This window comes from Gracilibacillus ureilyticus, from assembly GCF_900111195.1.
Lineage (GTDB): Bacteria > Bacillota > Bacilli > Bacillales > Amphibacillaceae > Gracilibacillus > Gracilibacillus ureilyticus.
Map to the genome: position 1 here is coordinate 115343 of NZ_FOGL01000004.1, position 57671 is coordinate 173013.

51 protein-coding genes and 2 riboswitches (2 of these 53 running past the window's edge) are annotated in these 57671 nt (G+C 37.3%); of the genes, 21 read left to right on the top strand and 30 right to left on the bottom strand.

What is annotated here, in order from left to right; all coding sequences use genetic code 11:
- The 4 genes in view from BMW36_RS06235 to BMW36_RS06250 are tightly spaced (at most 44 nt apart) and all read left to right on the top strand, a layout consistent with a single transcriptional unit that may run on beyond the window.
- Nucleotides 1–12, top strand: partial view of a cytochrome c oxidase subunit II gene (locus BMW36_RS06235; protein WP_089740002.1) — the final stretch only. 450 nt of this gene lie to the left of the window's left edge; the window shows 12 of its 462 coding nt (coding positions 451–462); its start codon lies off the left edge, out of view; the stop codon is at nucleotides 10–12.
- 12 nt (nucleotides 13–24) lie between these two features.
- On the top strand, nucleotides 25–1704 hold the full coding sequence (locus tag BMW36_RS06240; protein ID WP_089740003.1) for a cbb3-type cytochrome c oxidase subunit I: 1680 nt from the start codon (nucleotides 25–27) through the stop codon (nucleotides 1702–1704).
- 44 nt (nucleotides 1705–1748) lie between these two features.
- Complete coding sequence (locus BMW36_RS06245; RefSeq protein ID WP_089740004.1) at nucleotides 1749–2378, top strand: SCO family protein; 630 nt, start codon at nucleotides 1749–1751, stop codon at nucleotides 2376–2378.
- The gene (locus tag BMW36_RS06250) at nucleotides 2378–2932 is read left to right on the top strand and encodes a hypothetical protein (RefSeq protein WP_175480367.1); all 555 of its coding nucleotides are present in this window, start codon (nucleotides 2378–2380) and stop codon (nucleotides 2930–2932) included. Before BMW36_RS06245 ends, BMW36_RS06250 begins: the two co-directional genes overlap by 1 nt.
- A gap of 69 nt (nucleotides 2933–3001) precedes the next feature.
- Here the strand turns inward: BMW36_RS06250 and BMW36_RS06255 are convergent, their stop codons facing one another.
- Complete coding sequence (locus tag BMW36_RS06255) at nucleotides 3002–3577, bottom strand: YdcF family protein (RefSeq protein WP_089740006.1); 576 nt, start codon at nucleotides 3575–3577, stop codon at nucleotides 3002–3004.
- Between the two features lie 110 nt (nucleotides 3578–3687).
- Between BMW36_RS06255 and BMW36_RS06260 the strand changes: the two genes are divergently transcribed.
- The gene (locus tag BMW36_RS06260; RefSeq protein WP_089740007.1) at nucleotides 3688–4425 is read left to right on the top strand and encodes a thermonuclease family protein; all 738 of its coding nucleotides are present in this window, start codon (nucleotides 3688–3690) and stop codon (nucleotides 4423–4425) included.
- 83 nt (nucleotides 4426–4508) lie between these two features.
- Here the strand turns inward: BMW36_RS06260 and BMW36_RS06265 are convergent, their stop codons facing one another.
- From BMW36_RS06265 to BMW36_RS06285, 5 genes are read right to left on the bottom strand one after another with little or no spacing between them, the layout of a single operon-like run.
- Entirely contained in the window at nucleotides 4509–5276 is a 768-nt protein-coding gene (locus BMW36_RS06265; protein ID WP_089740008.1) for a TatD family hydrolase, read from the bottom strand.
- Entirely contained in the window at nucleotides 5269–6012 is a 744-nt protein-coding gene (locus BMW36_RS06270; RefSeq protein WP_089740009.1) for an ABC transporter ATP-binding protein, read from the bottom strand. Before BMW36_RS06270 ends, BMW36_RS06265 begins: the two co-directional genes overlap by 8 nt.
- Nucleotides 6009–6761 carry an ABC transporter permease gene (locus BMW36_RS06275; RefSeq protein ID WP_089740010.1) on the bottom strand — a complete coding sequence of 251 codons (753 nt, stop codon included), beginning with the start codon at nucleotides 6759–6761 and terminating at the stop codon, nucleotides 6009–6011. Before BMW36_RS06275 ends, BMW36_RS06270 begins: the two co-directional genes overlap by 4 nt.
- 58 nt (nucleotides 6762–6819) lie before the next feature.
- Nucleotides 6820–7122 (bottom strand): thiamine-binding protein, encoded by a 303-nt coding sequence (locus tag BMW36_RS06280; RefSeq protein WP_089740011.1) that lies wholly within the window; start codon nucleotides 7120–7122, stop codon nucleotides 6820–6822.
- Between the two features lie 2 nt (nucleotides 7123–7124).
- The gene (locus tag BMW36_RS06285; protein ID WP_089740012.1) at nucleotides 7125–8129 is read right to left on the bottom strand and encodes an ABC transporter substrate-binding protein; all 1005 of its coding nucleotides are present in this window, start codon (nucleotides 8127–8129) and stop codon (nucleotides 7125–7127) included.
- 77 nt (nucleotides 8130–8206) lie between these two features.
- A riboswitch (TPP riboswitch) is annotated at nucleotides 8207–8316 on the bottom strand.
- Between the two features lie 197 nt (nucleotides 8317–8513).
- Here BMW36_RS06285 and wrbA point away from each other — a divergent pair.
- Nucleotides 8514–9110: an NAD(P)H:quinone oxidoreductase gene (gene wrbA / locus BMW36_RS06290; RefSeq protein WP_089740013.1), complete on the top strand. Its 597-nt coding sequence runs from the start codon at nucleotides 8514–8516 to the stop codon at nucleotides 9108–9110.
- Nucleotides 9111–9308: 198 nt separating this feature from the next.
- Here wrbA and BMW36_RS06295 read toward each other — a convergent pair whose 3' ends face one another.
- Together BMW36_RS06295 and BMW36_RS06300 are read right to left on the bottom strand one after the other, a co-directional pair.
- Entirely contained in the window at nucleotides 9309–10289 is a 981-nt protein-coding gene (locus BMW36_RS06295) for a DUF4362 domain-containing protein (RefSeq protein ID WP_089740014.1), read from the bottom strand.
- 153 nt (nucleotides 10290–10442) lie between these two features.
- Nucleotides 10443–11483: a metal ABC transporter solute-binding protein, Zn/Mn family gene (locus BMW36_RS06300; protein ID WP_089740015.1), complete on the bottom strand. Its 1041-nt coding sequence runs from the start codon at nucleotides 11481–11483 to the stop codon at nucleotides 10443–10445.
- Nucleotides 11484–11710: 227 nt separating this feature from the next.
- On the opposite strand from BMW36_RS06300, the gene BMW36_RS06305 reads away from it, so the two are divergent.
- Complete coding sequence (locus tag BMW36_RS06305; RefSeq protein WP_089740016.1) at nucleotides 11711–12472, top strand: FixH family protein; 762 nt, start codon at nucleotides 11711–11713, stop codon at nucleotides 12470–12472.
- Nucleotides 12473–12869: 397 nt separating this feature from the next.
- Here BMW36_RS06305 and BMW36_RS06310 read toward each other — a convergent pair whose 3' ends face one another.
- Nucleotides 12870–13193: a DUF4870 domain-containing protein gene (locus BMW36_RS06310; RefSeq protein WP_089740017.1), complete on the bottom strand. Its 324-nt coding sequence runs from the start codon at nucleotides 13191–13193 to the stop codon at nucleotides 12870–12872.
- 184 nt (nucleotides 13194–13377) lie between these two features.
- On the opposite strand from BMW36_RS06310, the gene BMW36_RS06315 reads away from it, so the two are divergent.
- A complete protein-coding gene (locus BMW36_RS06315; protein ID WP_089740018.1) occupies nucleotides 13378–14679 on the top strand; it encodes a lysine N(6)-hydroxylase/L-ornithine N(5)-oxygenase family protein in 1302 nt (433 codons plus the stop codon).
- Between the two features lie 42 nt (nucleotides 14680–14721).
- Here the strand turns inward: BMW36_RS06315 and queE are convergent, their stop codons facing one another.
- The 11 genes from queE to BMW36_RS06370 all read right to left on the bottom strand — a co-directional run bounded on the left by queE (nucleotide 14722) and on the right by BMW36_RS06370 (nucleotide 27085).
- Nucleotides 14722–15441 (bottom strand): 7-carboxy-7-deazaguanine synthase QueE, encoded by a 720-nt coding sequence (queE, locus tag BMW36_RS06320; RefSeq protein WP_089740019.1) that lies wholly within the window; start codon nucleotides 15439–15441, stop codon nucleotides 14722–14724.
- On the bottom strand, nucleotides 15434–15901 hold the full coding sequence (queD, locus tag BMW36_RS06325; protein WP_089740076.1) for a 6-carboxytetrahydropterin synthase QueD: 468 nt from the start codon (nucleotides 15899–15901) through the stop codon (nucleotides 15434–15436). Before queD ends, queE begins: the two co-directional genes overlap by 8 nt.
- A complete protein-coding gene (gene queC / locus BMW36_RS06330; RefSeq protein WP_089740020.1) occupies nucleotides 15901–16569 on the bottom strand; it encodes a 7-cyano-7-deazaguanine synthase QueC in 669 nt (222 codons plus the stop codon). The genes queD and queC overlap by 1 nt, the downstream gene beginning before the upstream one ends.
- An 80-nt stretch (nucleotides 16570–16649) precedes the next feature.
- Nucleotides 16650–16694: riboswitch (PreQ1 riboswitch) on the bottom strand.
- Nucleotides 16695–16986: 292 nt separating this feature from the next.
- Nucleotides 16987–17931 carry an SDR family NAD(P)-dependent oxidoreductase gene (locus tag BMW36_RS06335; RefSeq protein WP_089740021.1) on the bottom strand — a complete coding sequence of 315 codons (945 nt, stop codon included), beginning with the start codon at nucleotides 17929–17931 and terminating at the stop codon, nucleotides 16987–16989.
- A 50-nt stretch (nucleotides 17932–17981) separates the two neighbouring features.
- A complete protein-coding gene (locus tag BMW36_RS06340) occupies nucleotides 17982–18554 on the bottom strand; it encodes a TetR/AcrR family transcriptional regulator (RefSeq protein WP_089740022.1) in 573 nt (190 codons plus the stop codon).
- Nucleotides 18555–18722: 168 nt separating this feature from the next.
- Entirely contained in the window at nucleotides 18723–19190 is a 468-nt protein-coding gene (locus tag BMW36_RS06345) for a nucleoside deaminase (protein ID WP_089740023.1), read from the bottom strand.
- Between the two features lie 278 nt (nucleotides 19191–19468).
- Nucleotides 19469–20326: a Cof-type HAD-IIB family hydrolase gene (locus BMW36_RS06350; protein ID WP_089740024.1), complete on the bottom strand. Its 858-nt coding sequence runs from the start codon at nucleotides 20324–20326 to the stop codon at nucleotides 19469–19471.
- Nucleotides 20327–20498: 172 nt separating this feature from the next.
- Nucleotides 20499–23699: a hypothetical protein gene (locus BMW36_RS06355; RefSeq protein ID WP_089740025.1), complete on the bottom strand. Its 3201-nt coding sequence runs from the start codon at nucleotides 23697–23699 to the stop codon at nucleotides 20499–20501.
- Nucleotides 23696–25129: a glycosyltransferase family 2 protein gene (locus tag BMW36_RS06360; protein ID WP_089740026.1), complete on the bottom strand. Its 1434-nt coding sequence runs from the start codon at nucleotides 25127–25129 to the stop codon at nucleotides 23696–23698. The genes BMW36_RS06355 and BMW36_RS06360 overlap by 4 nt, the downstream gene beginning before the upstream one ends.
- A gap of 1 nt (nucleotide 25130) precedes the next feature.
- Entirely contained in the window at nucleotides 25131–26174 is a 1044-nt protein-coding gene (locus tag BMW36_RS06365; RefSeq protein ID WP_089740027.1) for a HEAT repeat domain-containing protein, read from the bottom strand.
- Nucleotides 26171–27085 (bottom strand): response regulator transcription factor, encoded by a 915-nt coding sequence (locus BMW36_RS06370; protein WP_089740028.1) that lies wholly within the window; start codon nucleotides 27083–27085, stop codon nucleotides 26171–26173. The genes BMW36_RS06365 and BMW36_RS06370 overlap by 4 nt, the downstream gene beginning before the upstream one ends.
- Nucleotides 27086–27350: 265 nt before the next feature.
- On the opposite strand from BMW36_RS06370, the gene BMW36_RS06375 reads away from it, so the two are divergent.
- Nucleotides 27351–27632, top strand: a complete 282-nt coding sequence (locus BMW36_RS06375) for an SIMPL domain-containing protein (RefSeq protein WP_089740029.1) — start codon at nucleotides 27351–27353, stop codon at nucleotides 27630–27632.
- Between the two features lie 46 nt (nucleotides 27633–27678).
- Here BMW36_RS06375 and BMW36_RS06380 read toward each other — a convergent pair whose 3' ends face one another.
- Nucleotides 27679–28593 carry a phosphatidate cytidylyltransferase gene (locus tag BMW36_RS06380; protein ID WP_089740030.1) on the bottom strand — a complete coding sequence of 305 codons (915 nt, stop codon included), beginning with the start codon at nucleotides 28591–28593 and terminating at the stop codon, nucleotides 27679–27681.
- 92 nt (nucleotides 28594–28685) lie between these two features.
- Between BMW36_RS06380 and BMW36_RS06385 the strand changes: the two genes are divergently transcribed.
- Together BMW36_RS06385 and BMW36_RS06390 are read left to right on the top strand one after the other, a co-directional pair.
- Nucleotides 28686–29231, top strand: a complete 546-nt coding sequence (locus BMW36_RS06385; protein WP_089740031.1) for a hypothetical protein — start codon at nucleotides 28686–28688, stop codon at nucleotides 29229–29231.
- An 83-nt stretch (nucleotides 29232–29314) separates the two neighbouring features.
- A complete protein-coding gene (locus BMW36_RS06390; protein WP_245711601.1) occupies nucleotides 29315–30433 on the top strand; it encodes a CAP domain-containing protein in 1119 nt (372 codons plus the stop codon).
- Nucleotides 30434–30516: 83 nt separating this feature from the next.
- Here the strand turns inward: BMW36_RS06390 and BMW36_RS06395 are convergent, their stop codons facing one another.
- The 3 genes from BMW36_RS06395 to BMW36_RS06405 form a co-directional block, all read right to left on the bottom strand.
- A complete protein-coding gene (locus tag BMW36_RS06395) occupies nucleotides 30517–33729 on the bottom strand; it encodes a rhamnogalacturonan lyase (protein ID WP_175480368.1) in 3213 nt (1070 codons plus the stop codon).
- Nucleotides 33730–34086: 357 nt separating this feature from the next.
- A complete protein-coding gene (locus BMW36_RS06400; RefSeq protein WP_089740032.1) occupies nucleotides 34087–35913 on the bottom strand; it encodes a WXG100 family type VII secretion target in 1827 nt (608 codons plus the stop codon).
- A gap of 4 nt (nucleotides 35914–35917) precedes the next feature.
- Complete coding sequence (locus BMW36_RS06405; RefSeq protein ID WP_089740033.1) at nucleotides 35918–37918, bottom strand: efflux RND transporter permease subunit; 2001 nt, start codon at nucleotides 37916–37918, stop codon at nucleotides 35918–35920.
- Nucleotides 37919–38133: 215 nt separating this feature from the next.
- On the opposite strand from BMW36_RS06405, the gene BMW36_RS06410 reads away from it, so the two are divergent.
- The 4 genes from BMW36_RS06410 (at nucleotide 38134) to BMW36_RS06425 (ending at nucleotide 41004) form a co-directional block, all read left to right on the top strand.
- Nucleotides 38134–38694 carry a TetR/AcrR family transcriptional regulator gene (locus BMW36_RS06410; protein ID WP_089740034.1) on the top strand — a complete coding sequence of 187 codons (561 nt, stop codon included), beginning with the start codon at nucleotides 38134–38136 and terminating at the stop codon, nucleotides 38692–38694.
- A gap of 75 nt (nucleotides 38695–38769) precedes the next feature.
- Entirely contained in the window at nucleotides 38770–39357 is a 588-nt protein-coding gene (locus BMW36_RS06415; RefSeq protein WP_089740035.1) for a GNAT family N-acetyltransferase, read from the top strand.
- Nucleotides 39358–39485: 128 nt separating this feature from the next.
- Nucleotides 39486–40469 (top strand): glycoside hydrolase family 43 protein, encoded by a 984-nt coding sequence (locus tag BMW36_RS06420; RefSeq protein WP_089740036.1) that lies wholly within the window; start codon nucleotides 39486–39488, stop codon nucleotides 40467–40469.
- A 145-nt stretch (nucleotides 40470–40614) separates the two neighbouring features.
- Nucleotides 40615–41004, top strand: a complete 390-nt coding sequence (locus BMW36_RS06425; protein ID WP_089740037.1) for a hypothetical protein — start codon at nucleotides 40615–40617, stop codon at nucleotides 41002–41004.
- Between the two features lie 34 nt (nucleotides 41005–41038).
- Here BMW36_RS06425 and BMW36_RS06430 read toward each other — a convergent pair whose 3' ends face one another.
- Complete coding sequence (locus BMW36_RS06430) at nucleotides 41039–41611, bottom strand: cupin domain-containing protein (protein ID WP_089740038.1); 573 nt, start codon at nucleotides 41609–41611, stop codon at nucleotides 41039–41041.
- 179 nt (nucleotides 41612–41790) lie between these two features.
- Between BMW36_RS06430 and BMW36_RS06435 the strand changes: the two genes are divergently transcribed.
- The 3 genes from BMW36_RS06435 (at nucleotide 41791) to panF (ending at nucleotide 44427) form a co-directional block, all read left to right on the top strand.
- A complete protein-coding gene (locus BMW36_RS06435) occupies nucleotides 41791–42603 on the top strand; it encodes an ATP-grasp domain-containing protein (RefSeq protein ID WP_089740039.1) in 813 nt (270 codons plus the stop codon).
- A gap of 121 nt (nucleotides 42604–42724) precedes the next feature.
- A complete protein-coding gene (locus BMW36_RS06440) occupies nucleotides 42725–43003 on the top strand; it encodes a YhdT family protein (protein WP_089740040.1) in 279 nt (92 codons plus the stop codon).
- Nucleotides 43000–44427 carry a sodium/pantothenate symporter gene (panF, locus tag BMW36_RS06445; RefSeq protein WP_089740041.1) on the top strand — a complete coding sequence of 476 codons (1428 nt, stop codon included), beginning with the start codon at nucleotides 43000–43002 and terminating at the stop codon, nucleotides 44425–44427. Before BMW36_RS06440 ends, panF begins: the two co-directional genes overlap by 4 nt.
- A 59-nt stretch (nucleotides 44428–44486) precedes the next feature.
- Here panF and BMW36_RS06450 read toward each other — a convergent pair whose 3' ends face one another.
- Nucleotides 44487–45995, bottom strand: coding sequence for a malate:quinone oxidoreductase (locus BMW36_RS06450; RefSeq protein ID WP_245711602.1), 1509 nt, complete (start codon nucleotides 45993–45995; stop codon nucleotides 44487–44489).
- A 383-nt stretch (nucleotides 45996–46378) separates the two neighbouring features.
- On the opposite strand from BMW36_RS06450, the gene BMW36_RS06455 reads away from it, so the two are divergent.
- Nucleotides 46379–47146 (top strand): protein kinase family protein, encoded by a 768-nt coding sequence (locus BMW36_RS06455; RefSeq protein ID WP_089740078.1) that lies wholly within the window; start codon nucleotides 46379–46381, stop codon nucleotides 47144–47146.
- Here BMW36_RS06455 and BMW36_RS06460 read toward each other — a convergent pair.
- Together BMW36_RS06460 and BMW36_RS06465 are read right to left on the bottom strand one after the other, a co-directional pair.
- On the bottom strand, nucleotides 47143–47346 hold the full coding sequence (locus BMW36_RS06460) for a hypothetical protein (protein ID WP_089740043.1): 204 nt from the start codon (nucleotides 47344–47346) through the stop codon (nucleotides 47143–47145). The two genes, BMW36_RS06455 and BMW36_RS06460, sit on opposite strands and share 4 nt — an antisense overlap.
- A 99-nt stretch (nucleotides 47347–47445) precedes the next feature.
- Nucleotides 47446–50892 (bottom strand): hypothetical protein, encoded by a 3447-nt coding sequence (locus BMW36_RS06465; protein WP_089740044.1) that lies wholly within the window; start codon nucleotides 50890–50892, stop codon nucleotides 47446–47448.
- Between the two features lie 242 nt (nucleotides 50893–51134).
- On the opposite strand from BMW36_RS06465, the gene BMW36_RS06470 reads away from it, so the two are divergent.
- The gene (locus BMW36_RS06470; RefSeq protein ID WP_089740045.1) at nucleotides 51135–52610 is read left to right on the top strand and encodes a methyl-accepting chemotaxis protein; all 1476 of its coding nucleotides are present in this window, start codon (nucleotides 51135–51137) and stop codon (nucleotides 52608–52610) included.
- 134 nt (nucleotides 52611–52744) lie between these two features.
- On the opposite strand, the gene BMW36_RS06475 is transcribed toward BMW36_RS06470, so the two are convergent.
- On the bottom strand, nucleotides 52745–56497 hold the full coding sequence (locus BMW36_RS06475; RefSeq protein WP_089740046.1) for an alpha-L-arabinofuranosidase C-terminal domain-containing protein: 3753 nt from the start codon (nucleotides 56495–56497) through the stop codon (nucleotides 52745–52747).
- Between the two features lie 204 nt (nucleotides 56498–56701).
- On the opposite strand from BMW36_RS06475, the gene BMW36_RS06480 reads away from it, so the two are divergent.
- The gene (locus tag BMW36_RS06480; protein ID WP_089740047.1) at nucleotides 56702–57154 is read left to right on the top strand and encodes a DUF1801 domain-containing protein; all 453 of its coding nucleotides are present in this window, start codon (nucleotides 56702–56704) and stop codon (nucleotides 57152–57154) included.
- Between the two features lie 246 nt (nucleotides 57155–57400).
- Here BMW36_RS06480 and BMW36_RS06485 read toward each other — a convergent pair whose 3' ends face one another.
- Nucleotides 57401–57671 carry the final stretch of a Bcr/CflA family efflux MFS transporter gene (locus BMW36_RS06485; RefSeq protein WP_089740079.1) on the bottom strand. 920 nt of this gene lie beyond the right edge of the window, so 271 of the gene's 1191 nt are visible here — the last part of the coding sequence; the start codon falls outside the window, past its right edge; it ends in the stop codon at nucleotides 57401–57403.

The window sequence follows — 57671 nt, forward strand, 5'->3', positions numbered from 1 at the left end:
ACTGTTAAGTAAGGAGGGGAAATTATGGAACAAGTACAAAATATAATGAAAAAGCCAAAAAGTCTAATAAGTCTGGGAGTTAATACACAAGATGCCAGAATATCTCTCACTTACTTCACGACCTCATTTGCTACCTTATTAATCGGTGGAATTTTAGGATTGATTCAAGGATTGGAACGTGCAGGATTATATCAATTACCACAAGGCTTCAATTACTATCAGGTATTATCAGCACACGGACTTCTTCTATTGGTAGTTTTTACAGCAACATTTACGATTGGTTATCAGTTAGCTAACTTATCATATGCATTCGGCGGACTGCTCCCTGGAGTGAGAAAAATGGTCTGGACTGGTATATTCCTTAAACTGGCAGGTGTCATTCTCACTGTAACGATGATTGCCTTAAATGAAGCATCGGTACTATATACGTTCTATCCCCCACTTGCCGCTCATCCACTCTTTTATGTTGGATTGGTTATTTTGGTTCTTGGCATCTGGTCTGTTTGTTTGGCAGTATTCATAAATTATCGACATTGGCGAAAGGAACATCCCGGCCAAACAACACCTATCCTTTCATTTTTTGCGATGGGAGTTTTCATCTTATGGTTCTTCGCTAGTCTTGGCGTAACGATAGAAGTATTCATGATAATTCCATGGGTATTAGGCATCACAGAAACAATTAATGTAATGGTAACCCGTACACTTTTCTGGTGGTTCGGCCACACACTTGTGAATATTTGGTACATAGTTGCGATTTCCGCATGGTATATCATTGTACCAAAGATTATTGGCGGCAGACATTTTAACGAAAAATTAATTAGACTTGTGGTTATATTACTCGTTATTTTAAATATTCCGGGTGGGTTTCATCATCAAATTGTAGATCCCGGCATTTCATTAACAATTAAGTTTTTACATGTATTTATGAGTTTGTCAATTGCTGTTCCTTCTCTCATGACCGCATTTGCCATGTTTTATGTCATGGAGAAAGCAGGGAGAAAAAAAGGTGGTCAAGGATTATTCGGGTGGTTCCGGAAACTGCCTTGGGGTGATGTTAGATTTCTTGCACCGATGATTGCAATGATTGCTTTTATTCCAGGGGGCGCAGGCGGTATCGTTAATACAAGTAACCAAATGAATCAAGTCATCCATAATACAATGTGGGTAGTGGGCCATTTTCATTTAACTGTAGGAGTTTCTGTTGTATTGACATTCTTCGGTATTTGCTATTGGCTGATCCCGCATTTGTCCAAACGTCAATTGACACAAAGGATGAACAAAATCGGAATTATTCAAACATGGATTTGGACAGCTGGTATGGCAATCATGGCTGGATCAATGCATATTGCAGGACTTATTGGTGACCCGAGAAGAACATCCGATACCACGTACGGCGGCTCGGATATAGCGCTTAGCTGGTTATCTTATGAGTATATTTTTGCAATTGGTGCTGCGTTATTATTTGCTGGTGTTATTATTCAAGTATTTGCCGTATTCCATATGATGTTTTTCGCACCAAAGGGTCATACTGAATACCCTGTGGCACTGCCGGAAGAAGATCAACCAGCTGTACCGATGTGGACAGAACGTTGGGGATTATGGTCTATCCTGCTAATCGCTGTTGTAGCCATGGCATATGTTATTCCCATCGTTGATATGATTGTAAACGCACCTCCTGGCTCACCTCCATTCCGTACATGGTAAGCAAGAGTTTATTGAAAGGATAAGTTGAAATTGGGGGTTAGAGGATGCAGAGAAAATATCATGATATAATTGCCAGTCTACTCGTCGTTTGTTTCGGAATGGTTGTTTTGGCTATAGGAACAGATGGATTCCAGGCGTTTACTTCTGAACAGGCGAGAACAAATCAACTTATTTCAGAACAGCCGGTTATCCCTAATATAATGATAGAAGATAGTAAAGCGCGCCTTTATCCAATTGACGAGTTCCAGGAGAATACTTTTCTATTTGTTACTTTTATGTATACAAATTGTGGTACCGTCTGTCCACAGTTAGAAAGAAATATGCAAAAAGTGTATGAAATACTGCCTGAAAAATATATTAATGAAAAGGTGCGTTTTCTTAGCATTAGCTTCGACACTGATACGGACGACCCAGAAACATTAGCAACATATCAATCCTACTTCGATAGTGATGGAGAAACATGGCGAATGGCGAGAATTCCAAGTGAGATTGAATTACAGCAACTGCTCGATCAATTGGGGGTTATTGTAATTCCAGATGATTATGGTAATTTTCAGCACAACTCCGCTTTCTATTTATTAAATGAATACAGGCAATTAGTAGATGTGATGGACTACACGAAGGTCGAACAAGCAGCAAAAACCATAACACAACATATTGAGGAGAAATTCTGATGAAACAAGCAGGATATGGACTTACGCTTTATATAATTCTTATATTACCACCTGTAAGCGAGCTGCTTGAATCGATGATGGTTTTTCACATGCATACACAAATGCCTTTGTTTGTATTCTCTGGTTTTTTAATTGCACCATTTCTGCAAAGAAAATTTCCAAACTTTTTTAATAAATGGAATCGAACCGGGATTCCCGGATTATTGCTCGTTGTACTTATATGGACTTACTGGCAACTGCCAAGAGCGATGGATGATGCTTTATTACTTACAATGGTGGAATTGTTTAAATTTATCAGTTTACCCTTTTTGGTAGGTGTACCGCTTCATGACAGCTGGAAGAAAGTGAACGCAAAAGTTCAATATAGTTTTTTAATCTATATATTTCTTTCATTAATTATTACCGGCTTTTTGTACATTTGGCTGGATGAACAAATTTGCAACAATTATCTTGTCATCGAACAACAAACCTTAGGCTGGTCCTCACTTGCGATGGGATTTTGTCTATTATTATATTTATCAATGAAACTATTTGGAAAAGAAAATACAATGTGACAATGTAAAGCTTTTGATCAGTGGGCGACTTTGTTCTCCCATTGATCATAGTGATACATATCAAAATGTTCAGCGCTGCAACAAATACTTATAATAAGCAGGAATTTCTCTTATAGTGGAATAAATATCACGCCATTCCCAATAGTCAGCGTGCGCACCAAAAACGGTTTCGAAGCCCTCCTGCTTAAAAGCTAATTTCGTCCTGGAAATATGGTAAAACTGACTGATAACAAAAACCTGATCAATCTTAAGGTTTTCTTCCTTGATAATTTGTGCAGCATTTTCTGCTGTTATCCTTGTATTATACCCGTTATTATCTTCTATGATATCTTCTGCTTTCATACCTTCCTGTTCCAGATAATCACTCATTACAGCAGCTTCATCATATCCTTCTTTACCAATACCTCCACTAACAATCACTTTCTCGACGAGCCCATTCTCATATAATTCCAATGCTTTATCAAGTCTTGCTTGAAGCCTGGCAGACGGGGTCCCATCCTCATTTACTTTGTTGCCAAGTACCACTCCAATTTGTGCAGATTTATTTTCATCTGTCAGACCATCTGTCACTGTCCATATTAAATGTATGGTCAAAAAGGCAACCATACAGCTGATCACAATTAATAGTAATTTTAACTTTTTCATACGCCCTCCTCCTTATTCTTACTATATCGCAACAAATTCAGCTTTAAAAGTGATCAATCATATAGTAAACTGATTAATAGTTTTCTTTTTAACAACAGGAGGAATAACAGATGGATTGGAAGAAATGGTTATACTCAACTCTTTTTATAATTATTGTTCTGTCAGGATGCGGGACAGCTTCCTCAGTTCAAGATAACAATACTGGTAATGACGCTGCAGCTAATAAAGATACATCAAGCATTGAACAACCGACTAATGAATTCATTACAGCAGAAGTTATCCGGGTAGTTGACGGGGACACGGTGAATGTAAAATATAGCGGGAAGGAAGAATCTATTAGACTGTTATTAGTTGATACCCCTGAAACGAAACATCCCGATTTACCTGTCCAGCCTTTTGGACCAGAGGCCACTAAATTTGCTGAAGAAACCCTCGCAGGTGAAGAGATTCAATTAGAATTTGACGGGCCTGAAAGGGATAAGTATGACCGGGTACTTGTATACATTTGGATAAATGGTGAAAACTTTAACCAATTGCTAATTGAAAATGGCTTAGCCCGATATGCATATGTTTATGATCCACCATATACACACCAAGCGGAAATGAAAGCAGCGGAAGATCAGGCTAGATCGGACAGCCGCGGTATATGGAGTATACCTGGATATGTAACAGAAGATGGGTTTGATCACAAACAAGAGTCGAAAAATAATCACACAGTTCCGTCTGATGAAGTATATTTTCAAAACTGCACCGAAGCACATGAAGCAGGTGTAACACCATTGCATGAAGGCGATCCAGGTTATCGTCAGCAAATGGATGGTGATAAAGATGGCATTGCATGTGAATAAGGTGAGAATGTTGTTCAGTTGCGATATTACGTTTAGCGCTGTGAAAACAAATGAGGCAACCACCGTTTTACGTGGTGATTGCCTTATTTTATATGATAAAAAGACTTTGTGTTTGTTTCCATCTGTTCTTCAGCCTCTTCCAATGATATACCTTTTACTGATGCAATCTTCTTGACGGATTCCAACATCATATCCGGGTGTGTCATCTGACCGCTGAATGGGCCTTCAAACTGCCATGGACCATCTGTTTCCACCATAATCAACTCTAATGGGTACTGTTCTACTAGCTGAAGAATTTCCTCTTCATATAAACAATCCGGTGTAACAGAAATCATGTATCCACTACGGATCATCCGATTAACCGTCTGTTCCGCTCCTTTAAACCAATGAAAATGTGCTTTTTCCACCTGATGCTCTTCCAGTAAATCACAGACAATCTCCGCATCCTCATAAATAGCATGTAATACGATTGGCAAGTCGAGCTCTTTTGCTAAGCGGATAAACCGTTCCAAAACAGCTACATACGGCTTCACATCTAGAGAACGCTTTTCTCTTTTCAAATAATACGGCAGACCGACTTCCCCGATTGCAACAATTGCATCATGGTGACGGCGAATCATCCTCTCGATTGAATCAAGTTCCGCTTCACTTGGCAGCGGTTGCTCCGGATGCCAGCCGAACGACGGATGCACGTACGGGCACTTTTTGTGTAACTTCCATACGTTTTTACATGAAATTAAATCACTCGATACCGCAACAACGCCGTCGATCGTACCTTTTTCCAAATCTTCAAGAATAATTTCCTGCTCCTCAAGCTTATACCAGTCGAGATGGATATGAGCATCAATCATTGTCGATCCCTCGCAGTGTTTGAAAAATGCTTTTCTTTATTTGTAAAAAGTCTGGTGTTAAAGTCAGGGACTCTGTGCGCGGTCTTTCAAACGGAATGGTTATTTCCTGAATGACGCTCGCTGGTCTTACTCCTAGGATAAGGACCCTGTCCGATAAGTAGATGGCTTCTTCGATGTTATGGGTAACGAATAATACAGATGGCCTTTCCTCTTCCCATATCGATAATAGCCATTTCTGCATATCCAGTCTTGTAAATTCGTCCAATGCTGAGAATGGCTCATCCAGACATATCATTGATTGGGGGCTGAGCAGACTGCGGACAAATGCGGCTCTCTGGCGCATTCCGCCAGATAATTGGGCAGGGTATCTATTGATATATTCTCCTAATCCTGCTCGTTCCAGCATCTTGATTGCCTTTTGTTTATCAGGCTTTTCGAACAGTTCCTGGGCTAACACAACATTCTCCAGTACGGTACGCCAGGGAAATAACGATGGAGACTGCGGCATATAGCTGATGGAGCCTTTTTGTCCGGTAATGTCCTTTTCATTTAACGTGATTTTCCCATTATCAGGTGTATACAATCCGCCAATCAAATGGAATATGGTGCTTTTCCCGCTTCCTGATGGACCAAGCAATGAAACAAATTCTCCTTCATTTACCTTGAGATTAAGCTGATCGAGAATGATGTCACTATTAAAGCTTTTAGACAGCTGGCTGATTTGTAATGTGCTCATTCATTCCCATCCTTTCTCCATTTAATTAACATTTTTTCTAAACCGATAATAATCCCGAAAAATAACAGGCACAGGATCATTATAAACAGAATGGCAACAAACACTCTGTCTGTACGAAATGAGGAGGATGCAAGTGTCATGTAAACACCTATCCCCTGATTTGCACCAAGCCATTCTGAGATTACTGCTCCCATTACACTATAAGTTGCAGAAATTTTCAGTCCCGAAAATATCGAAGGTAATGCATGAGGCAATTCCAGCTTTATGAAGATTTGTTTCTTTGTTGCTCCTGCCATCTTCATATAATGAATAAGCTCTGGGTTTGTCTGTTTTAATCCGTCGATGGTGGCGACAGCAATTGGAAAAAAACATACGAGTATAATAATTAATAATTTCGGTGTGATGCCAAATCCGAACCAGATTACAAGGAGTGGTGCTAACACAATGATCGGGATATTTTGTGACATAATTAATAACGGATATAATGCTTCTCTTAATCTCGGTATTAAGTGAAGGGTAATGGCAATAATTAATCCGATCATTAAACCTAACACAAACCCATATATTGTCAAATGAATCGTTGCAAAAATATGATGCTGATAATTGGGCCAACTACTAACAGCCTCAGCAAAAATAACGGTCGGTGCCGGTAAAATCCAATCAGGAATAGCGAAAAACGTGGCAGAGAGCTCCCATATCAATATTATGATAAGTATTACTGAAATGGGAAGCCAGAATTTTGTGATCATTGGTGCTGCACCTCCTTTCCATTTCTACCATAGTCCGTTTTAATCAGTTTACCGTTTTTTAATGATAACCATCATATTTTGCTGTCAAGTCAGACATTGACGCTTCGTCATCTGCTCTCGAATATATCTTCACTTGCGAAATATTGCTTGGGCAACCTAGTTCAAACATACGTTGATTCATTTTAGCCACTACAAGTAGCAACTCATGTATATCACCTTCCATTGTTGTTTCCAGTGGGCCAACTTTGTATTTCACACCAGCTGACTGAATGACTTCGATTGCTGCATCCACAAACGGGATAACATCCTCCCCATTAGGTGTTTTCGGGATTATTTGAATACTTACTAAAGTATTTGCCATTTTTAATTCTCCTCTGGTAAAAATTCGTTGGTAAATGTCGATTCGACGTCTAATTCTTCTTCTAACAAGTTATTTTCAAACATCCAGTCAGCATAATTTTTCCAAACATCTGCTTGCTGTTCTCCCCAACGTGCTGCGTCATCCTTGTATTTCGGTGATAACCATTCCTGACTTGCTTTAACTAGCTCTGGATCTAAATCAGGCACTGCTTCGATTAAAATATCCGCTGCTTCACTTGGGTTATCGATCGCAAATTGATAACCTTTTGTCACAGCTGCTAATAATGCATGAACAGTGTCGGGCTCACTATCGATCATCTCTTCATTTGTTGTAATTACCGGAGTATAGTAATCTAGCTTTTCCGAATAATCAGTTAAATAAAGCATCTCAAGTTCTACATCTCTTAACTCTGCCTCCACACCTGTCCATCCATAATAAATCCAGGCAAAGTCTACATCACGCTCAACCGCTGTGAAAAAGTCTGAATTACCCATATTGATAATCTCCACATCTTCAACAGAAGCGCCTTCCTGTTTCATCAGGGAATCAATTACTGCTGCTTCTACCGGTGCACCCCAGCCACCATATGTTTTACCCGCAAAATCTGCTGGTGATGAAATCCCTTTATCAACAGGAGCTGCGAACCCCGACGTGTTATGTTGAATAACAGCAGCTATCGACACGATAGGAATATCCTGAACGCGCGCTTCAGTGACAGCCTCCTGTGCACTTATCCCAAAATCAGCCTGACCTGATGCAACTGTTTGGTCAGCTCCTGCTTCACCAGGTAAAATGATTTCAACATTTAAACCTTCCTCTTCAAAATATCCTTTTTCTTTCGCAACATATAATCCGGTATGGTTAGTGTTTGGTGTCCAATCAAGTACGAATGTAATATCTTTTAACTCTTCAGATGCATTTTCTTCCGTCTTTTCATTATTGGTGTCTTCCCCGCCACATGCAGATAATAGTAAGATCATGCTGATTACAAATAATAGTTTTTTCATTTCTACTTCCCCCTGTAATTTATTTATAGAGGAACATACAGAAAAGCGCCCTAGACATAAGCCTAGAGCGCATATAGATTCAGATCCCATATGTTCCCTACGCTGGTTCTAACCAGATCAGGTTCTAAGGGTCAGTATCTTATGGATACAATCTCAACTGGCAACACCAGTCCCCCTACATTTTCCTATCATAATTCATACTTTATTACTTTGACATAAAACAACGAATAGTTCAAGTTTTTTAACAGGGAAAGCAATTATCTTGCACAAATTATTTATAGTTTGTTATCATGGCAAATGTCTTGAAATTGAGATAGTGCATATTTCTCTTTCAAAAAGACAATATATACTATCAAGATTTAAAAAGAAGGGAAGTTTGAATAAATGGTTAAAGTAGCAGTAATTTATTACAGCTCGACAGGAACAAACTATCAGCTTGCTAATTGGGCTGCAGAAGCAGCTAAAGAATCAGGAGCAGAGGTAAAGGTAGTTCGTACAGAAGAATTAGCCCCAGAAGCTGCAATTAACTCGAATGAAGCATGGAAAAAACATGTAGAAGAAACGAAGGATGTGCCCGTAGCAACTTCAGATGACATTGAATGGGCAGATGCCATTATTTTCAGTATGCCGACAAGATTTGGCAGTGTACCATCCCAGATGAAACAGTTCATTGATTCACAAGGTGGCTTGTGGGCGACAGGAAAAACAGCCAATAAAGTTGTCACTGCAATGTCTTCTGCATCTAACTCACACGGTGGCCAGGAAGCAACATTATTAAATTTCTATACTACAATGATGCATTGGGGTACAATTATCGTAGCACCTGGATATACCGATGATAGTGCATATGCGGCTGGCGGAAACCCTTACGGAACAAGTGTGACACAGGGTCAGGATGGATCCATGGTTGAAAATGTTGAGAATGCAGTTAAACACCAGGCAAGACGTGTTGTTGAAGTAGCAACCAAAATTCATGGTTAATAAATAATCCGAAATCAACATAAGACTGGAACATAACCAGCTAAAATAGTAAAGATGGATTCAGGCAAAAACATTCGCCCGGATCCATTTTTTGTTGATTAATTTCTACTATCTGTAACTTATTAAAGAGACTTAGCAGTCCGGAATCCTCTAAATGCCTTGATTTCAAATCGCGATGTTCCCGAAGCAGTCTGTATCCTAGAAGGATAACTCTGTCTCAAGGTAACTGTTCAATCTAACAAAGTTACCAGGCGGATAAAAATCAAATGTTATATCCGCCAGTTCACCTGACAGAACAAGTTTTCCATCTGGTTGCATTAAAGTCATCGCAGCAATTGATTGTCCGTCACCCTTTTTAATCGCATCAATAACTTTTGAAATTTCTTTACTGTCTTTCGTGTCTAATAATATATTATTTCCAACTGATATCTGAACGCTGGAGTATTGTTGGAAAGGTATAATAATTTCCGATAATTTTATTTCTGCTACTTGGAACGATGTTGTATCTTCTCCATTATCACAACCAACTAAATCAAAGGATATGGTTTGCTGATCTTTTAGATAGTATTCAAATTGATCACAAGTGAACTGGGTTATTCGATTATCTTTAGAACCATATTGATCCTCAGATGCATCAACTAATACATTTATTTGATCATTTTTATAGGAATAGGTATAAAATATCGGATCACCTTCAACCGTGTACTGAACCATTCTCATTTGCTGGTCTTCTTCCGTTTGAATTGCCTGAAGTAACAATTCAAGCTGAATTGCGTTTTCTATTCCATCATGTTGAATAATAACGTCATATGTGTCATCAACTACTCTTTTTATATCTAATGCAGTGCTTTGTCCAGGATAAGATTCTTGCACAGTGCCATGAGTAACTTCCACTTTTTCGCCAATATGAAAATTCGTCGCTGAACTAATTGATTCTAAGTGGAAATTAATAGCATTACCTGCTTTTTCATTCGCTTCTTCAATAGGTATAGATGAAAATGGCTGATATATTTTTTTCTCGACTACCATTACTTGTTCTTCGTTCACTTCTGCTATATAACCCGTCATCGTGCTGGTTCTAGTATGTTCATCTGATTGTCCAGATTGCCCGTCTTCATTCTGATTACTCGTTCCACATGCAACAAGAAATAAAAACATGATACTATACAGATATTTCATACAATCACCCGACCTTTTTATCTTTATAGTCGAACTCAAAATAAAAAAGTTACAAGGAATTCCCTTACTTGGGTGCTACTAAAAGTTCATTCACAAAAATTCTCATAAACAAAATGAAAACCACTAGTCTATCTCGACTAATGGTTTCTCCAATTAATATTCCAATGCCTTTTCTAATACTTCCAAGTTTCGCTCCATTAATGTAAAGTATGTTTCGCCATTATCTATATCTTTTTCAGTTAAGATAGACAAATTATGCAATTCCAGAGATTCGACATCCGCTTCATCCTGAATTACCTGCGCAACCTTTGGCTCGACATTCTGCTCAAAAAGCAAATATTGAATACCACTTGTTCCAACATGTTCAATAATCATTTCGATTTCTTTTTGAGATGGTTCATCAGATGGCGATATTCCTGTTATTGCAATCTGTTCAATACCATAACTTTGTTCCCAATAGCCATATGCTGCATGGGTTACTAATATCTCATTATTAGCAGCCTGTTCAATCGTTTCGTGAAATTCATCATCTAATGCAACCAATCTTTCTTCAAGACTATGAAAGTTTTCTTCAAATATATCAGCCTGATCCGGGTTTGCCTCTATTAATGCATCTTTAATATTTTCAGCTAATCCAATTGCCATTGTTGGGTCCAGCCAAACATGAGGATCAACGTCTCCATGGTTATGGTCAGCCTCTTCATCTCCTGCTGTTACTTCATGGCTATGCTCATCTTCTGTTGCTGGTGCTTCTTCCTCACTGTGCTCCTGTTCTGTCTCTACAGTCCCCTCTGTATGATCGTGTATATGATCAACTAAGGAGATACCTTCTGCAGCTTCTACTATTTTTACATCTTCATCCTTAACAGCATCTTCAATCGCACTTGCATATGTTTCCATGTTTGCCCCGTTATAAATAAAGAGATCTCCTTCAGCAATTTCAACCATTAGTTTAGATGTCGGCTCAAAATTATGCGGGTCAGCCCCTTGCGGCAAAATTGATGTTACTTTTACGTACTCCCCACCTATTTCACTAGCAAAGTATTCTAACGGATACAATGATGTAAAAACTTCCAGTACTTCATTTCCTGATTCTTTCTCATCATTACTTCCACTTGTTTGCTCCTCCTGCCCACATGCTGCAAGCCAAAGGATCAGTATAAAAGATAACAGTAATAAGCTTAACTTCTTCACTTGATTTCCCTCCCTGGATGTTATGTATTTTAAGATAGAAATAATTTTATTTTCTATAAAAACACAAACCGGAATAAATACGATTTACCAATCTATTATACATACAACCTTCGTAAATGTAAACAGTAATAGTTACGATTTGATTTTGTCACTGTTTGTCCATTGATTTCCATTTTATTTAATCGTATAGTAACATTGAAATAAATGAATTTTTACGGAGGAACAATATGAAAAAAATATGGTTGTTAGCTATTCTATTCTTATTTCTGGCCGCATGCAGTGACAATACAAATGAGGAAGAAAATACAGAAGAAAACGAAGAACTGGCAAGTCTGGAAGTGAATTTTGATCTTCCTGAATCAGCAGAAGCTGGTGAAACAGTATCGTTGAAAGCAACAGTAACATACGGAGATGAACCTGTCGCTGATGCGGACGAAATGGAATTTGAATATTGGAATGTGGAAGATGAAGAAAATACAACAATGATTGATTCAGTAAACAATAATGATGGTACCTATACTGCTGAAGTTACCTTTAATGAGCCGGGGACTTATGAAATTTATGCCCATACGCAGGCAAGGGAAATGCATAATATGCCTAAGAAATCCATTACTATAACTGGTGAGACAGTAACAGAAGCTGACCAGACTCACCCATCCCACGAAGAAAATGAAGAGAGCCATCATGGTCATACAGAAAACTTCAGCATGTCATTTGAACAAGTGGAAAATGTACGAATGAACGAAGAAACAGATTTAAATGTTTCACTATTGCTCGATAATCAGCCTTTAAAAAATGCAAGGGTCCGGTATGAGATTATCAGGGACGGAGAAGAAAAACACGAATGGGTTGATGCAACAGAAGAATCTGGAACCTATTCAGCAACACATACATTTAGTAATCCTGGTTCCTATACGATTGTTATCCATGTAACAAATGATGACGGTCTGCATGAACACGAAGAACATACAGTGGAAGTTACAGAATAGAAATAGTCTGGAAAAGGCATATTAGTTATAATAAAATCCGAACAATGAGGTGAATTCTGCAGAAAAATAAATTATTCAGAACTCTATCTTCCAATTTTAATACACTTTATATGGATACTGTGCATTAAACCTAAGAGAGTAACTTTGAAATATTTAGAGTGAAATACCACCGCTTCGTCCGATTGCTTCGCTTTCACCCAAGGGCATAAGTGCGACATCTACTCAAGCAAAATGCTCTTTCGCAGTGTCTTCTTTACCACGGGGCCGGCTGTAGCGTAAGTATGGCACTCAGCATAAATACACCTTTACTGCACAGTATCCCTATTATGCGCATTAATTTTTTTCTAATATTCGTGTTTTGTGCGGAACATCATCGTTATGTCCCGCTCTCTTCTTATTACTTTAAAAAATGAATGACTAGTGGTAATTTGTATCTTTCCCCATTATATGCTTTTACCGCTCCCACAATTGTCAGTACAAACATCCCTATTCCTACCACGAATACCAATGCAAATCCAATAAGAATTAACATAAGCAGAGTGCTGACTATTCCATAAATAGTAAAAGATATTAAAAAATTAAAGTACTCCTTGCCATGAAAATCAACGAACGTCGATTCCTCCCGTTTCAACAACCATATTAATAACGGTGCGATAACCGGGAAGAAAACACTCAGGACATAAATTAACATAGAAAAAAGCCGTTCATCACTTTGATTCATACCGCTCTCCTCCTTTATTCTTCAAAATCACCATTAGGAATCTTCCTGTTGCGGTTGTTACATATACGTATGAAAATAGCGAAAAGTTTCAACAATGTATATAATAATGATATGGTTTCCATAAGTATAAACTTTTGAGTTCAATCATCTAAGTTAAAAACTAATACAATTGGAGCGAAAAAAAATGACACAATTTTACGATATAATCGGGATTGGAATTGGACCGTACAATCTCGGACTTGCCGCATTGACTGATGAACGCAGCAATTTAAATACAATTTTCTTTGATCAAAATGGGGAATTCGCCTGGCATCCAGGCATGTTAATTAACGAAACTGATCTGCAGGTATCCTTTCTTGCTGATTTAGTTACATTTGCCAATCCAACAAGTAAATATACCTTCTTAAATTATTTACATGAACATAACAGGCTGTATAAATTCTTTTTCTTTCACAAATTAGAAATGCCGCGACCTGAATATGCGGCCTATTTAAAATGGGTCGCAGAGCTACTATCTAACTGCCATTTCCGTTCAGAAGTATGTGATGTAATTGATCATCATGATCACTATGAAGTTGTTGTCAACCATTGGGAAAAGGATGAGCAAAAGTCCTACTTCACTAAACATGTAGTTATGGGGACAGGACAGACCCCGATAATGCCAATTGAAACCGGGGAAAATGTCGAAATCGAAGATGTTTATCATTCCAGTCAATATTTATATCACAAAGAGCATACATTGAAAGCTGACAGTATTACGATTGCTGGATCCGGACAAAGTGCATCGGAAATTTTTTATGATTTGTTAAAACTTCAGGAACAATATTCTTATCATTTAACATGGTATACCCGGTCTCCCGGTTTTTTGCAGCTAGATCATTCCAAACTAGGGCAGGAAGTATTTACGCCAGATTATGTGGATTATTTTCACCAGTTGGATTTCAAATCACGTGTTAACTCTCTTGACCATCTCGGTCAGCTTCGGAAAGGAATAGATGGAGAAACTTTACATAATATATATGAATTGTTATACCACCGTTCTGTTAATAATACAGCGTTACCTGTGACAATACAGCCTTTAACAGAAATAACTGACGTAAAAAAAGAAAAGGACTCATTAATTGTCAAAGCAACCCAGTGGCAGAAAGAAGAATCTATCACTTTTACAACAGATAAATTAATTATGGCAACAGGATACAAACCGAATATTCCGAAATGGTTTCATCAGCGTTTCGCTGACAAAGTAGTCTGGGAAGATGATAAAAGATTCAAAGTTGATAAAGATTTCAAGCTGATCTTTCACAAAAAAGACCGTTCCCATAACTTTTATACATTGACTAATTTGGAGCACTCACACGGTACAGGGGCAACAAATTTAGGCTTAGCAGTCGACCGGAATATAAAGATAATCAATGAAATTTCTGGAGAGGATGTTTATAAGCATCAGAAGGAAACTATATTTTCCCAATTCCTCCCGAAGAATTAATAACAGAAACTGCGTATAATTTTCGCAGTTTCTGTTATTTTATTACACACCTCTTTTATTTCCCCATACAAGGGCGTGTAACTGAGGAAGAACGTGCACTTGATTCAATGTTTTAGAAGCTACCACCTGATCAATTAACCAATGATATTTTTCCAGCAGATACAATGCCAATTGATCTGGATTCTTCTCGATTATGTCGTCATTACCAACTTGAAGATAGAAAGGAATCCCCGGGAATCTCTGGTGGACTTTCTCAGCGTAAGCAAGATCGCCTCTGCTAAAGATGACGACTTTTAAACTGATATTATTTTCTTTTAACCGGTTAATAATATTATGGAGAACGGACCAGTCTGTTTCCATGCCTGAGCTTGGCGGTTTAGGAGATATCGTTAAATCATCCACTTTCAAAAACCAATCCTGCCAGCGGCTTCCCTGTGTTTCTAATGCCACTTCGATATGATGGTGGTGGAGCAGGTCAATTAATTCGTTCACAGATGTGAAAAGTGCCGGATTTCCACCTGAAATGGTAACATGGTCAAAATATTCTCCCCCGATCTGCTTCAATTCAGCCAGAACTTCTTCAGTCTCCATTTGGCGAATCTCCTCTTTCGTACTTCCATCCCATGTGAAAGCAGAGTCACACCATGTGCAACTGTAATCACAACCAGCAGTTCTGACAAACATTGTCTTTCTGCCGATAACCATACCTTCTCCTTGTATTGTAGGGCCGAAAATCTCTAAAACAGGTATTCTATTATTCACTTAGCATCCACTCCCGCCTTGCTTCTGCATAGCTAGTTGGTGTTTCAAATAATCTGACAAACTCTACCTTGCATTGATTAGGGTATTCTTTCAGGGATTCCTCCATTTTTTCGTAAATCCATACGACCATATTTTCAGCTGATGTATTCATTTTGGGCAAAGTTTCATTCAAATAGCGATGATCGAGGTATATCTCTATTTGTTCCTTCCATAATTTCTTAATCTCACTAAAATCTATCACGATACCAATCTCATTAACAAAACCACTGATACCAAAAATCACTTTATATGTATGTCCATGAAGATTCTTACATTTTCCTTCATAGCAATGTAAATGATGTGCTGCATCAAAACTGAATTCTTTGCTAATCAACACTCTTTTTTGATGATATTGCAGTTCATCTTTATTTATATCCTCACCGAATTTTTGTAACTTATCAACAATCTGGAAATCGTATATCACATCTCTCCCTCGCTTCTCAGTCTGATATATTTCTCCAGTCCTTTCTGTCTCAATTCACAAGATGGGCATTCCCCGCACCCACTGCCACGGATGCCATTATAGCAGGTTAGTGTTTTTTCTCTGATATAGTCAAATGCCCCCAGTTCCTCGGCTAATTTCCATGTTTCTGCTTTGTCCAGCCACATCAATGGTGTGTGAAGGACGAAATCATTATCCATCGATAAATTTAATGTTACATTTAAGGACTTAACAAAGATACCCCGACAATCAGGATAACCGCTGAAATCTGTCTCACAAACACCTGTAATAATATGTCTGGCATCAATCTGTTTTGCCAGAATTGCCGCAAATGATAGGAATAACAGATTTCTCCCAGGTACAAAGGTTGAAGGCAAATCACCATTTTCGCCATGGGTAACATCAATGCTTTCTCTTGTCAGTGCATTTGGAGCTAATTGATTCAACAAAGCCATATCCAGAATATGATGTCGTAATCCTTGTTCCTCAGCAATTTCTTTTGCCACCGTAATTTCTTCCTTGTGGCGCTGATCATAATCAAATGTTACGAGCTCGACATGTTTGAATTTCTTTAGTGCCCAGAATAAACAGGTTGTACTATCCTGTCCTCCGCTAAATACCACAACTGCCCGTTTGTTTTTCTCCATAAAAAAATCCCCTTTCCGTATGAAGAAGAGGTTTGGTTACACCTGAAAAATAAAAAAATCATACCTAAGGTAAGGTACGATTATCCTTAGTTTTTTATAGAGGGTGTAGCTAGAACCTCTCCTGTAATATATACAGATTTCTATAAAATTTATTCCATTACACAGTTTAACACAGATCCTTACTTAAAGAAATACTGTTACTCGTCTGGGTCTTTTATGAATTTGTGGCTTATGCTGAAAAGCTGCCAAGTCACTCCAAATTTATCTGTTATGCTTCCGTACGGTCCATATCACCTTTAGATGAGCTTTTAAAACCCGTTCTTTCGCTTCTTCAGGTAATGACATTTGACATTAAGAACTTGAGCATTGAAAACTTCTTCTTAAAATGCAATTGCTTCCTGTCATTTCCATCCATAACTAATTGTTTTTTTCTGTTTTTCTTAAAGCAGCCAGAGTCTCTCTAATTCCTGCCTCATACGGTGTTTTTGGTAATGTGCCTATTTCTCTCTCATACTTTGTACCATCCAGTACAATTGGTTCTTCCATCAAATAGAGCATTTCCACTGCTTCACGCATTGTTTTATTAAACAGTCCAATCATTCGAATCATCATTTTGTTTACTATCACAGGTTTTCCATTTTTATTTGTTAAAGACTCAACTATCTGAAAAATTTGGTTACCGGTAATGACCTCGGCAGCAGGGATATTCCAGTTTTGTCCGTATGCAGCTTCACTTAATACTAAATTCACCATAGCTTTCGCTCCATCAGGTGTATATATATATTCACGCATTACATTCGGATTCCCCACAAACATTGGCCTTTTCTTTCCGACAACAGAATGTAAGTAATAATTTAATAATGCATTCTCTGCATGTGGACCATAGAAATCAGGAAAATGTGCAATAAGATATGATACTTTCGACGACTTGACGACATTTTCAAGCTCCAATCTTATCTTCCCTTTTTTGGTATGTGGCTGTTTAGGAAGGTCTTCCTGCAGCTTTTCCCTGTTACCTTTTCCATATGCATCGATATTGTCAACAATAGCAAGCTTTGCATTATTTTCCTGTGCAGCTTTAATTGCATGTTTCATTATTATGAATAATTTCTCCTGCCACTGTTCATAAGGGACATTGACACTATGAATAATCACGTCTGTTCCTTTTGCTGCTTCTAGAACATCTTGAATATTTAACATATCTCCACATCTAATTTTTACTAACCTGTTGCTTTCATAAATTTGTATTAATCTTTCTTTTTTTCTTGCAAAAGCTATTACCTCAATTCCCCTGTCAGTTAACTCACTAACAATTTCCCTACCCATTCCGCCTGTTGCACCCAATACTAGTACCTTTTTCATATAGCTCCTCCTTTATTAACCACTGGTTAATTAATGATTAAAAAAATTTATTAATTGTTTATCGCTCTTAAAATTAAATGTACATGTGTTTCTGCAAGGCCTCTGATATTCTCATAGGATTGGTCAGTTCGACAATACTGTGCAACGAATCCGTGTAACATGAGAAACACTGACCATATAACAGTCACAGGTAACTGGTTGTTTGTTAGTTCTGCAACCTTTTTCGAAAATCTGTAATAACTTTTGTTAGGACTTTCCATCGTATGGCTGTTTACTTCTTTATCTCTTATCATAAACATCACTTCATAGTGATGTTTATGATTCACTCCAAATTGAATATATCCTAATAACAATTGACGTAATTTTTCCTCATTCTTCATGTTCAAATGATCTAATTTATCTATTTCATTGTTAATCATGGCAAAATCCTGATCAACCATTGCTGTCAGTAAATCTGCTTTATTTTTAAAATGATAATAGATGGCACCATGACTATATCCTAGACTGCGTGCTATTTTTCTCATCGAAACATTCTGATAGCCTTCTTCAACAAAAAGTTCATGTGCTACATCAATAATCATCTGTCGTGTTAATTCTTGTTCGACCGCTCTTCTGGCTGCCATCTTCATTCCCCTTTTTAACCAGTGTTCAATTAAATATTAAAATATATTTGATCGTTTGTCAATTAGTCATTTGCTAAAAGGAATGGTGCTTGTCACAAATATGAGAATGTGGGGCTGGGCCACAATTAAAGGAGGAAAAATTCTCTTCGGTTACAGCCCAGCCTTCAATTAATATTCTACTTTATCTGTTGTGACATGCCATAATTCGAATGGGTGTTTATTAGCTTGTACATTTACCCTTTTCATATCAAGGCTTCTTTCTTCCATCGGTAAAGCAATCTGATCATAAATAAACTGGTCATCAAAACCAATTTTTGCCGCTTCTTCACGAGTATTATAATAATAAACAGCTCGCGGCCTAGCCCAGTAAATGGCTCCAAGACACATGGGACACGGCTCACATGACGTATAGATCTCACAATCTGTCAATTGGTAATCATTTAATTTACTGCATGCATTTCTTATTGCAGTAATTTCTGCATGGGCAGTTGGATCATTCGATGTTGTAACAATGTTCGTACCTTGTCCTACAATTTCTCCATCTTTGACTACTATTGCAGCAAAAGGCCCTCCGTTCTTCCCTTTTACATTGTCGTAAGCCAGTTCTAACGCTCTCTCCATAAATTCCTTATTCATCAGTTTATTTCCTCCCGGTTTTACTTATAGAGATTGTGTACCATCCAGTTTACCATACACTATTTTATCCTTGCGTACAGTATACGTATTATAAAAAAACAGTTGAAAACGTTTTAACAAAATGCTATAATCTTAATTATCAGAAAGGAATGTTATCGCTTTCAGTAACAGCCCGGACAGACATAAAAGGTGCGTACTCGGTACGTTTTTTATATCTGTCCGGGCTTCTTATTGAATTCCAAAAGAAAATGGAGTTTTTGCCACCAGATTAGCAGGCTTTATTTATTGAGAAATTCTTTAATGGCATATGCTACTCCATTTTCACGATTGCTTTTCGAGGTGTAATTCGCTATTTCCTTAATTTCGTCATTCGCATTCCCCATTGCTACACCGAATCCGGCTGCTTTAATCATCGAAACATCATTAAAATTATCTCCTATTGCCATCACATTCTGCATGTCAATTCCATATTTCTCAGCAAAAATCCGGACGGCTATCCCTTTTTGTGCATCGGGATGGTTGAACTCTAAATTAGAAAACCCTGAAGAGGTAATAGTCAGTTTATCTTCATTTGTTAATTTCCCTCTGACACGATCAAGTACGGCATCATCCATAGAAAATGCCAGAACTTTATATACCTCGATATCTTCCCTGTTAAATAATGCATCAAAATCATGAATTGTTTCAATTTTTTCCTGCTGAAAACGGTTTGCTGCTTCCGCCTCCACATCTTTCCGTGTCAAATTAGGAAAGGCAGATACCATGATATCTATCATTACTTCCAGAAACTTTTCCCTGCTCTCTGAGTATGTAGCTTTATTCGTAAATACTTCAAAATACATATTGTTCTGCTGGCATACTTGCTGAATTTCCCTGCACGTATCCTTATCGAGAGGTGAAGATCTGATTAACCGTTCTTCTTTATCATAAATTTTCGCACCATTTAAGCAGATAATCGGAAAATCTAGACCGGCATTCTGAAGAGGCAGTTTTGCGGCAGAATACGATCTTCCTGTCGCAACAACAACTTCTGTGCCAGTGTCTCTGGCCAATTGTAATGCCTGAATATTTTCCTCACTAATTTCATGGTTCTCGTTTAATAATGTACCATCTAAATCTGTTGCAATTAGCTTCATAAACATCCCCCACTTATATGCTGTTTGGAACCTTTTATTCTTTTAATATTACTGTAAGACCATGTGTAATGTAAACGAAATGAACCAAACTACAAAGAAAATTTACCATCCATTAAAATATAAATAGAAGCGCAAGCTAATCACATAATGATAAACTTGCGTTTCTTTCAACTTATTCTTTCTTAAATGCTTCCTTAATAATATAATAGGACTGTTTCAATCTTTCCTCATATTGCGGCTCATTCCAAGTCTCCCACGTATATGCGTTTAATGGATCAAGTCGGTTATTCTTTAATGATGGCAGAGAATCTACTATCTTGCCCTCTTCGTTCTGCTCTATTGCACCAATATGAATTTGATCAACCTTTACACTTGAATTTAAACCATCTTGATATAAATCTCCTGTTACTTCTCTCTGGCTTGGATCTCTAAAATTTAATAACAGCCAAGGAATCCTAATTTCTATGACCCCACCGTCATTATTAACAGTATAATCTGTTAAAGAATTATAATCCGCTAATTCAGGGTTTCCGTTTCCTTCCATTAATTTACCGGTCTCATAGTAATTAAAAGGAATTACTTTATTTGTACTTGGGATGAGCAGTTCATTACTTAAAGCATAATTAACAGGAATAAACTTACCACTGTTTTGTTTTAAAGGATCACTGATTGGATCGATCAATTTTAATTGATAACGATACTGGTATGTGAACAGGTCATAATATGAATCCACTCGCACTCTTGATTCACCGTTCTGATCAATATCAATTATAAAATCAATTCCATTACTGAATTGTTTATTTTCAAGTGACTCACTAGTCAAATTACCTTGATCCGGCAAAGTATCCAACAGGATTTTCCAATGATGGTTACCGGTTTTGTTTAGATCCAGTTTAAGATACAAATACCGTTCATCGTAATCTGCCTGAAGGGATGTCAGATTACCAGTTTCTTTATTATAAAGTGTGGTGCTATCTGACCAATCCGTTGTCTCCCCGTCTACTTTAATTTTCAAACGGTCAAAACTTAAAAGTCCAAATTGCTGTTCATTCGTCTGTGCGTTTGACCAGTACGGCCGTCGATCCGGATTATCATAATCCATCGTATTCCATGTCCTCTTAAACCATTCATCCTGCCATGTAAAGATTAAACCGCCCAGTAGTCCTTCCTGAACGATATCTTCATATAAATTTACTACTATCTCCCCTTGCTCTTTCTCAGACAAAAATCCCTGATTCCATCCATTCGGATTGGCATGGGTCATCCCACGGGATGCGGGAACACCGAATTCAGCAATTAATATAGGGAGGTCATGGGCTGCGTGCAATTCTTCCAAATATGCAGCATAGTTATTCCTTTTTCCCCGGTGATCTCTATAGTTCAAATAATTTTCCTCATAGTTTAAAAAATCCGGATAGTATGGATACACATGATAGGAAGCAAATTGTTTTGTTTTATCTAATTCTCCCTTTACGTGAATATGGTTAGGATTAACACTCACCATGTCCTCTTCAGGACTAGGTTCTGCAGGGTGCTCCAGTAAGTCTGTTGTCACCCAGTTGGTAAAACTGACCGGTCGAATCCAGTTGTAATTTTCCTTTTCATAGCTCACAAGTTCTTCTAATTGAACGGCAAGCCAATGTTCAAAGGGACTGGCATTTTGTGTATAAATGTATTCTCCATTGTACTCATCAATATCCTTATTCACTTCATTTGTATTAACAACCATTTCAGGGAACCACTCAATTCCAATGATCCAGCCAATTACATATTCTGAAATATCTTCACTATATACTCCTGAAGCGTGTCCAGGATGGGATGGCACAGTTGCATTCCCATGAACAATATCCACAATTTTCTTCATCTCTGTCTGAAAATCCTGTACGATGGCATCGTCAAAAGCATCTAATTTACTTACCAATCCCTCTTCATCAATCCAGACACCATGAAATAAATAAAGCTTGTCTTCATGAGTTTCATTATATTGTTTAAAAGCATGATAAAATTCTGGCGGATGAACTGTATATATTCTAATTGTGTTTGCACCCATGTCAGCAATTGACTCAAGCCACCGTGAATACTCTTCTTCCGTAATTGCAGCCTCACCTGGGAAAGCGCCAGGTTTAGCCATCCCCATATTGACCCCTTTTACAGGTAATGTACTCCACTCTCCATCAATCAGGACTTCAAATTTATCTTTGTTAATTCTGCTGTTATACATCAATTCCACACCGGCTTCATCGTTTGGAATATTATCCGCAGTCCTTTCCCTTGTTTCATTTAAAATATTCTCCATTACAGGTATATATAGTGACCAGTAAAATGACTCATCTGAGAACTTCTTAAACAGCCGATAAAGGACATCCAATCCTTCCATTTGATAAAAATATGGCGCGGAAGCAATATCATTATAATCTCCCGCAAAATAATAACTGGTTGCAGAATTCCGCTTATTTTCCGTTATACTGGCAAATTGCTGTGGAATACTGTATTCCGCTAATAACTCTTTCCCTTTATCAGTTAAGTCCCAGTTATATTCGGCTAAAGTTTCTGTTGGACCACTTGCTGAGACAATATCGAACCAGTTGTAATATGCGGCAGATTTATCCATATTAAATTTTTCCTGGCCCTCCTTAGTAAATTGAATGGAAATACCCTTTCCCTTCAAATGCTGCTCCGATTTAAGAAGGACAACCTCATTTTTTTGTTCATTAACTAACAGAAAGCCTGATTCTTCATATTTAAAAATGTCGGGATGTTCGTCAGTTACCCATTTAGGGATATCACCATTTAAATCAGGATCTAAACTTTCGAAGTAACGCCCAATCCAGCCACTACGTTCGACTCCGAGAAACTGCTCCATGCTTTGTCTTACCTTTTCGTTTGTCGGAAAAGAAAGTGAATTGAACTCTACTATTAAGGTAGCTGGTTTTTCTTGTTGTAACCTGCTTGCTATTTGCTGCCATTCCTCCTCTTCCATTCCACCGTAGAGCAGTTCAGAATGAGCTCCATTCATTCCGTTACTGTTTAATGAAGAATCTTGGTCATAAACTCCGTACGTGTCTGCAATATAAATCAGATCTGTTTTATCATATGAATCCGGGGGAGGAATAAGCTCATACTTCTCACTTTCTTTATTCGGTTTTATACCATAGTAGTCCTCCTCCATATTGTACGTTGTTCCATCTTCTTTTCTGTATTTCAAATGGTTCAATGCCCATACAAGCCCACTGTGTTCTCTGTAAGAATCATCAAGTACTGTTTTATCGATAATTACAACCTCTAGTTCTTTACCATTCTGGGAAAACCATAAAATGATTGGTAACAGTACACATGCAATCAATATCCCGACAAATAAAGCTAATCTCTTCAAGTATTTCCCTCCTTGTTTGCCAACCCTTTCCTTTCCAGATGTCCCCAGTCATGTTTTTGTGTGAGAAAGTGGAAGATTCCTTCTATTCGCCAAATCAGAGTCAGGGGGCGATACCAAAAGACCTCAGTAAAAGATAACAGTATCAACCGAAAGAGATCTCTTATACTCGGATAAGTTCTCGTGTTCCATGCTTCAAAAATGACGGATGTAAAAGAAAAGATAGACCCGTATAAAATAAAGAGAAGAGAAAGTAATAAAGAAAATTCTACATATATACTGCCGGTAAAAAACGACCCCAGGACAAAAATATATCCTATCACTTCAATAATTGGACCAAGACACTCAACAATCCAAAAATACGGTAATGATACTATACCAATTATTCCGTATCTAGGATTGAAAGTCATTTGCCTGTATTTCCATAAACTCTCCAGAAGACCTTGGTGCCACCTTCTTCTTTGTTTCCGAATAGAATGCAAAGATTCAGGTGCTTCCGTCCAGCATACTGGAGTCGGAACAAACTGGATTTCCTGTTTTCCCCCAGAGTCTTTTACATATTTCTGCAGTTTTATCACCAATTCAATATCTTCTCCAATTGCAGTTGTATCATAGCCTCCAACTGATATGACATGTTTCTTCTCAAAAACACTAAATGCACCTGAGATAATCAGGGATAAATTCATCTTACTTAAAGCGAGCCTTCCCATTAAAAAAGCACGAAAATATTCTATCACCTGCATGACAACAAGAATTTTATCAGAAAGAGAAACACTCATCAGTGAACCTAACTGAATATCATTTCCATTAGCTACTTTAACACTTCCTCCTGCCGCAATAACTTTACCATTCGATGTTAATAATGGCTTCATCACACGAATTAATGCTGAGTTCTCTAGTATGGAATCTGCATCTAACGAACAAATATATGGATATCTCGATGCGTTAATACCAATATTTAAAGCATCCGCTTTTCCCCCATTGACTTTATCTATCAATAGCAAATCAGGATGAATCTTCGATTGATAAATCCCTTCCACCGGTTTTGTGTCGATTTGCTTTTTAAAAACTTTTTCTGTTTTCTCCATTTGAAAGTAATTTAACAATTTTTCCATAGTCCGATCAGTTGATCCATCGTTTACTACAATAATCTCGTACTGAGGGTACTTCAAGCTGAGAAGTGAATGAATACTCTCAATTATTCCTAATTCCTCATTATATGCAGGTACGATGACAGAAACAGGCCTCGCAAATTGTAATTCTACTAAATCATGGTCTTCTTTTTCCTGATCAAGATGATAATCTTTCCTCAGATGTCGCAATGCATATAAGAGCATTGTTCCGTATGAGACAATAACAAGGATCATGTAAAGGAAAATAAATGAAGCGAAAAACAGTAGAATATAATTGATAATTGCACTAGGATTCACCATTTCATAAACTCTCCTGTATCACATTATTAGCCATTTCTTTGGCATAAAGATCGTCCGTTTCCTTAATAAATTCCTTTAATATCAGTTTGCCGCGTGCACTATTTACCAGTGATTTTGCTGCCTGATAACGAACCCACCATTCCCTGTCCTGCATCAATCTCTTAAGCGGCTGACTAGATTGTTCAACAGGAATATAATTGAGGATTTTTGCGAGCATCAGTCGTTCTTCCCAATGCTTAGAATCCATTATTGGAAGGTAGCGATTAACATCAGAGATGGTGCCCAACACACTGATCGCTTTCAATGCCCGGATTCTCATTTCTTTATCTTTATCTGCTATAAGCTCCTCAAGGAAAGTAATCTTGTTGCGGTCATTTTTTTCAGCAATTACTTTTATCAATGCGTATTGACATGGTTCAGGCAGGTTGTCAAATAACAAAAGAAGCTTGTCTTTTGTTTCTGCATGCAAAAGCAGAAGTAATTGACGGTACTCAAATTCGCCAAGTTTAATAGGCGGTCGCATAAAAATTTCTTTTGCCTTTTCCGGTTGGAAATTCACAACGATTTTCAGCATATGGAAATATTCCTGATCTGTATATTTTCGCCCGCTGTCCATCATCTCTATAACTGTCGATGTCAAACTATCTATCTGAAAATCTAACACTCGATATATTGCATTCAAGCGTATACTCCAGCGAGAATGGTGTAGTCTTTTGCAGTAATAATGGGACATGTAGTCATTGGCAAACATTGAAATGCGGAGAGATAGACGATTGCTTGTTACATTCTTTTTATATTTTCCTAGTATTTCCTCGATCGCTGCAAAATCCTGCGCATATGCAGGTTTAATAAGATCCTCATTATCTATCTCATTGATTAAATAATCATACCAATCGTCCGCATGCTTTGTAATATAATTATTAATTAATAAACGTGCTCTTTTATTTATTAACCTTTGGATAACTACATAACATGTAAGAATCAGTAATAGAGAACACATCACAACAATACCAATTGCTAATATGATCACCAATTGCTGAATCATATAGTGTACCTTCTTACAATCTGTTCAATTTTGGCTGTCAATAATTGAATATTGACTGGCTTTGTAATATACTCATCGACACCCGAGCGATACGCGTAAATCATCGCTTCCTCCGAGTTTCTTTCTGAGAGCATAAAAAGGATGAACTTATTTTTATTGGGCATATCCTGTACATGATGTAAAATATCAATCCCATTTCTTTTTGGAAGTACTTCATTAAACAAAACCAGATGTGTATCACCTGAATAATACCAATCGGATTGAAGGAATTCCTCTCCATCCGTGAATGTACGGATTTCCCAGGAGAAGTTCTCTTTTGTTGCATTTTCCAAAACAGACTGCAGTAATCGTCTTACAACAAGATCACTTTCCACAATACTTACCTTTGTCTTAAAATGTTCCTTATCCTTAACGTTTTTCACTATCACCGTTGAGAAATATCCTTCTTCCTGTGCCTGATATAATCCTTCCTGCCCTTTGTATAAAGCCTCACGATAAGCTAAATTCTGCTGATTAATTTCTACTATACTAGCGGCTAGTTCTATTGTGAAAAATTGATTATTTTCCAAAAAACACAAAGCATCCTTATTAAAAATCCGGTTCAGAAATGCTACTGCTTCCTTTTCTCCTGAGTTAGTTAGAAACATCATCCAATTCCCTTCGGTTGGCCGTGGAAATAATAAATCAGATAAACGCTTCTGTTTCATTAAGTATCTTTCCACTTTATTAATAGCATGTTGCTTAATAGTACTATTCCTTGTCCTTGCTACATCACTTAAAGGGTGAATGGACAGAAAAACAATCGAAAACCTTAACTGACTGCGGTCAAGGTTTGCTGCTAACATCTGATATATCTCTTCAGCTGTTTTCATGTCACTTAATAAATGTGACTTTGTAATAGTTTCTATCATAAAAACCACCCAACTTATTATTCCAGTAGTCTATGTTGCCGTAGATGAGCATAATTATTTCACATTTCTTAAAAATTATATTGTAACATGGAAGTGCTCTGCTATATAGATCTCATTCCCTTTTCATCATAAATAAATCCCCATTTTCCAGCTGAATGTTTCAATATTGTAACAATTGTCATCATTTTTTAACTAGAGAAAATGTTTCAAATTTATAAAAACGGTGTATAGATTATTAAAGAAAATTACACAGGAGGCCATTCAGATGAAAGAATTCAAATCAAAAACTATTACTTTAAATAAAAAACTATCAATCAACGAAGTCTTGTCGATTCACTTGTATGAAAAAATCTATAGCGGGAATATTTACCTGCTACATAACCATGAATTAATTAATACAAAGCATTTACCTGATTTAGTGACATTTTCTCTCCTAGTGGAGGAAGAAACTGAAATTAAATGTGTTGTCGAAGGACCAAATCCTGAAGAAGCACTTGAAGAAGTAGCTTCGAGGATGCAAACAACAGTACTTGACCAGGCGCTGTAAAAGAACAGTAAAAGAGCACCGACAGTACGGTGCTCTTTTCTTATACTCACATAAAGTCAAAGTAATAACGGATAATATGGAAGAAGATAGGGGATGTGTATGTCAGGCTGTCAATTCTGCTTAAATAACGGCCTTGCAGCAGCTGCAATTTTGCCTGATTGCCTATTAACAAATCCCGCTTCAAAACAGAGACGGTTAAACTTCCGATAAAACCTGCTGCACCAATTATTGCCCCTGACAAAACTCCAAACTTCCAATCAAATGGTGTGAGATACGGATATAACAAATAGGAAATTGAAGATGTGGCGAGCAATCCAGCTATAAATCCTTCGAGTGTAATATACGGGTTAGCAGACGGAACGATCTTTATCTTTCCTATGTATAATGAAACAAGATATTGAATTACATCATTTGTTTGGGTTAAGATGATGAGGAATAAGACTAAATTCGATCCATATTCAGGCGTAGCGAATTGATAATAAGCTAAGTGGCTTAACCCAAATACCATTAGCATGACACCCCATTGTGTAAAACTTACAGACCGGAGAAAACCTACTGTTCCTTTTCTTATAATCCGCGGTAAAGGCAGGAATAAAAATACATATACAGGAATAAAAACAATGAACATGCCATACCAGCCGATGTATATCCAGTAATACTGAATTGGAATCATTAAGTATGCCCATAAAAAAAGTCTGCGGTCAGATTTTCTTGTTTTCATCATGGAAAAATACTCTTTAAGCGAAAAATAGGACAGTGCCATAATCGACAGTAATGACAGTGCTGGAGTAAACAGTGTAGCAAAGAAGAATACAACAAACATGCCCCACCAGACTTTAATACGGTATGCTATCCCAGAAAAATCTTTACCTGGCTGTTTTTTCTTCGCAATCTTAAATAATATCGTTGCTAGTGTTATAGTTATTAGAATGACAGATAATGTCCAGATCGTTTCTTCCATTCTATTCCCCCCTTTTTTTCCTGCTTCATTTATTTTACAATAACTGATGTATAATAAAAAGAATGAGAAGGTATGAAGTTAGGGGGATAAACATGTGTTATGTTTATATTATGCTTTCAGATACAGGAACACTGTTTACAACAATGATAAAAAAGTATACAAAAGCACCGTATAACCATGCTTCCATTTCTTTTGATCCTCAATTAAGAGAAATGTACAGTTTTGGAAGGAAAAATCCTAAAAATCCTTTGAACGGAGGGTTTGTTAAAGAGGATATATGGTCAGGTACATTTAGCAGATATCCTGATACTACTTGTGTTATTTATAAATTAAAAGTCAGTGAACGACAAATGTCAAAGATGAAGCGTGTACTCCATGTATTTATAAAAAATAATGATAAATTCCTGTATAATATTCTTGGTGTGTTCGGTGTATCTATAAAAGAGCCTATTGAATTCAGCAATTCCTACTTTTGCTCACAATTCGTCGCTGAAATTTTACATCGTTCCGGAATAAAATTATGGGATAAACTCCCTGCAATGGTTACTCCTGATGACTTCCGAAATAGCGGGGACTTAGAATTAATCTATGAAGGCAGATTGTTTGATTTCACTCCAATACTTGAACATAAACCATAATCTGCAAGAGACTTTGAATGGTTGTATCTTGATAGATTTGGTTAAAATATGAATAAAGCGATGAACGGATGTGAGGTGAGGGTTTGGGCAAGTTAAAGTTCTTGTCAATGTTAATCATTGTATTTTTAGGGTTATATTACTTTTACGGTGATCAGTTTCAGCAATCAGGAGTTAGTGGTGTTGCACAAGAAATCAAAGAAGATATTCAATTTATAAGTGAACACCCGCAAATCCATGCAATTATTGATTCTATAAACCAGGAGATTCAACTTCTTATTGGGAAAGTTGAAAACCTGGAAGAAGAGAATAAACCCGAGGTGGAAAAGCCTGATTTAACTGCACCATCGTCTCAAACATTCTCCATTTATAATATTGAAATAGGCGATAAACAATCAGATGTAGAAAATCAACTAGGTGATCCAAAGCGAAGATCTTTAAACGAATATGGTGTGGAGTGGCATACCTACCACGAAAATTACCAGAATTTTGTGATGGTAGCATATGATTCAAACGGGAATGTATCCGGTATGTACACAAATCAGGAGCTGTTAACTTCTACTAATGGATTATCTCTAGGGAGTAACAGGAATGCTGTAAAGTCTGTTTTAGATGAACCTGTAGATGGGATCAGAAAAGGGTTTACCTATTATCAAACACAAAATAACGGGGAATATGATACTTTTCTAATTGACCAGAACTATGTAACTGTTTTTTATGATTTACATGAAGGAGACACGGTTACGGCAATACAAATTGTTTCAGCAGATTTAGAAAGTAAGAAAGATGGTTTTTTTGGTGAGCCAAGTGATCAGTTAAAAGAGGGTTTCGAATATCAATTATTTGATTTAACCAATGCCGCAAGAGCAGTTCATGGAAAACAAGTCTTAACATGGGCAGATTCTGTAAAAAAGACAGCTCGTAACCATAGTGAAGATATGGCTGTAAACGGATATTTCTCCCACACCAATTTAGCCGGTGAATCACCGTTTGACCGCTTATCATCTGATGGTATTGACTACCGAATGGCCGGGGAAAATCTGGCAGCAGGTCAATCAAGCAGTATTTTTGCCCATGAAGGGTTAATGAACTCACTGGGGCATCGGGAAAATATATTGAAAAATGACTATCAGTCCCTTGCAGTTGGAGTTGCTTTTGCCGATGATTCTCGCCCGTTTTATACTGAGAACTTTATTACCCCATAGAGCAATGAATGAGAAGCAGGCAAGCGGGGGCTCAACACCCCCACTTATCAATATTTCACTTTATGGTACTCTCCATTTTTCCTTTATCTATTCCACATATCTTTCAGCTTAACAGCATCTTCGTTTAACGAATCTTTTACACTTTCTTCAAGGTCGCTCTTCGCTAAATGCTTGATGAAAACGTCTAGCTGTTTGGATGCCTGCATTGTTCTGCCATTATTTAAATGACGTTGTGCCTGTTCCAATTTATTTTGTAAAACATTCAGTTTCTTATCGTTTGAGGTTAACTCGAGCGTATGCTTCATAGCATTCAGATTTGCTGTGTAATCAACATCAGGGAATTCCAGTGTACCATTCAGCACATCTTCTCTTACGTCTTCACCTAGATAATAACTAATATGTGGTGGCTGATTATAAGTAGTATTCTGCCACGCAATTCCCATCCGATAAACTGTATCATGCATTAATGTCGGCAGTCTGTACTCTGTTGGGATCGTTGTACTGAAAATTCTTAATTCTGAACTATCTTCAGTAGGATAAATCGCTTCTTCTCGCCAGTCACCTAATATATCAGCCTGTAATGTTGGATTCGCTTTTGTCCCATTATTACTTACAACGTTTTCAAAGCTTTCTATTACGTTAACTTGGTTCGTTTCTTCATCATATTTTGAGATCGTGGTTCCATCTAGTAACTCATGGAATAAATCACCATCCCAATATGTTACAAAGTTAACAGGAAGCCCGATATCCCTGAAACTGTCTGTAATCAAGTCACCTTGTACATTATATACACCGCCGCCAGTTTCCGCTGTTCCTCCACCGGCACCCCAAAATTCATAGCCTGGGTTAGAGGTAATATTTGCTGCGACCCCTCTACCTGCATCTTTGAATGCATAAAATGATCGCAATGTTTCCCCTGTAGCACCATCCCGATATTGTAGTGAAGCAACACCCGGATCTTCATGGACACCGAATACGTGCAGTCCTTCCCGATCAGGATCAAATGCTCCGAGATGCAGGGCATCACCATGGGAACCTTTCTCCCTTCCCATTTCACCGTCCATTGCGTATAGAATAGTACCATCATGATCCAGTGTGAGAGAACCTGCTACTATCTCATCAAATCCATCATTATCAACATCACCTGTTGCCAGATTGTGATTACCCAATCCTTCTCCTCGTCCAGCCTCATCAGTATCAAATACCCAGTCTTCCACTAGCTGACCATCTTTTAAGCTATAGGAAACAAAGCCAGTTCTTCCATAATAACCACGTCCGTAAATCGCACTAGGAGTTTTTCCATTTATATAAGCAACACCTGAAAGAAAACGGTCAGATCTGTTGTAGAAATTATCGCCCCAGGAGATGCCGCCATCACCCTCTTCTTTTTCCACAGGGAAGGCAAAGTCAATTGTATCAATCACTTCACCAGTTTCGCCATTGAACACTGATACATATTCCGGTCCGCCGACAACGTGGCCGCCATCATTTATCCAGCGTCCATCATCCTCTTCATTTCCAATTACACTGATCACCTTTTCCGGGTCATATACCCCATCTGTTGCACCATATACTTTGGTAGCATCAGCAGTTTTTATCAGAAATTCCGATTTTCCGTTACCATCCATATCTGCAACTACAAATTGATGATATTGTGGCCCTGAGGTTAAGTTCATTCCCATATTCATTCTCCACATTAATGTGCCATCCAATTCGTAAGCGTCAAAGATCGTCGGTCCTGTAATCACATCTTCCAATGCCGTCATTGCATTAGAAGGACGCCAGAGTAATATAATTTCGTATTCACCGTCACCATCCAAATCTCCTACACTTGCGTCATTCGCACTGTAAGTATACTCTCCCGTAACTGTCGAGCCTCCTTCTGGTTTTTGAAGGGGAATGGATAAGTAATCTTTAGATGCAGCAGTTACATCGCTAATATCAGCCTTTTTACCATTTACCAATGTTTCTACTTTATAAGTTGCTCCAGCTTCTCCAGCTTCGTCCATATAGTTGGTAATCGATAATGGTTCATCGTTTAATTTTCGTCCATCACGATATATGTTAAAACTTACATCCTTATCGTATTCATCTGCAAGTAATCGCCATGAAATGAAAATACCGTCCTCAGCCTTAAGTGCTATTACTCCCCTGTTTAACCATTCCGTATCACGATTGGTGTCTGGAGGTGTTAGACGGTTATAAACATAGATAGAAGCTTTACGGGAAAAGATGTTTTCTAATTCGTCGTCCTCCGCAATAGTGCCTTCGAAATGATAGATACCTTCCTGCTCAGGATTCCACTTTCTGTCTGTTGTTTTCCACTCATTAATTGCTACATTTATTATTTCATTACTTGCTAGTACTACTGGCACTGTATCTGGCAAGCCTATTGTATCAATATTCTCAGTAGTCTCCCCTGCATATACCCGGTGATATGGTAATGAAGGAACATTTGTAATAACATTATCCGCGATTGGAACTTGTGAAATTTTAATATTATCCAAATATGTTGTCCATGTATGGTTATTTCCTGATGTTCGTATACCTACCAATCTTATGGTGGATAACGTACCATCAAATGAGACTCCGTCTAACGAAGATTCATACGTTTCGATTTCCCCACTCTCTTTATTTTCCATAGTGAGTGTTACGTTATTGTTTAACAAATCAAACATAATTTTAAGATTGTACCATGTATGAGGATCTGAAAATCCTGTTGTTGTTGCTTCATTATTACCTAGGAAATATTTAAGTGGAGCATTTTTTGTGTGATTTAATGTAAATACAGTATTTCCAGCACTATCAAGAATTCTAAATTCCCCACCATTTTCATTAGGGTGAGTGCCTTTGTCATTGTGCTCTCCAGGATACCAGTCATATTCAACAAGCATTTGTGTCCCTCTTACAGGTTCATCAAAAGTCTTTGTCGCAACCCGTCCTCCTGATTGATCAACAATGGTGTATTGCAACTTTGCGGTATTGTTTCCTGCCAGTTCTTCTTCATTGATTGAAAGTGTGGCAGCAGATGTGGTAAATCCCCAATTTTCCGGTGTCAGTTCTCCAGAATCACCGAAATCTGTAAAATATACTTGCTCGAATTTGTCTTCTGTACTTACATCTTCAGCAAGAACGGGACCAAAATTACTAAAAACTAATAATAGTACGACAATTAGTAAAAAACTTTTGTTAAAATAATTAGAAATTCGCAAACCTTCATCCACTCCTTTTCCTATAAATGAGATGCTGGTCTCAACAGCTGTTCCTTTCCACCCCTCCTTTGAAAGCGTATTCATTTTAGTTGAGAACTCCTCATGCAATCTCTTTATCAGCCTACCAATTAATTTAGAATACTGTAAATAGGAATATTTTGCTTGTTTTTAAACCATTGTCAGGACAACTGTTATCCTAGTTATTAGTACTTTTTTGGATGTTTGATTTTCAATAGTGCAAATATTTCCTAGTCATATAGTTTACTCATCACCTGGTTCTATAGTAAGTAAAGCACACCTGATGTAATTTCATTTACCTATGAATGAATATATTTCCAGACTGATAAATATACTAATAGAAATGGTGACAAAAAACTGTCGGATAATAGAGTTAGCCAATATACAAATGCCCGGCATTACTCAACATGCCGGGCTTTAATTCTATGAAAATAATTCAACTAATCGAGACCAGAATCCGTCTTCCTGCTCTTCTTCAATTTCTTCTGTTTCCACTTCTTCTTTTACTATACTCTCCGTTTTAATAACAAATTGTACTGTTTCCACCTTTTCATTCTTCTTTGAAACAAACGATACAGGATCGAAATCTGATTTATCATACTCTTCTATCATTTCATCCACTTCTGCTCGAATTTCATCTGGCATATTATCAGTAGCATCTGCCAATTCTGCAGTACCACCATGTAGTTCTCCTACTCCTGTTGACAATGCACCTGTACCGCTTGATAATTCAGCAATTCCGCTGTTTATCCCACTATAGTTTTCTGCTAACTGGCTAACTCCGTTTGTGTATGAAACTAATCCATTATGAAATTCCTGATAGTTTGTTGATAAACCTGCTATACCTTCTTGCAGTTGACCTAATGAGTCTGTTACATCCATTGTATCCAGGGAATCTGATAAGTTAGTTGCCATCGTATTTAAGGAGCCGCTCATTTCGTTTAATGAACCGTTCACTTGATTTAACGTACCTTCAACAGTAAAGAAAACTTCCTTCACCTGATTATAGGTTGTTTTTATCGCTTTTGCTGATTTATATGTTTCCACTAATTTATCGACAACATCACTATTAGCCCCACTGCTGTATAAAGCATTGATTTGTTCCTCTGTAATCTCATGTGACGGCATAGCTTCCACCGCTTCGTTTAATGTGTTCAATGCATTCACATAGTTTTCCTGCAATGTAGACAATCCAGTTGCAGTCTCACTAAGGCCATTACCCATTTGAACAAGTCCATCAGGCAATTGAGTTAACTGGGTTAAGTCAATGTCACCGGAATCACCTTGCAGCGATTGATTCATTAAAGATAAAGCATCCTTGATCGAAGTTGATGCGTTAATAATTTCTGTGGATGATTGGCTTATCTCTGCCATTCCGTTATTATATTGCTGTGAACCATTGACTAAATCATTGACACCAGTATCAAGTGTGGCAATTCCTTCCTCAAGTTCTGCCACACCTGAATTGATTTCTGCTACAGCATCTGCCAATGTTTCCATCTCACCAGTCATCTCATCAACATCAGGTGTCTCAATTGACATGGATGAAGGTACTGCAGAAATCTCAATTCCATTCAACTCAAAATCTGTCACATCTGCAGATAAAGACATATCCCCTTCTTTACCAGGCATTACAGTATAAGTAATTTGCTTATTTTTACCAGCGTTCGCAATGGTAGCTTCCGTTGCCTCAATATTGTTAAATATGGCTGGATCCAATGTCATTGATACTTGCAGCAGGTAGTTCTGATAAAACGAGTTTTGCTCCGACTCATTTGGAGATGTAGCAATATCAATCTGGAGCTTTCCATCTTTTCCAAGCAAGTTTTCCGGATCTGTTTTCTGACCATTTAACGTATAAGTAACATCTACTTCCCAAGGCAGTGACTGGTTATCCATGTTACCTTGATAAAAAAATTCACCTTCTTCTGCTTGGAATGATACTTTTTGATCTGTTTGTTCTATCTCAGAGAGGTTTGTCAAATTTTTCACAGACTCGTATGGACCATGATCGATGATTTCACCAGATTTCGTTACATCAAACCTGTTGACAACATACATCGCTTTTTCATCGCCTGTTGCTGAAAGTGTCGCATAAATAACCTCATCTTTATTTTTATATTCTCCATTTGTCCCATCACCACTGTTGTCAGTTACCTTTTCCTCCTCATTTGGAGCTGCAGACAGCAAAAACGGAGGGAAAATGAGAACAAGAGTAAGCAATACAACAATTATATGTTTTCGTCTCATATTATCATGACTCCTTATAATAATTTGCATTCAATGTTGTTTTGTTAATCACTTTGTCAAAAACCAGAAGCATTGCCGGAAGGAAACAAATTACCATCACAAAAGCAAGCAATGCTCCCCTTCCTAACAGCAGTCCTATAGATGACACTACCGGATTGGAAGAGGTCCCCCATAAGATAAAACCTACACTCGATAGAATAGATGCTGATACTGCTATAGAGAAAATCTTCTCATCTAACGTCTGTTTAATTGCACGTAATGCAGACATTTGCTGTCGGTTCTCCTTATAACCCTCCATTAGAAGGATCGCATAGTCAACCGTTGCAGCAAGCTGCACTGTGCTTATAATTAAATAACCTACATATACAAGGGAGGAATTTGTAAAATACGGAAAAGCTAAGTTGATCCATACTGCCGCTTGTATTGTAAGCAATAACACGATTGGGATAGACAATGAACGAAAAGTTAGCAATAACACAATGGCAATCGTTATTACTGTCAATAAATTGACTACTGTATTATCCTTTTCCACCGTGTGTTTAATATCGTACAGTGTTACACTTTCCCCAAGTGTATGGCTTGCATCTCCATAATACGATTCTGCCAGTTCCTTCACATTTTCAACAAGTGAAAATGCCCGCTCTCCTTCAGTAGCTGTCTTACCATATATTATTATTCTGCTGTACTTCTCCGAATAAAACTGTTCTGTTACTGATTCATCGAGATATTCAGGGGGAATCACAGGACTAACTGCATTTACGTAGGCAAGTACACTTGTTACATCCGGAAGGTTATCCAAATCCTGAACAAGTTCATCCTCTTTTGCGGTATCGCCTTTTGGTACAAGAAGTACAACAGGTGTTGACTTACCAAAGGTTTCCTCTATTTCGATTATATCCCTTCCTGCCCTTGTCTCCTCAGGCTGATCACCAATTCCATAAATAAAATTAGTATTACTCTGTGCAAGGAAAGCAGGAATGATAATGATTAAGACTACGAGAATACTAGGTATTTTTAACTTAATAATTCTTCTCCCAACATTCTTAAACTTCGGAATAATAGGTTTATGCTGGGTTTTGTCCATCCATTTGTATAACCAAAGTGTCAGTGCAGGTAAGAAAACCATGACACTAATAAAACTTAACACAATCCCTTTTACAAGGTTGACTCCTAAGTCTGATCCAATCTCGAATTTCATAAAAGTTAATGCTATGAATCCAAAAAAAGTAGTTGATGCACTTGCAGCAATTGCAGGGAAAGACTTTTTCATTGCTAATTGCATCGCTTCTTTCGGATCGGCTACCTTCTCCCTGTAATCTGAGAAACTGTGCAGCAGAAAGATAGCATAATCCAACGAGACTGCCAGTTGAAGAATTGGGGCAACCGATTGGGTAACAAATGAAACTTCCCCAATAAAAATATTTGTTCCAAGATTAATCAGAACAGACACACCAATTGCTATTAGGAAAAACAATGGTTCAATCCACGAATTGGTTGAAATCACTAATATTATTATGATAATCGGTACAAGCAATGCAGCTGCATACATCGATTCTTTTCCCGCCATCGTCTGTGAGGTGGCAGTGTTTAAAGCTTCTCCGGACATTGCATTTTCCTCACCGATTATCTCATAAATAGCATTGGTTACTTCTACCTCATCACCATCTCGGATACTTAATGTGATTAAGGCATTGTTGTCTTTATAATATGTTTCGACAGTATCCTTATCTGCCATTTCAATCGGTGTTTTTAAATCAATGGCGTCATCAAGCCACATTACATCAGAAACACCATCAATTGAAGAAAGCTGTTCTTTATAGTGCAGACCTTCCTGTATGGTGACATCCTGTAACATCACCCGGACATTTTGTGTAGATCCTTCAAATTCTTCATCCATCACTTCCATTGCATTGGTAGATGGAGCATCTTCAGGTAAGTAATCTACCATATTGTAGTTAACTGAAACAAAAAACTGTGCAATCGAACTGACTGCTGCAATGACCATGAAGGCAATGACCACTGCCTTTTTATGTTTTAATATTGTCGATACTATGATTCTTCATCCTCTCTTGCGTAAACAAACATTCCACTTTATTATTATATAGACACGATGTTGCTTATTCAACAAACAGTATTCTAATATGTGTTAAATGTACAACAGTTTCATAGAATATGTTGGATAATTAACAAAATCTCAATATTTAAGAAGGTGTTTTTAACATGGATCGTCGAAAAAAATATACACAAATGGTATTAAAGGAAAGTTTTCTAAAATTATTAAATGAAAAAAATCTCTCAAGTATAACAGTAAAGGAACTATGTCAGCTGGCTGATATTAACCGTTCTACATTCTATTCCCATTATGCTGATCAATATGATTTATTATCCAAGATGGAAGAGGAAATTATTGATGATATGACATTATATTTAAATGGCTGTAACTTGACCAAAGAGGATGAAGCGGAACAAGTTACAGAAAAATTGATGGAGTATATTGTAAAAAACAAAGAGGTGTGTCAAACATTACTTGGAGGAAATGGAAATGCGGGCTTTCTTCAAAAGGTAATGGCTGTTGCGAAAGAAAACATTAAAAAAAGCGGATCCCTTGAAAATCAATTAAGTGAAGATATAGCAGAATACTGGAGTACTTTTATTGTAAGTGGCGGAATCTATGTAATTAAAAATTGGCTCGAAAGAGGAATGGACAAAACTCCAAAAGAAATGGCAGGTATGATTAATGCATTTGCTAATTCTGGGTTTAACATGCTTAAAATTCATTAAACTCCTTCTCATTTAAAGAATTGATTGCTTAATTTGTGCTAAGATGATTAAAACGGTACAAGAGGAGATAAAAATATGATAGTTTCACTGTACGGTCTTGAAGGCGAATTTGTAAAACTGGCTGTAATGAACAGCTCACATACAAAGGAATTATTTAATGCAGCTAAGGATGCTAGTATCTGGAGGCATTTACCGAAAACAATTCAAGTGTTTGATGATATGCAGTTATTTGTAAATGAAGCAATTGAAAAAATGGAAACAGGAACAGAGATCCCTTTTGTTATCATTGATAAACAATCAGATGAGATTGTTGGCAGCACAAGGTTTCTTGATATTTCCAACTTCACTAGAAGTTTAGAAATAGGCTGGACATGGTTGACACCGCATGTTTGGGGGACAAAGGTTAATATGGAATGTAAATACTTGCTTTTGAAGTATTGCTTTGAAAAACTAAATCTGATCCGTGTTCAATTGAAAACGGATGAACAGAATATCCGGTCACAAAAAGCGATTGAAAGGATTGGCTGTAAGAAAGAAGGGATATTACGTAACCATATGATTCGAAAAGATGGTACATATCGTAATTCAGTGATTTACAGTATTATTGAAAATGACTGGATTAGTGTGAAACATCAATTAGAGAATACCCTTTACCGTAAATAACTTATATAGAACAACTATTTCCCCTTGAAATACCGCGGGTAAAATAGTTTGTTTTTCGACTGTACAAAGTCCCTTTATTCTAATATACTAGTATTATAGTTAAATCATTTTATATTTGGAGGGATATTATGAGTACGAAGACTAAACCGAATGAGCCAATTGTTACACACATTTACACAGCAGATCCTTCTGCACACGTTTTTGACGGGAAACTGTATATTTATCCATCACATGATCTGGATCATGATGAGCCTTCTAATGACAATGGTGATCAGTATAAAATGGAAGACTACCACGTCTTGTCGATGGAAGATGTAAGCGCTCCATGTATAGATCACGGAGAAGTATTACACGTGAAGGATATTCCATGGGCCAGCAAACAGCTTTGGGCGCCTGATGCAGCATATAAAAATGGCAAGTATTATCTTGTATTCCCTGCAAGAGATCATGACAACATTTTTAGAATCGGGGTAGCAGTAAGTGATAACCCTGCTGGTCCATTTAAAGCTGAGGAAAATTACATACCTGGCAGTTTTAGCATTGATCCAGCAGTTCTGGTAGATGACGATCAAAAAGCATACGTGTATTTTGGCGGTTTATGGGGTGGCCAATTAGAAAAATGGCAGACTGGCAGTTTCATACCAGATGCGGAAGGACCAGATCCATCTGCGCCTGCTTTAGGACCTAGAGTTGCTGAGTTAAGTGAAGACATGCTGACATTTAAACACGATCCCAAAGAGATAACGATATTAGACGAAGATGGGAATCCTATTCTAGCAGGTGACGAAGACCGCAGATTTTTTGAAGGACCATGGGTTCATAAATATAATGGACTTTATTACTTATCTTATTCAACAGGAACAACTCATAAAATTGTATATGCCGTGAGCGAGAATCCACAGGGACCTTTTACATTTAAAGGAACGATTCTAAAACCTGTTATCGGCTGGACTACTCATCATTCCATTGTAGAATTTAACGGAAAATGGTATTTGTTCTATCATGATTGTTCTATGTCAGATGGCGTCAATCACAAACGTTCAGTAAAATTTACCGAGTTGAACTATAACGAAGATGGAAAGATTCAGACAATTGATCCATATGGGGAATGAACTGTTTCCTTTCTTTAAGCGAGTGAAAACCGAGCCGATATTAAAATCGGCTCCTTTCCCCCTCCTTAAAAATCTGCAGAAATTATCTCACTACTTTTCATAAAAATAATTAATAACTGAATAATTTAGAAAGGAAGTTTCGTACATGTCAAAACTAATCATGCATGTGAGCAGGATTTTCTTAGGCATAGTCTTCTTAACTGCCGGAATAAATGGTTATTTTGTAATTTTTGGTCTCGAACCTTTTATAGCAACAAGTCCTGAGGCAATGGCACTGTTCGAGTTTGAGTATTTATTAATTATTGAAAAAACGTTAGAAATTATTTGTGGTATTCTATTAATCCTTCACCAGTTTTTACCACTGATATTAATAATATTAGCACCTGTGATTGCTAACATTTTGTTCTTACATATTTTCCTTGATCCATCCCTGCTTATTTTAGCCATTTTACTAGTCCTCGCACATGGTTATCTTTTGTTTTATTACAGAAAGATTTTTATGCCAATGATTCATAGAAAACACAACCCCAGCTGATTAGCAACATTGCATTTAATATTACTTTCTCACATTACCTGATGCCAGATGGAAAATCTGTCGGCTGTCCATAGAAATTCACGTAATTAGATCCCTCATTATATTCTGCCGCAACAGCGTCCGCTTTAGTTAGATGAATCGTCCCAAAAGGATGATTAGGCGGAGCATAGATAGAATACAGCTTTAATGGAATATTTCCTGTATTTGTAAGGTTATGCCACGTGCCCGCTGGAATGATTATAGCAGAATCTTCACCAGCATATCTTGCAAAGGTCAATTCATTCCTGTTTTTTCCCATTTGGACAAAACCTTGTCCTTGTTCTATTCTAAGAAACTGATCTACATCAGGATGCATTTCCAGTCCAATATCTTCGCCAACATTTAAGCACATTACGGTCAGTTGTAAATGGCTGCCCGACCATAATGCTGTGCGAAATGTTGTGTTTTGCTTAGTTTTATTATGAATATTAATCACAAATGGCTGCTGCCCATAATCTGTTGCTGTCATATTATGGGGATTTGGCTGAAACTGCTGATAAGATACAGGATTGGTGAACCCAGGACCGCCACCATATAAAGGGAGGGTCCCGTAAGGATTGCCGTACATATTACATCTCACCTTTCTATGTTAAAAGTTGATGCATTAACTCAATAAAACGCCTAGACAACATATCTTATGTGCAGCCTCAGAAAAATGCTCCTATGTGAAATGAAAATATATCTAGCATTTTTTTGAAATCATGCTAAAATTAGATTGTTAAATTGATAATATGGAGAAATGTTAAGATGAAAATGATTTCTTTTAATCCCTTTCGCACAATCGGCATTCCGGGAGTCCGGTATATTAAGCCTGAACTGATGTTCCAGGAAATCGAGGAAATTCGTGAGGCTGATCTTATTCTCTTCCCTGAGACATGGCAAGTGAACACACTCGTGTACGGACTCAAAAAGAAGATCTTTCCAAGTATTGAAACGATCCAAATTGGTACAAATAAAATTGAAATGACCCGGGCCTTATGGTCTATCGCAAAACCTTATGTGCCGTATACAGAAATTCTGGCAAATACAACTAGTAATATAGTAAAGATTCTAGATACCTTTCCGTTTCCTTTTGTTGCAAAAGAAGCAAAAAGTTCCATGGGAAAAGGTGTATACCTCATTGAAACAGAGGAGCAATTTATGAAATATGCCAATCACCATAGTATTCTATATATACAGGAATATTTGCCAAACGATGGCAGAGACTTACGAGTTTGCTTTGTCGGTGACCAGATATATGCGGCGTACTGGAGAATTGGTCAGGACGGAGAATTTTTGCACAATGTAGCACAAGGTGGGGAAATCTGTTACAATTTTATACCAAATGATGTACTCGAGCTTGTCACAATGGTTTCGAACACACTAAATATCAATCATGCCGGATTTGATATCATTGTTAGTGAAGGGAAAAATTATATACTGGAATTTAATGTTTTGTTTGGTAATCAGGGATTGTCCAATCAGGAAGTAACTGTAGAACAAGCAATTTATAATTATATTTTAAAAACTTTCTTATCGCCATTCCCAACTGCACCTGCGCCTGGGAAAATTATTTCATAATTCAGAAAAAAATTAGAGAAGGAAAACTAAGTCGATCAGTTTTCCTTCTCTTTTCATATCACTCGCATGTATCTTTAAATAATGTATAATTTAGTTAATAACTTGATGCAAGGAGGTTACAATGTTGACACAGCACAAAGATTACCGAATTAAAATTGCTAATCGGGAGGCTCTAATTGGTATTGGCCTTGTCCTGTTTAATTTTATCTGGTGGTTTGGTTTCGCATATGGCCTTGGAAGTGGGGATATCGCAGGATATGATTATATTTTCGGTTTTCCTGCATGGTTTTTCTACAGTTGTATTGTCGGTGTATTGATAATGGCTGTACTTGTTTTTATAATTGTAAAGAAGTTTTTTGTAGAGGTACCTTTTGATGATGAGGAGTTAGAAAAAAGATGAATTGGCATGCAACGATCACTCTATTCGGATCAGTAGCTATTATATTTCTCACAGGGTTGATAGCAAGCAGAAATCAAAGCAGTGATAAATCATTTATTCAGGATTATTATTTAGGAGGAAGAAGTTTAGGCGGGTTTGTATTAGCAATGACAATGACAGCTACATACGGAAGTGCCAGCAGCTTCATTGGCGGCCCGGGAGTTGCTTATAATCAAGGGTTAGGCTGGGTGTTATTATCCGTTACGCAAGTTGCAACAGGGTATTTCACATTAATGATTCTTGGAAAGAAATTTGCCATTATCACTAAGAGATACAATGCTGTCACAATGGTTGATTTCCTCAAGGAGCGATATCAGTCAAAGACAGTGGTTGTATTGTCTTCTATCAGTATCGTCATTTTTCTTTTCTCTGCAATGGCTGCTCAGTGGATTGGCGGCGGCCGCCTTATAGAATCCCTCACAGGATTATCTTATCATTCGGCATTATTTATTTTTGTTATAACTGTGCTAATTTATGTTACTTTCGGCGGTTTTCGTGCGGTAACTTTAACAGATGCCATCCAGGGAAGCATTATGTTTATTGGAACACTCGTCCTTCTCATTGCTGTCATCATTGCAGGCGGTGGTGTTCCGGCAATAATTAATGAACTAAACAATATTAATCCGAATCTTATTACTCCATTTGGTGCGGATGGTACGTTAACTCCAGCTTATGTTTCATCCTATTGGGTCCTCGTAGGTGTAGGAGTAGTGGCATTGCCGCAAATTGCTGTAAGAGCAATGTCATATAAAAATACAAGGTCATTCCACCGTGCATTAACCATTGGAACAATCGTAGTTGGTGTAATAATGCTGAATATGCATATAATCGGAGCATTTGCCAGATCTATTTTACCTGGTATAGAAATCGGTGATAAAGTAATGCCGGAGATAGCTTTACATGTTCTGCCGGCATGGGTAGCCGGTATCGTTTTAGCGGCACCCTTAGCTGCAATTATGTCAACGGTAGATTCGTTATTGTTACTCGTTAGTTCAACGATTGTGAAAGATATCTATATTAATTACATTAATCCGCAAGTAAACAGGAAAAAAGTTCAAAAAATCAGTATGGGGATTACAGCGATACTCGGAATCATTGTTTTTTTAATTGCTGTTAATCCACCTGACCTAATTATCTGGTTAAACTTATTTGCAATCGGCGGACTGGAGGCAGCCTTTATCTGGCCTATCGTATTGGGACTTTATTGGGAAAAAGGAAACAGATTCGGTGCACTGTCTTCCATGCTTGTTGGAATTCTGTCCTACGTCTTACTCCACAGCTTTTATCCGGATCCTTTCGGAATGCATGTTGTTGTTACATCGATTGTGCTTTCATTAATAGCCTATATTGGCGGAAGTCTGATCATGAAGGAGCAGTCACTATAATAGTGAAAGAGGGACCTGGCTCTGTCAGGTCCCTCTCCTCTATTCCCATTATGAACTGCCTATAATTCCTGTGCTTTTGAAGTATTACCATCGACAAAGCCTAATACCTTGTCAGAATCGTTATTTATTTGCTGAATAAGCTCAGGGTTCTCGGTAATTTTCAAACCATATGATGGTACCATTTCTTTAATTTTTGGCTCCCATTCTTTCAACTGCTCCGGAAAACATCGTTCGAGAACCTCAAGCATAACAGAAACCGCTGTAGAAGCACCTGGTGATGCACCAAGTAATGCCGCAATCGAACCATCCGCTGCAGTTACTACTTCTGTACCAAATTGTAAAGTTCCTCTGCCAGCTTCCGTATCTTTGATTACTTGGACACGCTGTCCTGCAACAAGCAGGTCCCAGTCTTCACTTTTTGCATCTGGAATAAATTCGCGCAACTCTTCCATTCTTTGTTCTTTAGATAACATTACTTGCTGGATCAGATATTTTGTCAGAGACATATTTTTTGCTCCGGCTGCTAACATTGTCAGCAGATTATTTGGCTTGACGGAAGTAATCAAATCAAACACAGATCCGGTTTTTAGAAACTTTGGTGAGAATCCAGCAAATGGTCCAAACAATAAAGATTTCTTATTATCAATAAAGCGTGTGTCAAGATGTGGAACTGACATAGGCGGTGCACCTAGTTTTGCTTTTCCGTAGACTTTGGCATGGTGCTTTTCAACGACCTCCGGATTGTTGCACACCATAAACAACCCACTTACAGGAAAACCTCCCATTCGCTTTCCTTCAGGGATACCCGTTTTCTGAAGTAAATGAAGGCTTCCTCCTCCAGCACCGATAAAAACAAATTTAGCTGTATGGCGCTCTACTGTGCCGTTATTCAGATTTTTCACTTTTACTTCCCATGTCCCGTCACTATGACGTTTCAAGCCATTTACACTATGTTTGAATTTTAAATTCACATTATTCGCTTCCAGATGTTCAAACAATTTGCGTGTCAAAGCGCCAAAATTGACATCTGTTCCTGAATCAATTTTGGTTGCCGCTATTGGTTCATCATTTTCTCTATCCTTCATCATCAGAGGAATCCATTCTTTTAATTTTTCAGGATCATCAGAAAACTCCATTCCCTCAAACAAAGGACTATCAGAAAGCGCTTCAAACCGCTTTTTTAAAAAATTTACATTATTCTCTCCTTGTACAAAACTCATATGTGGTAACCTGACGATAAAATCTTTTGGATCCCGTATCAGATTACTGTTTACAAGGTGCGTCCAGAATTGCTTGGAGACTTGAAACTGTTCATTTACTTTAATCGCTTTCGTAATATCGATTGACCCATCTGGATTTTCTGATGTATAGTTAAGCTCACATAACGCAGCATGACCTGTCCCTGCATTATTCCATTCATTCGAGCTTTCTGCCCCGGAACTATCCAGCTTTTCAAACATCGTAATATTCCAGTTTGGGGCTAATTCTTTCATTAAAGCTCCCAATGTTGCACTCATGATTCCAGCACCAATTAGAATGACGTCTGTACTAGTATGATTGTTGCTCATTTTAACCTTCCTTATATTGTTAGATTTACAGAAAAAATGGAGCTGCTTCTCTTTTGAAGATACAAAGCTTCAACCCCCACTTTTTCCGATGATTTACTGCCCTTATCATAGTTTATCACTATGAACAATAGATTGAAATACTTATTTTCTATTATAGTATAGTTAAAAGGTGTTGCAAAGTGCCGTGTTATTAGTTGTAAAATAATATAAAGTGAGACTTTGATCAGTGGGGGTTTTAGACCCCTACTGATCATTAGCGAAACTTATCAGGGTGTTAGCGTCTGTTTACTCCCACTTAGATTCTTTGTGATACTCGAAGATTGAAGTGGGAGTCTTACAGACGGTTAGCACCGTGATTAATAAAATGAGAGGTATTTATGGAAATGTTGAAATGGATTATTAAGAGATTACGCCAGACTCTTCTGGATAAAACATATTCACCGAAACAAATACTTGCTGGCAAATACCAAATAGAAAAGGTATTAGGCGACGGAAGCTATGGTATTGTCTATTTATGTACATCACTCTTGTCCAATAAAAGATGTGTGGTAAAGCAATTGCGTAAACGTAAGAGAAATGAGAATGAATCAATGTATCTTCAAGAAACTACTGTTTTAAAAATGCTGAATCATCCAGCCATCCCGGCATTTCTCGAAACCTTCACAGATAATAATACTTTGTTTTTTTCTATGGAATATATGGAAGGGGACAATATAGAAGATATATTATTTAGTAAAAAAGAGACATTTACCGAATTAGAGGCATTAATTATCTTACGTGATTTACTTGAAGTTATTGAATATATGCACAGTAAAGGAATTGCCCATGGGGACATAAGAATTCCAAATATAATGATGAATCATACCAGGTTGTATTTAATTGATTTCGGTTTAACACAATTTCTTCGCAATGAAGAGAATAAAAGTATCGTCCAAGATGATTTTTATGACTTAGGAGATTTTCTTCTGTTTATGCTTTATTCCACATATAGTGCTAAGCCGAAAAAAAATCAACCTTGGACAGAGGAGTTAACTTTGAACAAACGTACCATTTCTATCTTAAAAAGATTACTGCAAGTCGAGCAGCCTTATGAAAGTGCGAAGGAAATACTTGCTGACGTCAATCAGGCAATTCATCTTTTGAGTCATTAGCTGCTGCTGCTGCCAAAGAACCCGCGCCTTTTATACCGGTGAGAGCCGGAGTACGGGTTGTGGTGGCGTCGACCACTGCTGCTATAATGGCGGTACTTTTTTCTTTTACTTGAACTGTAGTGATGATAACTGTGTTTCCTGCTGCTGCTTCCGTGCTTTTTCATTTCATGTGATAAATTTCTAAGGAACTTTTTAATCATATGACGACCTCCTTGTTGTTATATACGTCTATCTTTCTCATAAAGTTTCATCTATAATTTTTCCCCAGAGTTTTTTGCAGAAAATATATTAGCTAACAGTTAATCCCATTCCTTTAATTGTGCCACTATTTCTTTCATTTTTTTGACAAACTGCCCCTCTGCTTTTCTTTGTTTTTTCCATTCATTGTAGCTCGCGACAGATATGAATGTGATTCCTGCAACTAAGAGGTATACCCACCATGGCAAATTACCCCAATATGGTTTCGTTTGATAAATTACATTAAAGATTAATGTTGCAAGGCCTGTAAACAAATAAGACTTGATGTGAAACTTCATTCCGGCTAATAATGACACGATTGACAGAGTACCAATAATTAGCGCATCCCATATAGTCTGACTCTGAATCGCATCATATACTAAGTAAACAGTTATGCCTGCAAGGATCACCGTCTGAAGATTCGTCATCGCACTCCTGTAATCATTCCATACCTTTTTCGATATGGCGATTGAAAGGAACATAACAGGCAGTGCAATCAATTCAGCATGGAATAACGGATTAATATATGAGATATATTCAAATAAGATGTGGTAATAAATTGGCAGTAAGCAAATTACAGCGAGTGTAACCAGGCTTTTTTTCCAAATAGTATGGTCAATGCGTTTGATTTGCATAGCTAACCACAATGCAAGCAGCATATATGGAAGTATCTTTATCCATACACTGTTTTCTGGTCCTATGAAACTAGCCGCATACCCGACATAGGCTAAGGCAATGAACGAGTACCAGTCAATGAACCAGTCTTCGCCAACCTTCTGGCAGAGCTTGGCATAAAGTACTCTCCCTGCAATTAATAATACAAAAAAACAGACAATACTGATTCCAGTTAACATTTTGGGAGTAATTAACGTTTGCTGATCCCATACCAGTATGGAAAGCAGCAAAGGAAATAATAGTAAAGTCATCCACTTTCTCTTGTGCAGCAAGTACAGAATGAGGATAACGAAACTGATAACAACAACTAATTCTGCTGGTGTACTTATCGGTCCGAGTGCAACAACCGTAATCAGACTTACGATAGAGAAAGGAACAATGTACCAGTCTATTCTCCTTTTCCACAGAAGTGGTACAGTAAACCAGACTAGAACCATAATAACACTTGAAATAATGAAATAATAGGCAAATGGGATGGCATCCGTTAATTTAAAATAAAATGAATATCCCGCTAACAACACTGGTATTACTGACAATCCGGCATAGAGAAATAATTTCACTTGCCATTCCACTTTTCCAATTAATGTACTGTATATATAAACAGTTAAAGGAATAAATAATATAATCGGATTTAACTGATGTACTACTAGCTGATCAAGAACGATCAACAGCATGATAAAAAACTGTACAGCATGAGCGAGCCAGAAAAAGTATGGCTTTAATCCTTCTGCATAGATTCCTGCATAGCGGTCTGCAATTAAAAGTAAGACTGGCGCAAATACAACGAACCAAATGACCGATGCAAACCCGGTAATAGAAAATGTACTAATTAATGAAATATAAAATGCTAAACTTAAAATGGAAACAGCAAGCCAGGCGATTTCCAGGCGAGTATAACGAACAAACCAGACAGAAACTCCTACACCAATTAACAAAATTACCGGTCTGACAATGACGGGATCAATTAACTGGAGATCTGTTAACAGTAAAACAGCTAATAAATAACTTAACTGGCCAATATAAAATGAAGCATTTTCCAGTAAACTCCATCCTGATTTTTTCCACAGCAAACTTATTAGTAATAAAATGACACCAGACAGAGCCAAATGAAAGGGAACATTGAAAATCTCCATGTATGTGCTGGAATATCCAATCAACTCAGGATAAAGAACAAACATAGCAAACCACCAGCATATCGCATTAAACCAGACTGCCACTTGTTTATACTGCTCTGATTGAGAAAAAAACACAAGCAATGATAGAAAACCCATAATCACAAACATAAGGAATACCTGGATATACGTTTCCACAACTAGCCCGTACATGACTGTCAGTATCATAACGACTATTGATACATAATAAGCACTTACATTTAATGAACTAAGAAACTTTATCTTGTTCCTTAATCCGATTGTTGTAAATATAATCACTGCATAAATAAACATAAACAGTTGTGCACTGAGATTTTTCGGTTCAAATGCTAAATCCCATAATTGAAGGCCTGATACAAATAGGAAAACTGCAGCCAGCCAGCGAAATATATTTATTTGTGAAATATTTGACAGATAGGTATATGTACACACAATAGTAATATATGCCAGTAACAATATCCACGAATCGTCCTGGCTTCTAAGTAAAATCCCCTGATAGCTTATATAAAGAAAAGCACAGAGTGACATGATCGCACTTGTATAATGGAACACACTCTTTAAATAGCTGTCTTTTTTAGTTAGATAAGCAAATCCAAGATATGCCGCACCTATCAGGCTGTATACAAACAAATCAATCGAGTGTAATACTGAATTTTCTGTTAACTGGTATATTCCATAAGCAAATAACGCGGAGAAGATTAAGTGATAATCCTTTGTGTTATAAACAAATATCATAGCAATATATAGTATTGCAGTTACCAGTATATTAAAACTGTAGAAAAGCATATGATCAAACACAAAAAGCATCATGATTGTGGAGATTACTAAATTTAACTGAGCATATGCCGGCAGTTCTCTAATAAATATTCTGATTGAGTTTTGATCACGTAATCGGTGGTAGCCATATAGTAAAGCTCCATTAAAAATCATCATTAAGAAATAATAGACATCCACGGAAACTTTTCCAGATGCAATAGTAAATCCGATAAAAAATGACAGGAACAGATAAAATATCCATACAAAAAGTCTCGAGTTATTCTTCATTGCATTTCTGGCATATAAAGGAAGTGGCAGCAATGTACAAATAACTCCAAGCAGATACCTTCCTTCACCAGTTAATGTCAAGTATTCTCCGAACAAACCGAAGTATCCGATTGCAATAATAGCTATCGGCAGTAACAGACTCCCTAATGTCAGGAAAGCAAAAGCTGTTTTTTCAATTTTTAAAAACGATGAACATACAGCACTTAATACTAGGAAGAAAACAGAAACTCCTATTAGTGTTAATACTTTCAACAGTGCCCCCATTTGTTCCCACGTACTCGTTGCAACAACTAATCCGCTTATTAGTAAAAAAACAACTCCAATAACTAGAAGCCATGTAATATTCCTTTCTCTAATTTGCTCAGGTGTTTTATCATTAGCCTGTTTAACTTTTGGAGGATTTGGTTTCTTTTCTGATTTTACAGGACGGGGAATCAGTTCTTTTCCTTCTGACAGCTGTATAGGATCAATTTCATCTTTTACTGCCTTTTCCATTTTTTCATTCTGTGAATCGATGTATTGCTCATAGGCACTTAAAAACCGATTAAATTCCTGCTGATTAATATATCCTTCTTTCATTAGTTCAAGCATTTCTTTTTTTACTATTATTTGTTGCTCTGACTTTGACAGATCCTTCACACTTATCACCTCACCTTTTCATATAAACCGATTAGCAACATCTATCATTATACCATTTTTTAATACAACTGAGATAATATGGATGAAATCCAGAAGAAATAATATACATAATCTATTCCTAGTTTAATAGAACTATAAAAATAGGGACTACGGAAAATTTTTCTATACTTATATCATTTTTCATAGTAATATAGTCATATAGATTGTAACGATTCAAATAACTTTCCAGGAGTTGATCACCATTGTTTTTCAAAAAAAGTATGAAAGATAAGCATTTAAGTATAATGGAGCAAGACATGGTCAAAAGGAATTCTGTTGTCATCATCGCTCTCACAGTTACAACATTCTTACTTTTATTGTCTCTTACAGCAAGTCAGAATGTCGGTACCATTATCCAGGTCAGTATTCAAGTTATCGTATGGAGTGCCTTTACCATTCTTCACTTTAAAAGATCACTGATTTTTCACATTCAATACATAGCAATAATCGGGTCTGTCGTTACAACAACAATCGGTTTCATTGTTCTTCCGGGTTTAACCAACTTTGTTTCGGTCATATATTTTATCTTCCTCGCTTTAATTTACATGAATAACAAATTATCTATTTTCACACTTGGTTATGGACTATTATTAATCATATACATGTTCTTTTTTCAGAAGGAGTCTGTGAATGTAGACTCAGATTCAGTAGTAATTTATATCATTAATTATATGTTAATTTCCATTATCGTTTTCTCTTTTCTGCGTGTATCAGATTTTATGAAGAAACAAACAGCGGATTCCAGAAAGAAAACAGAGGAACTTCTGGCAGATCAGGAAAAGCAGAAAAACGACCTGCTTCAGCTCATTAACATTGTCGGAGAAAAAACAGAATTCATTACTAAAAATAGTGAACAGAGCAATATAGCATTTAAGGAAATGGGAGAAGCTTTCCAGGAGATATCAATCGGCTCGAATACACAGAATGTATCTTCCCAGAATATTAATGAATCGATTGCTAATATGAAAAATCAGCTTCAGGAAATGGCTGAAAATACCGCCACACTAACCGACGAGTCTGTTAATACAAAGCAGTTATCAGAAACGGGCCAAGAGCAAATCAATACACTTACACAAACTGTAGGCGAATTTAGAGATGAAATTGACGCAATGTCACAGGAAATTAGTCAATTAATCACAAATTTAAATGAAACTAGTCAATTTAGTAATACAATTAAAGAAATTGCGAATCAGACGAATTTACTTTCTCTTAATGCAAGTATCGAGGCTGCACGGGCAGGAGAACATGGAAAAGGTTTTGCTGTCGTAGCTAATGAAGTTCGTATTTTAGCAGAGATGACGACGGAATCAGCTGAAAAAATTTCCGAACAGCTAAACTCCTTTAGCGTACAATCTGATCAAACACGGAATAAGATGATGCAAGTTTCTGAGCGGATGGCCGACAGCTATGAACAAACAAAAGAAACAAATCATTCCTTTACAAGCATTAATACTGCAATAATTAATTTAAATCAGTTATCCAATTATAATAATACACTTATGGAAAATATTAATGACACCATCGCAGTAATTAGTGAATCAACAAGTGAACTGGCTGCAGTCAGTCAACAATCCAATGCTTCAATAGAAGAGATTACAGCTACTTTAGATAGTTGCCTTAACACCAATGCTGATATCCTTGAAAGCTTAAAACAATTAAAAGCAACATTAGTACAGTGATAAATAAGGCAATCCATCTTGACAGACACGAGGAGGATTGCCTTTTTTTCCACTCGAAAATAAAGATCCGAACTACGAATCAGCCAACTGATCATAGTCCGGATTTTATTTTTTCACATCATTCATTCTGTTAATCAGTCTATATCCAGAACTAATATGGTAACAGAATTAGCGGACAATGTCACAACCGTTCCTTCGTCCTTTAATTCTAGTTCCGTTTCTACTGGGACCACTTGTTCCGCATCCTTTTTGTTTACATTTGGCTGATGAACAATTGATTCACTTCCTGTCACTGTAATCATTTTCGCTGTTGAATTTACTTTTATGTCTTTCAAGGAGATTTCAGTTGTTTTCTCAAATGGATCAGCATTTACCATCTTCACATACACATGATTATCGTCTTTAGTTACTGAATGGAAAATTTCATCATTATATGCTTCTAATTTGTAATCCAGTACTTTACTTGTGAATTCACCATCTGTATAAGAGCAAATTAATCTGTCCCCAGAGCCTCCGCCATAATTGACAGAAATGGTATAAGTCTTATCGTTACGGATGCCTTCGAAACAGCTAGCTCTTAAATTACCTGCAGCTGTACTGGAAGAATAATCACCGAGTGTATAGCCTTCGACTCCTTTTTTATATACTTTTACACCTGTTGCATCCCCGTTATAGCCAATTGCATACTCTATTACGTCCTTAGTCTCTGGAGAAATATTCGTTAAGCCTGCACCAATGTAAAAACCGTCATTACCGGAAATTTTCTTGGCAATTACTTCAACCTTATAGTCTGTCCAGCTATGGTTCATTACATACAAACCATTTAATCCACTATTCTGTCCCTTTAAGATGAGGCCCTTTTCAGAATCAAGCTCATATCCTTCAGAACCCGGAATCACTTTCCATTCAGACTTCAATTCTTCTGTAAAGTCCTGTTCGAACAATAATTCCCCATTGATATTATCGATGACTTTCACATGTTTGACATGAATTTCGGCATCCCCTGTTGCGATCTCTATCCCGCCATGTGGCGCAATTTCCGTTAATTTTCCATTCCTATATGCTGAAAATGATGTATTTAACACTTTTGTGCCTAAATATTTTGCAAAAAGTTTCTGTACATAGTAATTTGGCGTAAACCAAACCGTTTCATCATCAAACCAGATTAAATCAGGGGTCCAGCGGTATGTCCCATCTGTCAGCACTTTGTTAAATAATGGCGCATAAGCAACTAACCTGACCACATCTGCGTTATTTTCATATCCTGTCATAATCGCAGCCTCTGCAATAGCACCTGCCAACGTATTTTTATCGGTTGAAGCAAATTCCCCTACAAAGACTTTTGAGGTTTCTTTTTCATCTAATGTGCCATCAGCATGATATGCCCTATAATAATAATTATAACGATCGACATTATTTAATAAGTACTCATTGGAACGGTAATAATGTTCATCAGCAATAGTATCCATGTAGTTATCCTGCTTTTCATACCATGAAACGGTCTCTTCCATCGTTTTCTTCCCATCGGTAAACTCTACAGTTGCATTGCCAGACATATTTCCGCTTAAAAACTTCCATCCCTGCTGATAAGCATCATCATCAGCTTGGGCTCCTACCGTTGAAATAATGTGTAATTCATAACCAGGATAATTTCTTTCCATATAATCATCGATTTGCCCTTTGAAATACTCAAAGTTTGCGAAGAACTCTGTACCCCAGTTCTCATTTCCCACTCCTAAATAATGCAAATCGAATGGATTCTCATGACCCATCTCTTTACGTAATCTGGCCCATTCATTGTGATCAAAGTCCGTGCTAATAGCAAAATCTATTAAATCAGTAAAGCTTTTTACATAATAATCTCTTAACTCACCACCTGCAGGGTTGACATAATCGGATCTCGCTTGACAGAGAACCCCACATGCCATTACTGGAAGAGGTGCAGCGTTCAGATCTTCTGCCAACTGGAAATATTCCATGTAGCCAAGACCCATTGTCATCATGTAACCCCACACATTAAAGTTTTCTTTTCTCAATTCAACTGCTCCTACAGAATCTTTCCATTCATATACATTTTCCCATATAAATGATCCTTCTGATATACAACCACCAGGGAACCGAAGAAATTTAGGATGAAGGTCAACTAATGCATTGACAAGGTCTTTGCGCAAGCGATAGTTTGGATTCCCTTTATAATTGGTATGAGCTGTTTCAGATCTTTCTTCTTCTTTTGCCCCCCAAACGTCTCTTGGCATCAGTGAAACCATATCAATTGATGCTTCCCCATCAAATGTAAGTGTAAGCTGGCCAAGAGCTGTGTTAGAACCTGTAAGAACCAGATTTGGTTCTAAGCCGTACTTATTCCATTCATTATCACCATCTACTTGTACAGTTACTTTGTCACTTAGTGGATTGCCATGCTGATCTTGCAACTGTACATTAATCAATGATGCATTCTCCGCTTTTGCCCAAATGGTAAAATCATAATATTCTCCTCGTTTAATGGACATTGCGCAATGATTGTTGGAATCAGTAAAACCTTTATTAATAAGTGTTGCACCTGATGGTACTGTTAAAAAGTGAGAGTTTACTTCTTTGTCTTTTATTCCAAAAAACTCATTCAACCCACCCGTATTTTTTACTTTTACTTTATCTGTATCTCCGAACCAAGCGTGTAACGGTACATGATTTCTACCTGTTGAACAGCCGCATGCACCAGATTCATGAGAGTAAGTATCGAAAGCAAAAGATTCAAAAGAACGATTTTGAACTAGCTCTGCATAAATCCCGCCATCTGCCGCATTATTGATGTCTTCGTAAAACAATCCATACATTATATCACTGACATCTAATACTTCACTTCTTCCATCAATCGTTAAATGATGGGACGGCAGCCCTGCAGGAAGTACAGTAACTGTGAATACTTTCTCTGTTACACTGCCTGCCTTTTTTAAAGATGCAGTTAATGTAACTGGCTTTGGTTCATCGATATTCCCTACAATACCTCTGTCAGATAATAATACAGGATCACTCGACTTCCATGTAACTGTAACTTTCCCTCCCATAAGCGATGAAGGTAAAGAAACATCTTTTGAGATTACAGTAATAGGAAATGATAAATATTTATCTTTAGCAAGTTCAACAATTTCGTCATCTGTCAGAGATTCACACATCACTTCTATTACTTCATCTTCCGTTAATCCTGCTTCATAAATACGGAAATCAGATAAAGAACCATGGAAATCCGGATCTGCTGCATGCTGTGACCGGCCGATATAATTATTGCTGTAATTGCTTTCCTCAATAAATGTTTCAAACCAGCTACGAAGCTGCTTATACGTACCGCTCGATGTTTGACTGATTGAACCATCTGCTGCAACTTCACCATTTACATAGATAACAGGGCCGGCACTGCTTAGTGTACCGCCTTCTGTTCCCCTGACAGACATCGCCACATGAATCCATTCTCCTGATGGATACGTTTTTCCTGCATCAGCAAAAATGTCAGATTGTGAAAAACATACCCCTCGCAAATTACGTGAAAGGAACATGTATGGTCCAGCGGGTCCCTTTCCGAAATCAAAGAAGCGTTCCCATACATTTGTACCCTTATTGAGATACACCCAGCTGCTTACCGTAATTCCAGTATGATCGCTTACATTTTTTAATAAACCGGAGGGAAGCTGGATATAAGATGTACCATTATCCCCACCCGTGAATGTCACCGCTTTCCTTCCTGACACAGTTTGTACGGAAGGTTTTACTTTCCCTTTTGTTACAGCATTATTGCCATTTGCTGAACTGTCTCTCCCTACATCATCATGATCAGCGAAAGAATAATGGGCGATAATTTTTTCTTTAAATGAATTGCCCTTATTATTTGTCATAGATCCCCCTCAATTCGTCACTTAATATAAGTACAACTTATCAAAATAACTTAGTAATTCACCAACATGTACTTACAACTATTATAATATAAAATTCAGAAATTCCAACCCTTAAAGTGAGACTTTTGCTCATCGGGATATTACAGAAGCATAACGCTGTGATAAAATATAATAAAGATCGCTCATAAAAAGGAGTAGAATAGATTGCTGACTGTAGAAAACTATATTGATAAAGTTGATTTAAAGTGGAAAGATGCATTTGTTGAAATAAAAAAAGTGATTGATGAGAATATTCCAGAAGGTTTTGAACTAGAAATGCAGTATGGAATGCCTTCATATGTCGTACCATTATTTCGTTATCCTGATGGCTATCACTGTAAGCAGGACACACCATTACCTTTTATCAGTATTGCAGCACAGAAAAATCATTTAGCTTTATACCATATGGGAATATATGCAAATGGCAGCCTATTAGAATGGTTTCAGAATGAATATCCAAATCATATGAAAACAAAACTTAATATGGGAAAAAGCTGTATCCGATTTACCAATCCAAAGAAGGTTCCGTACCAGTTAATTGGAGAGCTTGTCTCAAAAGTATCTGTCGATGAGTGGATAGAAATGTATGAAAACAGCCAAAAAGACGAAAAAGCTTAGGACGGGAAGTTGAATTACGGTGCTTGCTCGTTTGCTACGCTAATTGTGCGATTTAAAGATCCCATGGAAAATCGAATGCCTTGGCGAAAATTTTTTCGGTGATGGTGGCATTCGGACGAGCCCTGAACACCTTCGCGCCAGAAAAATGCGGTTCCATGGTATTCTAAAAACAAGAAAATGGTTCCAAGTTTTGCTCGGAACCATTCTCAATACTATAAGCTGGATATATACCACCAGCCTTTTCTTTTAGCCCTTTTTGGTTAAAGTGAAAAATGCAGTAAATCCAATTAATGATGTCGTAAACAATGCCGCTCCCATCGGAATGGCACTTGATTCATCGATCCCAACGATCGGTGCGATAATGGAGCCCATTAATAATGGTGACATACCTAAAATAGCACTTGCGCTGCCTGCACGTTTTGCCTGATTTTTCATAGCAAGGGAAAAAGAACTTGTCAAAATAATCCCAATTGTAAACATATGGATGAAAATTGGAATGACAATCATAGCAAGCGGT

Excerpts from the sequence above, each read along its gene's own strand:
- BMW36_RS06240 (WP_089740003.1), top strand. The coding sequence starts at position 25 with ATGGAACAAGTACAAAATATAATGAAAAAGCCAAAAAGTCTAATAAGT.
- BMW36_RS06245 (WP_089740004.1), top strand. The coding sequence starts at position 1,749 with ATGCAGAGAAAATATCATGATATAATTGCCAGTCTACTCGTCGTTTGT.
- BMW36_RS06250 (WP_175480367.1), top strand. The coding sequence starts at position 2,378 with ATGAAACAAGCAGGATATGGACTTACGCTTTATATAATTCTTATATTA.
- BMW36_RS06255 (WP_089740006.1), bottom strand. The coding sequence starts at position 3,577 with ATGAAAAAGTTAAAATTACTATTAATTGTGATCAGCTGTATGGTTGCC.
- BMW36_RS06260 (WP_089740007.1), top strand. The coding sequence starts at position 3,688 with ATGGATTGGAAGAAATGGTTATACTCAACTCTTTTTATAATTATTGTT.
- BMW36_RS06265 (WP_089740008.1), bottom strand. The coding sequence starts at position 5,276 with ATGATTGATGCTCATATCCATCTCGACTGGTATAAGCTTGAGGAGCAG.
- BMW36_RS06270 (WP_089740009.1), bottom strand. The coding sequence starts at position 6,012 with ATGAGCACATTACAAATCAGCCAGCTGTCTAAAAGCTTTAATAGTGAC.
- BMW36_RS06275 (WP_089740010.1), bottom strand. The coding sequence starts at position 6,761 with ATGATCACAAAATTCTGGCTTCCCATTTCAGTAATACTTATCATAATA.
- BMW36_RS06280 (WP_089740011.1), bottom strand. The coding sequence starts at position 7,122 with ATGGCAAATACTTTAGTAAGTATTCAAATAATCCCGAAAACACCTAAT.
- BMW36_RS06285 (WP_089740012.1), bottom strand. The coding sequence starts at position 8,129 with ATGAAAAAACTATTATTTGTAATCAGCATGATCTTACTATTATCTGCA.
- wrbA (WP_089740013.1), top strand. The coding sequence starts at position 8,514 with ATGGTTAAAGTAGCAGTAATTTATTACAGCTCGACAGGAACAAACTAT.
- BMW36_RS06295 (WP_089740014.1), bottom strand. The coding sequence starts at position 10,289 with ATGAAATATCTGTATAGTATCATGTTTTTATTTCTTGTTGCATGTGGA.
- BMW36_RS06305 (WP_089740016.1), top strand. The coding sequence starts at position 11,711 with ATGAAAAAAATATGGTTGTTAGCTATTCTATTCTTATTTCTGGCCGCA.
- BMW36_RS06310 (WP_089740017.1), bottom strand. The coding sequence starts at position 13,193 with ATGAATCAAAGTGATGAACGGCTTTTTTCTATGTTAATTTATGTCCTG.
- BMW36_RS06315 (WP_089740018.1), top strand. The coding sequence starts at position 13,378 with ATGACACAATTTTACGATATAATCGGGATTGGAATTGGACCGTACAAT.
- queC (WP_089740020.1), bottom strand. The coding sequence starts at position 16,569 with ATGGAGAAAAACAAACGGGCAGTTGTGGTATTTAGCGGAGGACAGGAT.
- BMW36_RS06335 (WP_089740021.1), bottom strand. The coding sequence starts at position 17,931 with ATGAAAAAGGTACTAGTATTGGGTGCAACAGGCGGAATGGGTAGGGAA.
- BMW36_RS06340 (WP_089740022.1), bottom strand. The coding sequence starts at position 18,554 with ATGGCAGCCAGAAGAGCGGTCGAACAAGAATTAACACGACAGATGATT.
- BMW36_RS06345 (WP_089740023.1), bottom strand. The coding sequence starts at position 19,190 with ATGAATAAGGAATTTATGGAGAGAGCGTTAGAACTGGCTTACGACAAT.
- BMW36_RS06350 (WP_089740024.1), bottom strand. The coding sequence starts at position 20,326 with ATGAAGCTAATTGCAACAGATTTAGATGGTACATTATTAAACGAGAAC.
- BMW36_RS06360 (WP_089740026.1), bottom strand. The coding sequence starts at position 25,129 with ATGGTGAATCCTAGTGCAATTATCAATTATATTCTACTGTTTTTCGCT.
- BMW36_RS06365 (WP_089740027.1), bottom strand. The coding sequence starts at position 26,174 with ATGATTCAGCAATTGGTGATCATATTAGCAATTGGTATTGTTGTGATG.
- BMW36_RS06370 (WP_089740028.1), bottom strand. The coding sequence starts at position 27,085 with ATGATAGAAACTATTACAAAGTCACATTTATTAAGTGACATGAAAACA.
- BMW36_RS06375 (WP_089740029.1), top strand. The coding sequence starts at position 27,351 with ATGAAAGAATTCAAATCAAAAACTATTACTTTAAATAAAAAACTATCA.
- BMW36_RS06380 (WP_089740030.1), bottom strand. The coding sequence starts at position 28,593 with ATGGAAGAAACGATCTGGACATTATCTGTCATTCTAATAACTATAACA.
- BMW36_RS06385 (WP_089740031.1), top strand. The coding sequence starts at position 28,686 with ATGTGTTATGTTTATATTATGCTTTCAGATACAGGAACACTGTTTACA.
- BMW36_RS06395 (WP_175480368.1), bottom strand. The coding sequence starts at position 33,729 with ATGAATACGCTTTCAAAGGAGGGGTGGAAAGGAACAGCTGTTGAGACC.
- BMW36_RS06400 (WP_089740032.1), bottom strand. The coding sequence starts at position 35,913 with ATGAGACGAAAACATATAATTGTTGTATTGCTTACTCTTGTTCTCATT.
- BMW36_RS06405 (WP_089740033.1), bottom strand. The coding sequence starts at position 37,918 with ATGGTCATTGCAGCAGTCAGTTCGATTGCACAGTTTTTTGTTTCAGTT.
- BMW36_RS06410 (WP_089740034.1), top strand. The coding sequence starts at position 38,134 with ATGGATCGTCGAAAAAAATATACACAAATGGTATTAAAGGAAAGTTTT.
- BMW36_RS06415 (WP_089740035.1), top strand. The coding sequence starts at position 38,770 with ATGATAGTTTCACTGTACGGTCTTGAAGGCGAATTTGTAAAACTGGCT.
- BMW36_RS06420 (WP_089740036.1), top strand. The coding sequence starts at position 39,486 with ATGAGTACGAAGACTAAACCGAATGAGCCAATTGTTACACACATTTAC.
- BMW36_RS06425 (WP_089740037.1), top strand. The coding sequence starts at position 40,615 with ATGTCAAAACTAATCATGCATGTGAGCAGGATTTTCTTAGGCATAGTC.
- BMW36_RS06430 (WP_089740038.1), bottom strand. The coding sequence starts at position 41,611 with ATGTACGGCAATCCTTACGGGACCCTCCCTTTATATGGTGGCGGTCCT.
- BMW36_RS06435 (WP_089740039.1), top strand. The coding sequence starts at position 41,791 with ATGAAAATGATTTCTTTTAATCCCTTTCGCACAATCGGCATTCCGGGA.
- BMW36_RS06440 (WP_089740040.1), top strand. The coding sequence starts at position 42,725 with ATGTTGACACAGCACAAAGATTACCGAATTAAAATTGCTAATCGGGAG.
- panF (WP_089740041.1), top strand. The coding sequence starts at position 43,000 with ATGAATTGGCATGCAACGATCACTCTATTCGGATCAGTAGCTATTATA.
- BMW36_RS06450 (WP_245711602.1), bottom strand. The coding sequence starts at position 45,995 with ATGAGCAACAATCATACTAGTACAGACGTCATTCTAATTGGTGCTGGA.
- BMW36_RS06455 (WP_089740078.1), top strand. The coding sequence starts at position 46,379 with ATGTTGAAATGGATTATTAAGAGATTACGCCAGACTCTTCTGGATAAA.
- BMW36_RS06460 (WP_089740043.1), bottom strand. The coding sequence starts at position 47,346 with ATGATTAAAAAGTTCCTTAGAAATTTATCACATGAAATGAAAAAGCAC.
- BMW36_RS06475 (WP_089740046.1), bottom strand. The coding sequence starts at position 56,497 with ATGACAAATAATAAGGGCAATTCATTTAAAGAAAAAATTATCGCCCAT.